The 57,671-nt window shown below is 29.2% G+C and carries 61 protein-coding genes and 1 riboswitch (2 of these 62 cut by a window edge); all 61 genes read left to right on the top strand.

All coding sequences use genetic code 11. The annotated features are described in order from the left end of the window. A protein-coding gene (locus tag KGF41_RS07905) for a fructose PTS transporter subunit IIA (protein WP_227827809.1) crosses the window boundary here: on the top strand, positions 1-199 show its final stretch. The gene continues 254 nt to the left of window position 1, outside the view; only the last 199 of its 453 coding nucleotides appear in the window; its start codon lies off the left edge, out of view; the stop codon is at positions 197-199. A 1-nt stretch (position 200) separates the two neighbouring features. Then, on the top strand, positions 201-1,256 hold the full coding sequence (locus KGF41_RS07900; protein ID WP_227434629.1) for a PTS fructose transporter subunit EIIC: 1,056 nt from the start codon (positions 201-203) through the stop codon (positions 1,254-1,256). 78 nt (positions 1,257-1,334) lie between these two features. Beyond that, a complete protein-coding gene (locus KGF41_RS07895) occupies positions 1,335-1,643 on the top strand; it encodes a PTS fructose-like transporter subunit IIB (RefSeq protein WP_227827807.1) in 309 nt (102 codons plus the stop codon). 104 nt (positions 1,644-1,747) lie between these two features. Further along, a complete protein-coding gene (locus KGF41_RS07890) occupies positions 1,748-3,013 on the top strand; it encodes a class II D-tagatose-bisphosphate aldolase non-catalytic subunit (RefSeq protein WP_227827806.1) in 1,266 nt (421 codons plus the stop codon). An 87-nt stretch (positions 3,014-3,100) separates the two neighbouring features. Next, positions 3,101-3,811, top strand: coding sequence for an HAD family hydrolase (locus KGF41_RS07885; RefSeq protein ID WP_227839326.1), 711 nt, complete (start codon positions 3,101-3,103; stop codon positions 3,809-3,811). Between the two features lie 471 nt (positions 3,812-4,282). Beyond that, positions 4,283-4,759 (top strand): 5-(carboxyamino)imidazole ribonucleotide mutase, encoded by a 477-nt coding sequence (gene purE / locus KGF41_RS07880; protein WP_003425290.1) that lies wholly within the window; start codon positions 4,283-4,285, stop codon positions 4,757-4,759. Positions 4,760-4,764: 5 nt separating this feature from the next. After that, positions 4,765-5,463 carry a phosphoribosylaminoimidazolesuccinocarboxamide synthase gene (gene purC / locus KGF41_RS07875; protein ID WP_227452069.1) on the top strand — a complete coding sequence of 233 codons (699 nt, stop codon included), beginning with the start codon at positions 4,765-4,767 and terminating at the stop codon, positions 5,461-5,463. Positions 5,464-5,474: 11 nt separating this feature from the next. Then, positions 5,475-6,842 (top strand): amidophosphoribosyltransferase, encoded by a 1,368-nt coding sequence (gene purF, locus KGF41_RS07870; RefSeq protein ID WP_227827803.1) that lies wholly within the window; start codon positions 5,475-5,477, stop codon positions 6,840-6,842. Then, entirely contained in the window at positions 6,836-7,912 is a 1,077-nt protein-coding gene (gene purM, locus KGF41_RS07865) for a phosphoribosylformylglycinamidine cyclo-ligase (RefSeq protein WP_227827802.1), read from the top strand. Before purF ends, purM begins: the two co-directional genes overlap by 7 nt. Further along, positions 7,906-8,499: a phosphoribosylglycinamide formyltransferase gene (gene purN / locus KGF41_RS07860; protein ID WP_227434636.1), complete on the top strand. Its 594-nt coding sequence runs from the start codon at positions 7,906-7,908 to the stop codon at positions 8,497-8,499. Before purM ends, purN begins: the two co-directional genes overlap by 7 nt. After that, entirely contained in the window at positions 8,492-10,024 is a 1,533-nt protein-coding gene (purH, locus tag KGF41_RS07855; protein ID WP_227824847.1) for a bifunctional phosphoribosylaminoimidazolecarboxamide formyltransferase/IMP cyclohydrolase, read from the top strand. Before purN ends, purH begins: the two co-directional genes overlap by 8 nt. Before the next feature lie 10 nt (positions 10,025-10,034). Next, positions 10,035-11,285, top strand: coding sequence for a phosphoribosylamine--glycine ligase (gene purD, locus KGF41_RS07850; protein ID WP_227856546.1), 1,251 nt, complete (start codon positions 10,035-10,037; stop codon positions 11,283-11,285). Positions 11,286-11,309: 24 nt separating this feature from the next. Then, positions 11,310-15,116, top strand: coding sequence for a phosphoribosylformylglycinamidine synthase (locus KGF41_RS07845; RefSeq protein ID WP_227839323.1), 3,807 nt, complete (start codon positions 11,310-11,312; stop codon positions 15,114-15,116). A 202-nt stretch (positions 15,117-15,318) separates the two neighbouring features. Beyond that, complete coding sequence (gene rfbD / locus KGF41_RS07840; RefSeq protein ID WP_227827798.1) at positions 15,319-16,191, top strand: dTDP-4-dehydrorhamnose reductase; 873 nt, start codon at positions 15,319-15,321, stop codon at positions 16,189-16,191. Between the two features lie 109 nt (positions 16,192-16,300). Beyond that, complete coding sequence (rfbA, locus tag KGF41_RS07835) at positions 16,301-17,170, top strand: glucose-1-phosphate thymidylyltransferase RfbA (protein WP_227839321.1); 870 nt, start codon at positions 16,301-16,303, stop codon at positions 17,168-17,170. A 49-nt stretch (positions 17,171-17,219) separates the two neighbouring features. Further along, positions 17,220-17,777, top strand: a complete 558-nt coding sequence (gene rfbC / locus KGF41_RS07830) for a dTDP-4-dehydrorhamnose 3,5-epimerase (RefSeq protein WP_227856545.1) — start codon at positions 17,220-17,222, stop codon at positions 17,775-17,777. 35 nt (positions 17,778-17,812) lie between these two features. Continuing rightward, the gene (gene rfbB / locus KGF41_RS07825) at positions 17,813-18,796 is read left to right on the top strand and encodes a dTDP-glucose 4,6-dehydratase (protein ID WP_227842646.1); all 984 of its coding nucleotides are present in this window, start codon (positions 17,813-17,815) and stop codon (positions 18,794-18,796) included. 38 nt (positions 18,797-18,834) lie between these two features. Continuing rightward, the gene (locus KGF41_RS07820; protein WP_227842645.1) at positions 18,835-19,503 is read left to right on the top strand and encodes a lytic transglycosylase domain-containing protein; all 669 of its coding nucleotides are present in this window, start codon (positions 18,835-18,837) and stop codon (positions 19,501-19,503) included. Positions 19,504-19,511: 8 nt separating this feature from the next. Then, positions 19,512-19,940 carry a YaaR family protein gene (locus KGF41_RS07815; RefSeq protein WP_227842644.1) on the top strand — a complete coding sequence of 143 codons (429 nt, stop codon included), beginning with the start codon at positions 19,512-19,514 and terminating at the stop codon, positions 19,938-19,940. A 23-nt stretch (positions 19,941-19,963) separates the two neighbouring features. Beyond that, positions 19,964-20,278: a FliM/FliN family flagellar motor switch protein gene (locus KGF41_RS07810; protein WP_227834892.1), complete on the top strand. Its 315-nt coding sequence runs from the start codon at positions 19,964-19,966 to the stop codon at positions 20,276-20,278. A 151-nt stretch (positions 20,279-20,429) separates the two neighbouring features. Then, positions 20,430-20,705 carry a flagellar biosynthesis anti-sigma factor FlgM gene (flgM, locus tag KGF41_RS07805; RefSeq protein WP_227839316.1) on the top strand — a complete coding sequence of 92 codons (276 nt, stop codon included), beginning with the start codon at positions 20,430-20,432 and terminating at the stop codon, positions 20,703-20,705. Between the two features lie 4 nt (positions 20,706-20,709). Beyond that, complete coding sequence (locus tag KGF41_RS07800) at positions 20,710-21,126, top strand: flagellar protein FlgN (RefSeq protein WP_227856544.1); 417 nt, start codon at positions 20,710-20,712, stop codon at positions 21,124-21,126. A gap of 17 nt (positions 21,127-21,143) precedes the next feature. Then, positions 21,144-22,454 (top strand): flagellar hook-associated protein FlgK, encoded by a 1,311-nt coding sequence (gene flgK / locus KGF41_RS07795; RefSeq protein ID WP_227850266.1) that lies wholly within the window; start codon positions 21,144-21,146, stop codon positions 22,452-22,454. An 18-nt stretch (positions 22,455-22,472) separates the two neighbouring features. Then, positions 22,473-23,405, top strand: a complete 933-nt coding sequence (locus KGF41_RS07790) for a flagellar hook-associated protein 3 (RefSeq protein WP_227839313.1) — start codon at positions 22,473-22,475, stop codon at positions 23,403-23,405. Positions 23,406-23,420: 15 nt separating this feature from the next. After that, entirely contained in the window at positions 23,421-23,813 is a 393-nt protein-coding gene (gene fliW, locus KGF41_RS07785; RefSeq protein ID WP_227839312.1) for a flagellar assembly protein FliW, read from the top strand. Continuing rightward, a complete protein-coding gene (csrA, locus tag KGF41_RS07780) occupies positions 23,807-24,019 on the top strand; it encodes a carbon storage regulator CsrA (protein WP_227856543.1) in 213 nt (70 codons plus the stop codon). Before fliW ends, csrA begins: the two co-directional genes overlap by 7 nt. Before the next feature lie 21 nt (positions 24,020-24,040). Then, on the top strand, positions 24,041-24,436 hold the full coding sequence (fliS, locus tag KGF41_RS07775; RefSeq protein WP_227839311.1) for a flagellar export chaperone FliS: 396 nt from the start codon (positions 24,041-24,043) through the stop codon (positions 24,434-24,436). Then, positions 24,436-24,792: a flagellar export chaperone FliS gene (fliS, locus tag KGF41_RS07770; protein ID WP_227839310.1), complete on the top strand. Its 357-nt coding sequence runs from the start codon at positions 24,436-24,438 to the stop codon at positions 24,790-24,792. The genes fliS (KGF41_RS07775) and fliS (KGF41_RS07770) overlap by 1 nt, the downstream gene beginning before the upstream one ends. A 22-nt stretch (positions 24,793-24,814) precedes the next feature. Further along, a complete protein-coding gene (fliD, locus tag KGF41_RS07765; RefSeq protein ID WP_227842641.1) occupies positions 24,815-26,338 on the top strand; it encodes a flagellar filament capping protein FliD in 1,524 nt (507 codons plus the stop codon). 2 nt (positions 26,339-26,340) lie between these two features. Next, positions 26,341-26,676: a flagellar protein FliT gene (locus tag KGF41_RS07760; RefSeq protein WP_227842640.1), complete on the top strand. Its 336-nt coding sequence runs from the start codon at positions 26,341-26,343 to the stop codon at positions 26,674-26,676. A 101-nt stretch (positions 26,677-26,777) separates the two neighbouring features. Continuing rightward, positions 26,778-27,650 (top strand): flagellin, encoded by an 873-nt coding sequence (locus KGF41_RS07755; RefSeq protein ID WP_227842639.1) that lies wholly within the window; start codon positions 26,778-26,780, stop codon positions 27,648-27,650. A gap of 91 nt (positions 27,651-27,741) precedes the next feature. Then, on the top strand, positions 27,742-29,919 hold the full coding sequence (locus KGF41_RS07750; protein ID WP_227856542.1) for a glycosyltransferase: 2,178 nt from the start codon (positions 27,742-27,744) through the stop codon (positions 29,917-29,919). Continuing rightward, positions 29,897-31,777 (top strand): bifunctional glycosyltransferase family 2 protein/class I SAM-dependent methyltransferase, encoded by a 1,881-nt coding sequence (locus tag KGF41_RS07745; protein ID WP_227856541.1) that lies wholly within the window; start codon positions 29,897-29,899, stop codon positions 31,775-31,777. Before KGF41_RS07750 ends, KGF41_RS07745 begins: the two co-directional genes overlap by 23 nt. Beyond that, complete coding sequence (locus tag KGF41_RS07740) at positions 31,770-33,887, top strand: glycosyltransferase family protein (RefSeq protein ID WP_227839304.1); 2,118 nt, start codon at positions 31,770-31,772, stop codon at positions 33,885-33,887. The genes KGF41_RS07745 and KGF41_RS07740 overlap by 8 nt, the downstream gene beginning before the upstream one ends. Before the next feature lie 4 nt (positions 33,888-33,891). Then, on the top strand, positions 33,892-34,887 hold the full coding sequence (locus KGF41_RS07735) for a peptidoglycan bridge formation glycyltransferase FemA/FemB family protein (RefSeq protein WP_227839303.1): 996 nt from the start codon (positions 33,892-33,894) through the stop codon (positions 34,885-34,887). A gap of 92 nt (positions 34,888-34,979) precedes the next feature. After that, a complete protein-coding gene (locus KGF41_RS07730) occupies positions 34,980-36,212 on the top strand; it encodes an ATP-grasp domain-containing protein (RefSeq protein ID WP_227842636.1) in 1,233 nt (410 codons plus the stop codon). Positions 36,213-36,231: 19 nt separating this feature from the next. Continuing rightward, positions 36,232-37,176, top strand: coding sequence for an ornithine cyclodeaminase (locus KGF41_RS07725; RefSeq protein WP_227842635.1), 945 nt, complete (start codon positions 36,232-36,234; stop codon positions 37,174-37,176). 90 nt (positions 37,177-37,266) lie between these two features. Beyond that, positions 37,267-37,674, top strand: a complete 408-nt coding sequence (locus KGF41_RS07720; protein ID WP_227839300.1) for a sugar 3,4-ketoisomerase — start codon at positions 37,267-37,269, stop codon at positions 37,672-37,674. An 81-nt stretch (positions 37,675-37,755) separates the two neighbouring features. Further along, positions 37,756-38,847, top strand: a complete 1,092-nt coding sequence (locus KGF41_RS07715; RefSeq protein WP_227839299.1) for a DegT/DnrJ/EryC1/StrS family aminotransferase — start codon at positions 37,756-37,758, stop codon at positions 38,845-38,847. Between the two features lie 308 nt (positions 38,848-39,155). After that, positions 39,156-39,246: riboswitch (cyclic di-GMP riboswitch) on the top strand. A gap of 404 nt (positions 39,247-39,650) precedes the next feature. Then, entirely contained in the window at positions 39,651-39,968 is a 318-nt protein-coding gene (gene flgB / locus KGF41_RS07710) for a flagellar basal body rod protein FlgB (protein ID WP_227434666.1), read from the top strand. Between the two features lie 7 nt (positions 39,969-39,975). Continuing rightward, positions 39,976-40,380, top strand: coding sequence for a flagellar basal body rod protein FlgC (gene flgC / locus KGF41_RS07705; RefSeq protein ID WP_227839298.1), 405 nt, complete (start codon positions 39,976-39,978; stop codon positions 40,378-40,380). 9 nt (positions 40,381-40,389) lie between these two features. Then, positions 40,390-40,707, top strand: a complete 318-nt coding sequence (gene fliE / locus KGF41_RS07700; protein ID WP_227827776.1) for a flagellar hook-basal body complex protein FliE — start codon at positions 40,390-40,392, stop codon at positions 40,705-40,707. Between the two features lie 24 nt (positions 40,708-40,731). Further along, entirely contained in the window at positions 40,732-42,276 is a 1,545-nt protein-coding gene (gene fliF / locus KGF41_RS07695; RefSeq protein WP_227827775.1) for a flagellar basal-body MS-ring/collar protein FliF, read from the top strand. Positions 42,277-42,288: 12 nt separating this feature from the next. Further along, positions 42,289-43,359 (top strand): flagellar motor switch protein FliG, encoded by a 1,071-nt coding sequence (fliG, locus tag KGF41_RS07690; protein ID WP_227827774.1) that lies wholly within the window; start codon positions 42,289-42,291, stop codon positions 43,357-43,359. Further along, a complete protein-coding gene (locus KGF41_RS07685) occupies positions 43,343-44,083 on the top strand; it encodes a FliH/SctL family protein (protein WP_227856568.1) in 741 nt (246 codons plus the stop codon). Before fliG ends, KGF41_RS07685 begins: the two co-directional genes overlap by 17 nt. Before the next feature lie 3 nt (positions 44,084-44,086). After that, positions 44,087-45,406: a flagellar protein export ATPase FliI gene (fliI, locus tag KGF41_RS07680; RefSeq protein ID WP_227827772.1), complete on the top strand. Its 1,320-nt coding sequence runs from the start codon at positions 44,087-44,089 to the stop codon at positions 45,404-45,406. A 31-nt stretch (positions 45,407-45,437) separates the two neighbouring features. After that, positions 45,438-45,884: a flagellar export protein FliJ gene (gene fliJ / locus KGF41_RS07675; protein ID WP_227827771.1), complete on the top strand. Its 447-nt coding sequence runs from the start codon at positions 45,438-45,440 to the stop codon at positions 45,882-45,884. 28 nt (positions 45,885-45,912) lie between these two features. Beyond that, on the top strand, positions 45,913-47,118 hold the full coding sequence (locus tag KGF41_RS07670; protein ID WP_227827770.1) for a flagellar hook-length control protein FliK: 1,206 nt from the start codon (positions 45,913-45,915) through the stop codon (positions 47,116-47,118). A 17-nt stretch (positions 47,119-47,135) separates the two neighbouring features. Continuing rightward, on the top strand, positions 47,136-47,744 hold the full coding sequence (locus KGF41_RS07665; RefSeq protein ID WP_227827769.1) for a flagellar hook assembly protein FlgD: 609 nt from the start codon (positions 47,136-47,138) through the stop codon (positions 47,742-47,744). Between the two features lie 26 nt (positions 47,745-47,770). Continuing rightward, positions 47,771-48,751 (top strand): flagellar hook-basal body complex protein, encoded by a 981-nt coding sequence (locus KGF41_RS07660; protein WP_227827768.1) that lies wholly within the window; start codon positions 47,771-47,773, stop codon positions 48,749-48,751. A gap of 12 nt (positions 48,752-48,763) precedes the next feature. Next, the gene (locus KGF41_RS07655) at positions 48,764-48,967 is read left to right on the top strand and encodes a flagellar FlbD family protein (RefSeq protein WP_054268815.1); all 204 of its coding nucleotides are present in this window, start codon (positions 48,764-48,766) and stop codon (positions 48,965-48,967) included. Beyond that, positions 48,967-49,785 (top strand): motility protein A, encoded by an 819-nt coding sequence (locus KGF41_RS07650; protein WP_227827767.1) that lies wholly within the window; start codon positions 48,967-48,969, stop codon positions 49,783-49,785. Before KGF41_RS07655 ends, KGF41_RS07650 begins: the two co-directional genes overlap by 1 nt. Beyond that, a complete protein-coding gene (locus KGF41_RS07645; protein WP_227827766.1) occupies positions 49,775-50,470 on the top strand; it encodes an OmpA family protein in 696 nt (231 codons plus the stop codon). Before KGF41_RS07650 ends, KGF41_RS07645 begins: the two co-directional genes overlap by 11 nt. Positions 50,471-50,481: 11 nt before the next feature. Further along, positions 50,482-50,925 (top strand): flagellar basal body-associated protein FliL, encoded by a 444-nt coding sequence (gene fliL / locus KGF41_RS07640; RefSeq protein ID WP_227827765.1) that lies wholly within the window; start codon positions 50,482-50,484, stop codon positions 50,923-50,925. Positions 50,926-50,939: 14 nt separating this feature from the next. Further along, positions 50,940-51,314, top strand: a complete 375-nt coding sequence (locus KGF41_RS07635) for a flagellar biosynthetic protein FliO (protein WP_227827764.1) — start codon at positions 50,940-50,942, stop codon at positions 51,312-51,314. Then, positions 51,315-51,980, top strand: coding sequence for a flagellar type III secretion system pore protein FliP (gene fliP, locus KGF41_RS07630; protein WP_021382683.1), 666 nt, complete (start codon positions 51,315-51,317; stop codon positions 51,978-51,980). Between the two features lie 12 nt (positions 51,981-51,992). Further along, positions 51,993-52,262 (top strand): flagellar biosynthesis protein FliQ, encoded by a 270-nt coding sequence (gene fliQ, locus KGF41_RS07625; protein WP_227856540.1) that lies wholly within the window; start codon positions 51,993-51,995, stop codon positions 52,260-52,262. 11 nt (positions 52,263-52,273) lie between these two features. Next, on the top strand, positions 52,274-54,088 hold the full coding sequence (locus tag KGF41_RS07620; protein WP_227856539.1) for a fused FliR family export protein/FlhB family type III secretion system protein: 1,815 nt from the start codon (positions 52,274-52,276) through the stop codon (positions 54,086-54,088). Between the two features lie 8 nt (positions 54,089-54,096). After that, positions 54,097-56,172 (top strand): flagellar biosynthesis protein FlhA, encoded by a 2,076-nt coding sequence (gene flhA, locus KGF41_RS07615; RefSeq protein ID WP_227827760.1) that lies wholly within the window; start codon positions 54,097-54,099, stop codon positions 56,170-56,172. Beyond that, the gene (gene flhF, locus KGF41_RS07610; protein ID WP_227856538.1) at positions 56,147-57,163 is read left to right on the top strand and encodes a flagellar biosynthesis protein FlhF; all 1,017 of its coding nucleotides are present in this window, start codon (positions 56,147-56,149) and stop codon (positions 57,161-57,163) included. The genes flhA and flhF overlap by 26 nt, the downstream gene beginning before the upstream one ends. Next, positions 57,160-57,671: the 5' portion of a MinD/ParA family protein gene (locus KGF41_RS07605; RefSeq protein WP_227827758.1), read on the top strand. It continues 367 nt past the right edge of the window; only the first 512 of its 879 coding nucleotides appear in the window; the start codon lies at positions 57,160-57,162; the stop codon falls past the right edge of the window. The genes flhF and KGF41_RS07605 overlap by 4 nt, the downstream gene beginning before the upstream one ends.

The raw sequence follows: 57,671 nt of genomic DNA, 5'->3' as shown, positions 1-57,671 counted from the left end.
ATGGACAGAAGAAGGTGAAAAAGTAGATTTGATATTTTTAATATCAGTAACAAAAGATAATGAGAATAATCTTCATTTAAAGATTTTATCAAAACTGGCACGTTTATTGATGCATGAGAGTTTTAGAAATCAAATTAGAGAGTCAGATGAACAGACAGTTTATAATCTTATAAAAGAAAAGATAGGGGAGGAAGATTAAAGTGAGGATTTTAAAGTTTTTACAAAAACATCTTATGACAGCAACATCATATATGATTCCATTTGTAGTTGCTGGGGGAATATTATTTGCTTTGTCAGTAACATTAAGTGGGCAAGCTGCTGTTCCTGAAACTGGATGGTTAGCTAAACTAAATCAAATTGGTGCTGCAGGTCTAGCTTTGTTTATCCCAATATTAGGTGGATATATAGCATTTAGTATGGCAGATAAACCAGGGCTAGCACCAGGTATGATAGGTGCATATTTAGCAAAAGAAGTAAATGCTGGTTTTATAGGTGGTATTATAGCAGGATTTATAGCAGGATTTGTTGTCTTACAACTAAAGAAAATAAAATTAGCTCCTACAATGAGAACTCTAGGTTCCATATTTATTTATCCTTTGCTTGGTACATTGATTACAGGTGGCATAATTGTATTTTTAATTGGAGAACCTATAGCTTCTTTTATGGCATGGATGACGAACTGGCTAAATGGAATGTCTGGTGTTTCAAAGATTCCTTTAGGGGGTATTTTGGGAGGAATGATAGCTTCTGATATGGGTGGCCCTATAAATAAAGTTGCTGCGACTTTTGCTCAAACACAAGTTGATACACTTCCATACTTAATGGGAGGGGTTGGCGTTGCGATTTGTATACCTCCAATTGGATTAGGGTTAGCAACATTATTATTCCCAAAAAAATTTAGTAAAGAAGAAAGAGATTCAGGAAAAGCATCACTTCTAATGGGGTGTGTTGGAATCACGGAAGGAGCTATTCCATTTGCAACAGCGGACCCTGTTAGAGTAATTCCTTGTATTATGGCTGGTTCAATTATTGGAAACATTATGGCTTTTTTATTAGGATGTTTAAATCATGCTCCTTGGGGAGGCTTGATAGTACTTCCAGTTGTTGATAACAGGTTGGGTTATATAGCATCTGTACTAACTGGAGCAGTTGTTGTCGCAATCTTGATGAAATTAGTAAAGAAAGATGTAAAGGAAGATGAAGAAATTGAAGAAGATATAGATGATTCTATTGAATTGATATTCGAAGAATTATAGATATATGAAATAATAAATTAGCTTATATAAAATTTTAAAAAAAGCATGTAGAACTATAAATTTAAAGGAGATGAAGATATGAAAATTGTAGCAGTAACATCTTGCCCTAGTGGAGTAGCACATACTTATATGTCAGCTGAATCACTTGAATTATCAGCAAAAAAATTTGGAATAGAAATAAAGGTTGAAACTCAAGGAAGTTCTGGAATAGATAATGAGTTGTCACCTAAGGAAATTGAAGAAGCAGCCTGTGTGATATTAACTAACGATGTTGAGATTAGAAATATGGAGCGTTTTAAAGGAAAGAAAGTAGTAAGAATGAGTGTGTCTGACATTATTAAAAAATCTGATGCATTAATTAAGAAAATAAAAGATACTTTTCAATAAAGTTTGATTTATTTTACATATAACATAAAGATGTTTTTATTGAAGATTTTATTAAAAATATCTTTAAAAACATCTTAAAAAATAGAATAAAAGGAGATATAGTAATGAAAAAATTACCAATAAAAACTGTCGTACAACGATTACTAGACTTACAAGAAGAGGGGAAAAGTGCAACACTTTTAGGGATTGGTCCTATGTCACCTAATTTGTTACAAGCGAGTTTTGAATTAGCGAAAGATGATGATTTTCCTTTAATGTTTATTGCCAGTAGAAATCAAGTAGATGCAGATGAGCTAGGTGGAGGCTATGTAAATGGTTGGAATCAAGAAACTTTCACAAGAGATATTAAGAGAATAGCTGATAAAGTTGGATTTGATGGTTTATATTACTTATGCAGAGACCATGGAGGGCCATGGCAAAGAGATAAAGAAAGAAATGACCATTTACCTGTTGACAAAGCTATGGAATTAGGAAAAAAATCTTATTTAGCTGATATTGAGGCAGGTTTTGATTTACTAATGATTGACCCTACAAAAGATCCATTTGAAATGGGGAAAGTGATTCCATTGGATATAGTCTTAGAACGAACTGTAGAATTAATTGAATATTGCGAAAAAGAAAGAAAAAGACTTAATTTTCCAGAGATAGGATATGAAGTTGGGACAGAGGAAACAAATGGAGGATTAACTTCAACTGAGACATATGAAACATTTATAACTAGATTAAAAGTTGAACTTGAAAAGAGAGATTTACCAATGCCAACATTTATAGTTGGTCAGACAGGGACTCTAACTAGAAAAACAGAGCAAGTAGGAACTTTTAATTTTAAGAATGCTTATGATTTAGCTCAAATGGCTAAAAAGTATGGAGTTGGTTTAAAAGAACATAATGGAGATTATTTGGATGATGTGACTTTATTAGAGCATATACCATCTCAAATTATTGCGACAAATGTTGCTCCTCAATATGGTACTGAAGAGACTAGAGCATACTTAAAGCTAGCAGAAGTTGAAAGAAAACTAAAGGAAGAAGGGTTAATTGAAAAAACTTCAAATATTAGACATGTTCTTCTTGTAGATGCTATTGAATGTGGACGTTGGAGAAAATGGGTAATGGGAGAACAAAAAAGTTTAACTACTGAAGAAATATTTAAGGATGAAGTACTATCTAATGAGATATTAGATATTGCAGGTCACTATACATTCAATAATGATGATGTTAAAAGAGAGATAGAAGTGCTTTATAGTAATTTAAGCAAAAATAACATTGATGGTCAAAGATTTGTTGTAGACCATATTAAGCGTCCTTTACGTGATTATGCAGAATGTTATAATCTAAAGGGTGTAACTACTAGAATTTTAAATAAATAATAGGACTTATAGTGGTAAGTATTGTTATACTAGGTATTTATAGTTATAATTATATTTACCACTATTAAATTTTGGAGGACTAATATTTTGATTAATTTAATTTTTGATGTAGATGATACTTTATACAATCAGTTAACACCTTTTTATATTGCATATGATAAAGTGTTTTCTTCAATAAAGAATGTTTCTGTTAAGGATTTATATATAAGTAGCAGAAAGTATAGTGATGAGGTATTTCATTTGACTGAGAGTGGAGAGATGCCAATTGAAAAAATGCATGTGTATAGAATAATGAAAGCTTTTAAAGAATTAGGAAATGCCATTACAGAAAAAGATGCTCAAAATTTTCAAGATGAGTATATATATCAACAATCACAAATAACTCTAATCCCAGAAATGGAGCAAGTTTTAAATTTTGCTAAAGAAAAAAATATTAATATTGGAATTATAACTAATGGACCATCTTCTCATCAAAGAATGAAATTAAAGCAATTAAATATTGAAAAGTGGGTTGATGAAGAGAATATTTTTATTTCTAGTGAAGTTGGTTTTTCTAAGCCAGATATTAATATCTTTAGATTGGCTGAGAAATTTATGAATTTAGATAAGGCAAATACATATTATGTAGGTGACTCTTATAAAAATGATGTAGTAGGTTCTAAAAAAGCTGGATGGAAGAGTATCTGGATGAATCATAGGGAACATAGGGTAGAGGAGTTGGTTTATAAACCTGACTTTATAATTTTGGATTATCAAGAAATACCATTATTGTACAAAAAATTATTTAAAGACATTTAACTATTAATAAGATATAAATTGATTGGTAAAATAAAATTAAAAACTAGATATTTTGTAAGTCAACAACTATAAAATTGTATATCTATGAATAAGGAGGATGATTTATGATAATCAACTTCCTTTTTTAGTATAGATTTTGATGTAAATATCTTATAGAAGTGAGTATCTTACTGAATTATGAATATTATAATTTAAAAAATATTATGTAAGTTTACTCTAAATTATATAAAATATATTTATTTATCAAAAAATAATAAATAAATGAAAAGTAATTTTGTTAGGTATCAAAAAAAGTAAATAAAGTTCGCAAGAGGGCGAATGAAAAAAATACAAGGAATATTTTTTTTAAAAAATTTCAAAAAAGAGTTGATAATATATGTATATTAATATAAAATTTAAGATGTATAATTCGTATAATAATGCGAATGATTTAAAATTTAAAATAACTTATAAACGGAGAGGGGAAGTCTAATGAAAGTAGCAGTAGTTATGGGTTCAAAATCAGATTATCCAAAATTAGAAGAAGGGATAAAACTGCTTGAAAAATATGGAATAGAAGTTGTAGCAAGAGCATTATCTGCTCATAGAACACCAGAACAACTTTCAATATTCCTAAAAGAAATAGAAGATGATACAGATGTAATAATAGCAGCAGCAGGAAAAGCAGCACATCTACCAGGTGTAATAGCTTCACAAACTCTAATTCCAGTAATAGGATTGCCTATTAAATCATCAACTATGGATGGATTAGACTCACTTTTATCAATAGTTCAAATGCCAAAAGGAATACCAGTTGCAACAGTTACAATAGATTTAGGTTTAAATGCAGCTTTATTGGCATTACAAATAATGACTCTAAAATACCCAAAATTAAAAGAAGATTTGAAATCATATAGAGAAGAAATGGCACAAAAGGTGCTAGAAGACGACAAGAATTTAAGGGGGTAACAGAAATGTTATTATATGAAGGAAAAGCAAAACAAGTATATTCTACAGATAATGAAAATGAATATGTTGTTTATTATAAAGATGATGCAACAGCATTTAATGGAGAAAAAAAAGCAGAAATATCTTCAAAAGGTATACTAAATAATAAGATATCAACAATAATCTTTGAAATGTTAAAAGAAAATAATATAAATACACACTTTATAAAAAGTTTATCAGATAGAGAAATGTTAGTTAAGAAAGTAGAAATTTTACCATTAGAAGTGATAGTAAGAAATATTGCTGCTGGTTCTATTTGCAAAAGAGTTGGTCTTGAAGAAGGTGTAGTTTTCGATGAGCCAATCTTTGAAATAAGCTATAAAAATGATGATTATGGTGACCCAATGCTAAATGACGATTATGCAGTGGCAATGAAATTAGCAACTAGAGAAGAATTAAAATTCTTAAGAGAAGAAACTCTAAAAATAAATGAATTGCTAAAAGCATTCTTCTTAAAATTAAACCTAAAGTTAGTTGACTTTAAAATAGAATTTGGTAAAGATTCAGAAGGAAACATAATATTGGCAGATGAAGTATCACCAGACACTTGTAGACTTTGGGATGTAAACACAAATGAAAAATTAGACAAAGACAGATTTAGAAGAGACCTTGGAGACCTTGTAGAAGGTTATACGGAAGTACTTTCGAGAATGAATAATAAATAGGAGGCAAATGTATGTGTGGAGTTTTAGGGATTTACTCTAATAAAGATGTAACTAAAGAACTATATTATTCTTTATATTCTATGCAACACAGAGGGCAGGAAAGCTGTGGTTTAGCTCTTTTAGATGATGGAGAAATTAAGTACAAAAAAGATATGGGATTAGTTGGAGATGTTTTTAAGGAAAGTGAATTATCTAAGTTAAAAGGAAATATAGGTATTGGACATGTTAGATATTCAACAGCTGGAGGAAGTCATGTTTCTAACTGTCAGCCTTTAGTTGGAAGTTGCAGAAAAAGACAATTAGCTATAGCTCATAATGGAAATCTAGTAAATGCAAATTATTTAAAAGATATGCTAGAAGAAGATGGATATATGTTCCAAACTAATTCAGATACAGAAGTAATTTTATATATACTTGCAAGATATTACAAAGGTGATATAGTAGAAAGTTTAAAAGTAACAATGGACTATATCAAAGGTGCATATGCTCTTGTAATAATGAGTCAAGATGAATTGGTTGCAGTTAGAGACCCACATGGATTTAGACCTCTTGTACTTGGTAAAAAGGGTGATGAATATATATTTGCATCAGAAAATTGTGCAATAGACATACTTGGCGGAGAAGTTGTAAGAGATGTAGAGCCAGGAGAAATAATAGTAGTTAAAGATGGCGAATTAAAATCATATTTTTACTCAGAAAATTATAAACCAGTTAAGAAAAGTTGTATATTTGAACACATATACTTTGCAAGAAATGATGCAACTATAGATAATGTAAATGCATATGAATTCAGAATTAAATGTGGGGAAAGATTAGCTCAAGATGAAAATGTAAAAGCAGATGTAGTAGTTCCAGTTCCTGATTCAGGTTGGCCAGGGGCTATTGGTTATGCAAATGCTAGTGGATTAAAAATAAGTGAAGGTCTAGTTAAAAATAGATATGTAGGAAGAACATTTATAAAACCTACACAAGAAGAAAGAGAAATAGCTGTAAAAATAAAATTAAATCCTCTTTCAACAGTAATAAAAGGAAAATCTATAATTTTAGTAGATGATTCAATAGTAAGAGGAACTACATCTAAACAGTTAGTAAAATCTTTAAGAGAAGCAGGAGCAAAAGAAATTCATCTTAGAATAACATCTCCTCCAGTAGCTTACTCTTGTTATTATGGAATAGATACTCCAAATCGCTCTAAGTTAATTGCATCAAGTAACAACGTAGAAGAAATGAGAGAATATATTGGATGTGATAGTTTAAAATTCCTAGATATAGAAGGAATGTTAGATGCAGCAGAACATAAGTCTACTTTCTGTAAAGCTTGTTTTGATGGAGAATACCCAGTTAAGAAAATTGATAAGGAGGAACTACTTTCATGTTAACATATAAAGAATCAGGTGTAGATATAGATGAAGGAAATAGAGCAGTAGACCTTATAAAAGGTAAAATAAAAGGAACTTATGATGGAAATGTAGTTGGAGATTTAGGTAATTTCAGTGGATTATACAGTTTAAAAGATTTTGTAGGGATGAAAGAACCAGTTTTGCTTGCATCTACAGATGGTGTTGGGACTAAGTTAAAAATAGCTCAAATGATGGACAAGCATGATACTGTTGGAATAGATTTAGTTGCAATGTGTGTAAATGATTTAATATGTCAAGGTGCTAAGCCATTATTTTTCCTTGATTATATAGCTCTTGGAAAATTAGTTCCTGAGCATATAGAAAAAGTAGTTGGCGGAATAGCAGACGGCTGTAAGATGTCTGGTTGTGCACTAATTGGTGGAGAAACTGCTGAAATGCCTGGAATGTATGGAGATGATGATTATGATTTAGCAGGATTCTCTGTAGGTATAGCAGACAAAGAAAAGATTGTTTCTGGAAATGATGTTAAATCAGGAGATGTATTAGTTGGTATATCTTCAAGTGGAGTACACAGTAATGGATTTTCTTTCATAAGAAAGATATTCTTAGAAACTTATGATTATAAGATGGAACAATATGTAGAAGAACTAGGAATGACAGTTGGGGAAGCACTTTTAACACCAACTAAAATATATGTTAAGTTAGCTTTAGATGTATTGGCTAAACATGATATAAAAGCTATAGCTCACATAACTGGTGGAGGGCTTATAGAAAATATAACAAGAGTTATACCTAAAAGATTAGGATTAGATATAAATAAAAAATCTTGGGAGAAACCTCCTATATTCAAAATGATAGAAGGTTTTAATGCTGTAGATGAGAGAGAACTTCATAAGAGTTTTAACATGGGTATTGGACTAGTTTTAATAGTAGATAAAGAAAATGCCAACGATGTTGTAAACTTTATAAATAATAGAGAAAATGACAATGCTTCTTATGTAGATAAAAAGTATAGTGAATTATTAGAAGATAAAGCATATATAATTGGTGAAGTAGTAGATAGTCATGAAGGTGTAGAATTATGCTAAATATAGGAGTTTTAATATCTGGTGGAGGAACAAATTTACAAGCAGTTATAGATGGTACTGAGTCTGGAAAGATAAAAGGTCAGGTTAAGGTAGTTATCTCAAGTAAGCAAGATGCTTATGGTTTAGAGAGAGCTAAAAATCATAACATAAAGGCAATTTGCGAAACTAATGAAGACAAGATAATAGAAATTCTTAAAGAAAATAAAATAGATTTAGTAGTTTTGGCTGGTTATTTAAAAATAATCAGCCCAAAACTGGTTAATGAGTTTAGAAACAAAATGATAAACATACATCCATCATTAATTCCTTCATTTTGCGGAGCTGGATTCTATGGAGAAAGAGTCCATCAGGGAGTAATAGATTATGGGGCTAAAGTAACTGGTGCTACAGTTCATTTTGTGGATGAAGGTGCTGACACTGGACCAATAATAATGCAAGATGTAGTTAAGGTAAATCAAGATGATGATGCAAAAACACTTGCAAAAAGAGTGTTAGAAGTTGAACATAGGATTTTGGAAGAGAGTTTAAGTCTTTTTTGTGAAAATAAATTAAAACTTCAAGGTAGGAGAGTGTTTATAAATGAGTAAGAGAGCTTTAATAAGTGTAACTGACAAAACAGGTGTAGTTGAATTTGCTAAAGAATTAAATAAATTAGATTATGAAATTATATCTACAGGAAATACTTTTAAGACATTAAAAGAAAATGGAGTTAATGTAATGCAAGTTGAAGATGTTACAAACTTCCCAGAAATATTGGATGGAAGAGTAAAAACATTAAATCCATATATACATGGTGGAATACTTTACAAAAGAGACAAAGAATCTCATGTAGAAACTGTAAATGAACATAAAATACATTCAATAGATTTAGTAGCTGTAAATCTATACGATTTTGAAGGAACTTTAAAAGCTGGAAAAAGCCATGATGAAATGATAGAAAATATAGATATCGGTGGACCATCTATGATACGTTCTGCTGCTAAAAACTATAAAGATGTAATAGTAGTAGTAGATATAAAAGATTATGATTCTATAATAGAAAAATTAAAAACAGACACAATGACATTAGAAGATAGAAAAAAATTATCATATAAAGCTTTCTCAACTACAGGAAGATATGATGCTTTAATATCTAGCTATTTTGCTGGAGAAGTAGGAGATACATATCCTGACATATTAAATTTAACTTTCCAAAAAGAGCAAACTTTAAGATATGGAGAAAATCCACATCAAAATGGTTTCTTATATTCACAATCAAATGCAAAAAATCCAATATTAAATTATGAACAACTAGGTGGTAAAGAACTTTCTTTCAACAACTTAAATGATTTACATGGTTGCTTAGAAGTTATGAGAGAATTTAAAGACAGTGAAGAAGTAGTTTCAGTAGCTATAAAACATGCTAATTCATGTGGTGTAGGATTAGGAAAAGATGCTTTTGAAGCATATACAAAATGTTATGAAGCAGATAAAGTATCAATCTTTGGTGGAATAGTAGGAATAACCTCTACTATAGACAAAGCTACAGCAGAGAAATTAAATGAAATATTCTTAGAAATAGTAGTAGCGTATGATTTTGAACCAGAAGCATTAGAGATACTTAAACAAAAGAAAAACCTAAGAATCTTAAAATTAGCTAAGATAGAAAATAGTTTACAGCCATATGAAATGAAATACTTAGATGGAAAATTATTGATACAAGATAGAAATAATACATTAGCAGAAAAAAGCGAAAATGTAACAAAAGCAAAACCAACAGATGAACAACTTAAAGATATGGAATTTGGTATGAGAGTAGTAAAAAATATGAAATCAAATGCAATTGCAATAGTAAAAAATGGTCAAACTCTAGCTCTAGGTTGTGGACAAACATCAAGAATTTGGGCATTAAAAAATGCTCTTGAAAATAATAAAGATAAAGATTTTACAGGAGCTGTTTTAGCATCAGATGCATTTTTCCCATTTGATGATTGTGTAACATTAGCTCATGAATATGGAATATCAGCAGTAGTTCAGCCAGGTGGCTCTATAAAAGATAAAGATTCAATAGAAGCTTGTGATAAGTATGATATGGTTATGGTATTTACAGGAATAAGACACTTCAAACACTAAGGAGGATATTATGAAGATATTGGTTGTAGGCGGTGGCGGAAGAGAACATGCTATATGCTGGAAATTAAGCAATGAAAAAAATGTAGAAAAAGTTTATTGTGCACCAGGTAATGCAGGAATTGCAAATGTAGCAGAATGTGTAAATATAGGTGATACTGATATAGAAGGACTTTTAAAGTTTGCCAAAGAAAACAAAATAGGTTTAACAATAGTAGGTCCAGAAGTACCACTAGTTATGGGAATAGTAGATGAGTTTGAAAAAGAAGGTTTAAGAGTATTTGGACCTAATAAAAAATGTGCTCAACTTGAAGGAAGTAAAGCTTTTTCAAAAGATTTTATGATAAAGCATAACATACCTACTGCAAAATATAAAGAATATACAAACTTAGAAGAAGCTATATCAGAAATAGATAGCTTTGGGTATCCAGTAGTAATAAAAGCGGACGGATTAGCTGCTGGAAAAGGTGTTGTAATACCTGAAAATAGAGAAGATGCTATAGCAACTTTAAAAGAAATGATGTCAGATAAGAAATTTGGAACTGCTGGAGATAAAATAGTAATTGAAGAATTTTTAAAAGGTATAGAAACTTCCATCTTGGCATTTGTAGACAATGATACAATAGTTCCTATGGCAAGTGCAAAAGACCATAAAAAGGTAAACAATTATGAACAAGGACCGAACACAGGTGGAATGGGAACTTTTTCACCTAGTGAAATCTATACAGAAGAATTAGCAAATAAAGTAAAAGAAACAGTACTAGAAAAAACATTAGAAGGATTCAAAAAAGATGGACTTAACTTTAAAGGTATTTTATTTGTTGGTCTTATGATAACTGATGATGGAGAGAAAGTACTTGAATATAATGTAAGATTTGGAGACCCTGAAACACAATCTGTTTTATTTAGATTAGAAACAGATTTACATGAAATAATGGAAGCTATACTTGACAACAAGTTAAAAGACATAGAAATAAATTATAGTGATGATGAAGCTGTATGTGTTATGCTTACATCAGGAGGGTATCCAGACAGTTATGAAAAAGGAAAAGTTATAACTGGTCTTGAAAATTTGGATGATGATATAGTAGTATTCCACAGTGGTACTAAGATGCTTGATGGTAATTTAGTTACTAATGGAGGAAGAGTAATTGGTATAACTGCAAAATCAACTACAGTTAAGGATGCAGCAGAAAAAGTTTATGAAAATATAAAGAAAGTAAACTTTGAAGGGATGCACTATAGAACAGACATAGGAAGATAATTTTTCTAAAATGGAGGATAAGGTATGTTGAATACTGAAAATAAAGACTCAATGGTTAGAAGAGTACTAGTTGAAAAAAGAGAAGGTTTTGACCTTGAGGCTAAAGCTTTAAAAAAGGATTTAGTGGAAAGTTTACACATAAGTAGTATAGAAGATTTAAGAATATTAAATAGATATGATGTAGAAGGAATATCAGAAGATGTTTACGAAAATGCAGCAAAGACAATCTTTTCTGAGCCAAATCTAGATGTAGTATACTATGAGGAAATACCAGAATTAAATGGAGAAAGAGTATTTGCAATAGAATTCCTACCTGGTCAATATGACCAAAGGGGTGACTGGGCAGCTCAATGTGTCCAAATAGTAAATCAAGGTATAAGACCTGCTATCAATACAGCAAAGGTTTATATATTATCAGGTAAAATAACTGATGAAGAATTTAGCAAAATAAAAGATTACTGCATAAATCCAGTGGATAGTAGAGAAGCATCTTTAGAAAAACCAGAAACATTAAAAATGGAAACTGAGATACCAACATCAGTTGAAATATTAGATGGATTTATAGATTTAAATGAAGATGGATTAAAATCATTTGTAAGTGACAAAGGGTTAGCAATGACTTTAGGAGACTTACAACATGTTCAAAAATACTTTAAAGATGCAGAAAAGAGAAACCCAACTATAACAGAAATAAAAGTTTTAGATACTTATTGGTCTGATCATTGCAGACATACTACTTTTATGACTGAAATAGAAAATGTAAAAATAGAAGATGGTAAGTTTAATGATATAGTAAAAGAAGCGTATCAAATGTATCTTAACTCAAGAGACAATGTATATGTAAACAGACACAAAGATATATGCTTAATGGATATAGCTACAGTTGCAGTAAAAGAATTAAAGAAAAATGGTAAGTTAAATGATTTAGACGAAAGTGAAGAAATAAATGCATGTAGTATAAATGTAGATGTTGAAGTTGATGGAAAGATGGAAAAATATTTAGTAATGTTTAAAAATGAAACTCATAACCATCCAACTGAAATAGAGCCATTTGGTGGAGCAGCTACTTGTTTAGGTGGAGCTATAAGAGACCCATTATCAGGAAGAAGCTATGTTTATCAAGCAATGCGTGTTACAGGAAGTGCTGACCCAAGAACAACTTTAGAGGACACTTTACCTGGAAAGCTTATGCAAAGAAAAATAACTACAGAAGCAGCTCATGGATATAGCTCATATGGTAACCAAATAGGTCTTACAACTGGACAAGTTGCAGAAGTATATGACGAAAACTTTGTTGCAAAGAGAATGGAAATAGGTGCGGTTATAGCAGCAGCACCAAAAGAAAATGTAGTAAGAGAAAGACCTGAAGCAGGAGATGTAATAGTTCTTCTTGGAGGAAAAACAGGAAGAGATGGCTGTGGAGGTGCAACTGGTTCATCTAAAGAACATAGTGAAGAGTCAATATTAACTTGTAGTGCGGAAGTTCAAAAAGGTGATGCTCCTAACGAAAGAAAAATACAAAGATTCTTTAGAAATAAAGAAGTTGCTCAAATGATAAAAAGATGTAATGACTTTGGAGCAGGTGGAGTTTGTGTTGCTATAGGTGAGATTGCTGATAGTTTAGATATAAATTTAGACTTAGTTCCTAAAAAATACGATGGACTTGATGGAACAGAACTTTCAATATCAGAATCACAAGAGCGTATGGCAGTAGCTATAAAAAAAGAAAATAAAGATAAATTTATACAATTAGCTGTAGAAGAAAACTTAGAAGCTACACATGTAGCTACAGTAACTGACACAGGATATTTAAGAATGTTCTGGAATGGAAAGGCAATTGTTGATATAAATAGAGAGTTTTTGGATACAAATGGAGTAAAACAAACTACTGATGTTCATGTTGCTAAAGTAGATGAAGAAAATACATTCTTTGCTTCTAATGAAATAGTAAAAGATGTTAAATCTGCAAGTATGAAAGATAAATTTACAAAAGTATTATCAGACCTTAACGTTTGTTCTCAAAAAGGATTAGTAGAGATGTTTGATAATACAATTGGTGGTAATACAGTACTTATGCCATTTGGTGGAAAGTACCAAGCTACTCCAACTCAAGGTATGGTTGCTAAGATACCAGTTCTTGGTGGAGAGACTAATACTTCTACAATAATGACTTATGGATATAATCCAAAAGTAGGAAAATGGAGTCCATTCCATGGAGCTTTATATGCAGTAGTAGAATCTGTATGTAAATTAGTTGCTATTGGAGGAAATTACAGCACAACAAGACTTACATTCCAAGAATACTTTGAAAAACTTGGTAACAATCCAGAAAAATGGGGTAAACCATTCTCAGCACTTTTAGGAGCATTTTATGCACAAAGTAAGTTTGAGATACCTGCTATAGGTGGGAAAGACAGTATGTCTGGTACATTTAAGGACATTGAAGTTCCACCAACATTAGTTTCATTTGCTGTTGATACAGTAGACGCTAAGAAAGTAGTATCTCCAGAATTTAAAAAAGCAGATTCAAAAGTAGTAATGTTATGTGTAAATAAATCAGAAAATGATGTTATAGACTTTGAAGAATTAAAGAAAAACTTAGATAAAGTAAGAGAACTTATACATGGAAATAAAGTTTTATCAACATATGCATTAGGATTTGCAGGTGTGGGAGAAGCAATAAGTAAAATGGCTTTTGGTAACAAAATAGGATTTAAGTTTAGTGAAGAAGCTGAAAAAGTATGTACAGATGATAAATTATTTGAAGCTAGTTATGGAAATATAGTACTTGAATTAGCAAATGATGATTTGAGCATGTTAGATGAATATAATTACATAGTGCTTGGAAGTACAGTTAAAGATGCTAGTATATTCATTAAAGGCGAAGAACTTTTATTAGATGAATTATATAAAGCGCATTGTAGTACTTTAGAGCCTATATTCCCAACTAAAACAGAAGAAGTAAAATCAAAAATAGAGACTATAAGCTATATATCACAAGGAGAAGCTAAAAAATCATCATTAAGTATAGCTACTCCAAGAGTATTTATACCAGCATTCCCTGGAACAAACTGTGAATACGATTCTGCAAGAGCATTTGAAAGAGCAGGGGCTAATGCAAATATAAGAGTATTTAAGAATTTAACTTATAAAGACATAGAAGATTCTATAGATACAATAGTGAATGAAATAAAATCTTCTCAAATAATAATGTTACCAGGAGGATTTAGTGCTGGTGATGAGCCAGATGGTTCTGGTAAATTTATAGCTACTGTATTTAGAAACCCTAGAGTTCAAGAAGCTATAAATGAGTTTTTAACTCAAAAAGATGGTCTAATGTTAGGTATCTGTAATGGATTCCAAGTGTTAATTAAGTTAGGTTTAGTTCCATATGGAGAAATAAGAGTTCCAAGTGAAAGTGCACCAACACTTACTTACAATAATATTGGCCGTCATCAAGCTAAGATTGCTAGAACTAGAATTTCATCTAATAAATCTCCTTGGTTAGCTCAAACTAATGTTGGAGATATTCACAATATAGCAATTTCTCATGGAGAAGGTAAATTTGTTGCTAGTGAAGATGTTATGAGAGAATTAATTGCTAATGGACAAGTAGCAACTCAGTATGTTGATTTTAATAATGAAGCTACTTATGATATTGAGTTTAATCCAAATGGTTCATTCTATGCTGTTGAAGGTATAACTAGTGCTGATGGTAGAGTGTTTGGTAAAATGGGACATTCTGAGAGAATTGGTGGGGAAGTATTTAAGAATATCATAGGTGAAAAAGACCAAAAGATATTTGAATCTGGAGTTAAGTATTTTAGATAGGATTCTGATAATTAATTGGTAATTAAAACATATATTTTAAATATTTAGACTTAGAGAGATGTAATAATATGATGATAATCATTTGATATTACATCTCTTTTTTACTTACATAAAAATATATTCTACGCAAGTCAAAATATAAGCTATGTTATAATTAATTATTAAGAGGAATTGAATATTTACTGGAGGATGAAAATAATTAATGAAAATATTAATAACAGGGTCTAATGGCCAATTAGGAAAAGAATTGGTCAACCAATTAAAATCAATCAATCAAAGTATGAATCAACCAAAATATACTATATTAGCTACAACAAGAGATGATTTGGATATATCTAATCAAATTAATGTAGATGATTTTATTTTATATAACAAACCTGATGTAGTTATAAACTGTGCAGCATACACGAAGGTTGATGTATGTGAAGATAATATAGAAATTGCATATAAAATAAACGCATTAGGAGCAAGAAGTCTAGCAATCGCATCAGAAAGAGTTAATGCTAAACTTGTTCATATATCAACTGACTATGTATTCAATGGTTTTTCTAAATATCCATATAGAGAAGATAATAAAACTGAACCTAATTCTGTGTATGGAAAAAGTAAACTTATGGGAGAAAAATTTGTGGAACAATTCTCACATAAGTACTTTATATTGAGAACAGCATGGCTATATGGTGATGGGAATAATTTTGTAAAGACTATGATAAAACTTTCTTTAGAAAACAAAGAAGTTAATGTGGTTAATGACCAGTTTGGAAGTCCAACAAGTACAGTAGACTTAGCAAAGGTTATAATAAGAATCATGGAGACAGAGAATTATGGAGTTTATCATGCCACATGTGAAGGGCAATGCAGTTGGTATGATTTTGCTAAAAAGATATTTGAATTAAAAAATATAGATATAAAAGTAAATCCAATTAAAAGTAGTGATTTTAAAAGTAAGGTTCAAAGGCCACAATACTCTGTACTAGATAATTTTATGTTAAAATTAATAGGATTAAATTCGTTTAGAGTATGGGAAGAGTCTATTGAAGAGTATCTAAAAGTATATGACATAGATAGGAAATAAATATACTGATTGTAGAAAATAAAATAAGATATTACATAAAATATAAATATTTCTTTTATTTATCCGATAATCATAATATGACAAAAACAATTTTAAGGATGGAATAAATATGAAGGGAATTATTTTAGCAGGAGGGTCTGGAACAAGACTATATCCTATAACAAAATGTATATCAAAACAAACACTTCCAATATATGATAAACCAATGATATATTATCCTATGTCAGTTCTTATGTTGGCAGGGATACAAGATATACTAATAATATCCACACCAAGAGATATAACAGCATTTGAGGAATTATTTGGAGATGGAAGTTCATTAGGACTTAAAATAACATATGCAACTCAGGAGAAACCAAATGGGATTGCAGAAGCATTTATAATAGGAGAAGAATTTATAGGAAATGATAGTGTATCTCTTGTATTAGGTGATAATATATTTTATGGGTATGGATTTAGTGAAAGATTAGAGAATGCAGTTAAAAGAACTGGAGCAACTATATTTGGATATCATGTTAGTAATCCAAATGCGTTTGGTGTTGTAGAATTTGATAAAGATTTTAATGTTTTATCAATAGAAGAAAAACCTAAAATACCTAAATCTAATTATGCTATACCAGGGTTATACTTTTATGACAATGATGTTGTAGAAATAGCAAAGCTTGTTGAACCATCAGATAGAGGTGAATTAGAAATAACTTCGATAAATAATGAATATTTAAGAAGAGGAAAATTAAAGGTAGAACTTCTAGGAAGAGGTATGGCTTGGCTTGATACTGGTACACATAAAGGTCTATTAGATGCTTCTAACTATGTCGAAGTGGTTCAAACAAGACAAGGATTGTACATAGCATGTTTAGAAGAGATTGCATATACAAAAGGATACATAAGTAGAGAACAATTAATGAAATTAGCCAAACCACTGATAAAAACTGAGTATGGTCAATATCTATTAAATTTGGCTAGTGAAGATATGTAATTATGGTAAATAAAATTTATTATAAATTTTATTAAGGGAGTTTGTTATAATGGGAAAATTTAATTTTATAAAGACAAAAATAGACGGATTATATATAGTCGAACCAAATGCGTTTTGTGATGAAAGAGGATATTTTATGGAAAGTTACAATAAGAAGGATTTTATAGAGCAGGGTCTTGATATGTGTTTTATTCAAGATAATGAGTCTAGCTCGAGAAAAGGTGTTTTAAGAGGAATGCATTTTCAAACTAAATATCCTCAAGGAAAATTAGTCAGAGTTACAGAGGGAGAAGTTTTCGATGTTGCAGTTGACCTAAGAAAAGATTCACAAACATTTGGAGCGTGGGAAGGAATAATACTGTCTGATAAAAATAAAAAGCAATTTTATATTCCAGAAGGATTTGCACATGGATTTTTAGTTTTATCAGAAAAAGCAGTATTTAGTTATAAGTGTACAAATTATTATTATCCAGAATTTGAGAGTGGTTTTATATGGAATGATAAGCAAATATCGATTGAGTGGCCTTTACAAGGAATTGAAGAACTATTCCTATCAGCAAAGGACAAAAAACAAAAAAGTTTTAAAGATATTTGTATAGAACGTTAATAAAATTTATTAGAATTAACATTTAGGAGAAAAATATGAAAAAAATACTAATAACTGGAGGAGCAGGATTTATTGGAAGTAATTTTGTACATTATATGCTTAATAAGTATGTAGATTATTTTATTGTTAATCTAGACTTGTTGACTTATGCTGGTAACTTGGAAACATTAAGAGAAATACAAGACAAGCCCAATTATAAATTTGTTAAGGGAGATATTTCAGATAGAGAACAGGTATATAATTTATTTGAAGAAGAAAAATTTGATATGGTTGTTAACTTTGCTGCTGAATCTCATGTGGATCGGTCAGTTGAAAATCCACAATTATTTATCCAAACAAATATTATAGGAACTCAAGTGCTTCTAGATGCATCTATGAAATATGGAGTAAAAAGGTATCATCAGATTTCTACAGATGAAGTCTATGGTGATTTACCAATTGATAGAAAGGATTTATTTTTTACAGAACAATCTACTATCAATCCAAGTTCTCCTTATTCAGCCTCTAAAGCATCAGCAGATTTATTGGTGAACTCTTACTATAGAACATATGGCTTGCCAACAACCATATCTAGATGTTCAAATAATTATGGACCATATCATTTCCCTGAAAAATTAATACCTATTATGATTTTAAATGCCTTAGAAGATAAAGATTTGCCAGTGTATGGTAATGGAGAAAATGTAAGAGATTGGTTACATGTATACGACCATTGTACTGCTATAGATTTAATAATACATAAAGGTAATATAGGTGAGGTTTATAATATAGGTGGTCATAATGAAAGAAGTAATATAGAAGTAGTAAAAACTATATTAAATCTTTTAGGTAAATCTGAGGATTTAATATCCTATGTAAATGATAGACCTGGTCATGATTTAAGATATGCTATTGATCCATCTAAAATAGAGAATGAGTTAGGTTGGAAGGCAAAATATGATTTTGATTCAGGTATAAAAGAAACAGTTAAATGGTATATAGAGCATGAATATTGGTGGAAATCTGTTCTATCAGTTTAGATTGGATGTTTATAAAATTTAGAAAGGGGAGTTTTATATTGAATGAGATAAGTTCATTAATTAATATATTGGCATTGACTCAATTATCTGGTAGCAACACTACAAATCAGTGTAACTGTACATATAATAATTCATCTGGATTTGATATGATTATGATGACATTGTTAAAAGCATTGTCACAAAATAATCAACAGACTTCTAATGGATATAATTTATTGTCTAATTCTGAAAATTTATTTAACGAGCTTGATAATGTAGTAAATAATACAGCTAGTAGGTTTATAGACGTTGATACAAAAGATAAAAATGTAAAGTCAAGAATTGAAAATGCTGTAGAGCAAGCATCAAAAAAATATAATGTGGATGCGAATCTTATAAAAGCAATAATTAAAGTTGAATCGGATTTTAATCCAAATACTGTATCTTCTGCTGGTGCGAAGGGTCTTATGCAACTTATGCCAGAAAATTGCAGAGATTTGGGTGTTACAGACCCTTTTAATATAGAGCAAAATATAGATGCTGGAACTAGACACATTAAGGAATATATTGATATGTTTGGAGGGAGCATAGAAATGGGATTAATGGCATATAATGGTGGTCCTGGAAGGATGAAAAGTAGAGGGGTAGAATCAATTTCTGACTTGTATAAAATGCCAAAAGAAACACAAAATTATATTCCTAAGGTTATGAAATATTATAGAGGGTAGGCTTTATTATGGGTATAAATATAGATAAACTAAACATAAGTCCAAGTAGAAATATAGAGGTTAAGAAACTGAAAGAAAATAATAAATTTTATGATAACTTAAACTCTGTAAAACAATCTTCTTCAATAGAAGATATAAAACGAAATCTGGAAAGTGTAAAAAAGGCAGGGGAAAGGCTTGTACTTACTCAAAACTATGGCGATATTAGTATATATAAAAATGCAGTAAAAGAATACCTAAAATCTGTTGTAGATAACATGTATTCACTTGATAAAAATAGTAGCTTTTGGGAGCATCAGTATTATAAGAATGTAAAGATTGTTGACAATAAACTTGAGGATATGACTAGTAAGTTACTTAGTGAAGAAAAAGAAAACATAGATATTGTTTCTACTGTTGATATGATACAAGGCTTGTTGATAGATATGTATAGATAAGGTTATACAAGGAGAAAAATTTTATGAATAGCAAAAAAGAGGATATATATGAATTGAATTTTGGGCAACTAATAGAAGAAAAGACTGGTGTTATAGAAGAAAATCAAAATGTTTTTAATGCAAAAGTAAACGTAGCTGTTTCTATAGGAAACACAACAGAAACAATAAAAAATATATTAGATTTAAAAGAAGGCTCTATAATAAAACTAAATAAGAATGTGGATGAAAAATTAGATATATATGCAAATGATAGATTGTTTGCTTATGGAGAAAGCATTATTACAAATGAGAAATTATCTGTAAGATTATCTAAAATAGAAGATTCAGATATAAATTAGCATTTTAAATAGTATCCCTTTAGGCTATTCTGTATGAGTTTAGCTAAGGGGATATTTTTATAAAAAATTTAAAATATGTTTAAATCATATAAATGTTTTTGTTTTCTGAGCGATAACTAAATTATAAGTATGTAATTTTGGAGGTGAAACTATGGATATTAAAAATGTAAGTTCAAATATTGTAGTGAATAATTATTTAAAGAATACATCAGGTGTAAAAAAAGTGGAAGAAGTTCAAAAAACTAGTAAAACAGACAAGATAGAGCTATCTAAATTTGCAAAGGAAATGGCAAGTGTATCAAATATGAGTGATGAGACTATTAGAAATAAAAAAATCGATGAAATAAAAAATGCATTGGAAAATGGAACTTACAAAATAAAACCAGAAGAAATTGCGAAAAAAATGATAGAGGATATGCGAGGATAAAGTCATGATTACAGACTTAAAAGTTATAATATATGAAGAAAAAAAGATACTTAATAATATGATGGAATTATTAAAAGAACAATTTGATTATATAGTTGTAAAAGATATAGAAAATTTAAATAGGTTAAATCCTGAGCTAGAAGATATTAGTAGAGAACTTGCATCTATAGAGATAAAGAGAAGACAACTTTTTAATGATGATATTTCAATGAGTGAAGTTGTTGAAAATAGTAATGATGAATATTTAAAAGAAATATATACAGACTTAAAGCACATTATTGCTTTAGCTAAAAATCAACAAGAATCAAATGATTCTCTGATAAAGAAAGAACTTATTTTTACGAAAAAAATGATTAATTTTATAAAACCAGCTGATAAACAAACTACAACTTATAATTCTTATGGAAATATTAGAAAATAAATATTGGGAGGAGAAATATGGCAGGATTATTTTCCATTTTAAATACAGCTAATTCAGGAATGAATGCGCATCAAAAAGCAATACAGACAATTTCTCATAATATAAGTAATCTAGATACAGAAGGTTATTCTAGGCAAAGGACAGAATTTGCAACAAATAGTCCAATGTATATGCCTAGTTTGAACAATGCAATTGGAAGAGGTCAATTAGGTACAGGTGTGCATGTAACAAATGTAACAAGAGCTAGAAATAGTTTTTATGATTACCAATTTAGAGCAGAAGCTCATAAATATGGTAATACAGTTTCAAAGTATGACTATTATAATACTATAGAAACTATAATAAATGAACCATCAGATTATGGTATATCTGCAGGAATAGATGATTTTTTTAAAGGATGGGAATCATTAGCAAAAGATATCAATAGTGATAGTAAAAAAAGTCTGGTGGTAGAAAATGCATCAAATCTAGCAACTTTAATAAGTGAGAGTTATAAGAAACTTGATAAGTTAAAAGGAGATATAGATGATAATATAGACTCTGAGATAAAACAGATAAATGACATGTTAAAAAGTCTTGAAGATTTGAATAAATCTATTGATGTTATATCTGGTTCTGGCTCTACTCCAAATGATTTGCTTGATGAAAGAGATAGAATATTAGATGACTTAAGTTTTAAATTAGACCTTGAAAATGGTGATGTTAAAAGTATGCTTGCAGATGGAAAATTAGAACTTAATGAATTAAAAAATGCAGATGGAACTTGGAAAACAGGTGTATCAGGAACCTTACAAGGCTTGTTTGAAATGCATGGTAAGATTGATACATATAAAAGCGATTTAAAAGACGTATCTGATGGATTAGCTAAACAAATAAATGATGTTTATAATACATCTGCTGGAATAACAGTAACAGATTTTTTTATAACGTCAAATGTAGCTGGTGAAGATATCATAAAGGTAAATCCAGCTATAAAGAGTAACCCAAATGAATTAAAGCTTACTGCTGATGAGGCTTCAAAGATTGCTAAGCTAAAAGATGAAAAAATAGATATTGGGGCAGTTGGTGGAAAAGTAAGTACAATAAGTGACCACTATAAAGCTTTTGCAGAAGTAGTAGGTTTAGATTCTAAAAAGGTGAATCAAGATGAAGTGAATCAACGTAAAATTATAAATAATATTGATAGCTCACGAATGAGTGTTTCTGGTGTATCTTTGGATGAAGAAATGACAGAGCTTATAAAAGTACAACGTTCCTATCAAGCTAGTGCAAAAGTTATGTCAACAGCTGTGCAACTGTTGGATGTTGTAATAAATGGAATAATTTAATAGAAGGGGGAATTTATAATGAGAGTTAGTACAGGTATGATGTCTAGCAGTTATCTAAACTCGCTACAAGATAATCTACAAAGATTAGATAAGGTTAATAGACAAGTTAATACAACAAAAGAAATAAACAAACTATCCGATAATCCATATAAAGCAATAAAAATATTGAACTCAAAAAGTGAAATAAAAACTATGGAGACTTATGTTGAGAATTGTAAAGATACAGCAAGTTGGTTAGAGACTACTGATACTTCATTAGATCAGCTTGGAAAGTTGTTGTCAGATATAAAGAAAAATTTAGTAGCAAGTGGTGATGGTGCATATTCAGAGGATGAACTAAAGACTCTTAGCAACTCAACTAATGAAAAAATGAAAGAAATTGCAAATGCTTTAAATGCAACACATGAAGGAAAATACATATTTTCAGGTTCAAATACAGGTGTACCTCCTGTTGAATGTATAGATAATGCTGATGGTTCAGTGAGTTTAAAGTTTAATTCTAGTCTAAATCTTAATAAATTAAATGACTCTTTGAGTATGGATATAGCTCAAGGAATAAGTGTAGATTATAATGTTAAATTGAGTAGTCTTGGATTTGACCCAACACAGGCTGACCCCTTTAAAGAGTTAAATAATATATCAAAAAAATTAGCAAATCCAGATGCTGATGCTATAAAAGAGCTGACAACAACTTGTTTAGGTGACATGGAACAACTAATAGAAAATACAGTAAATGTTAGGTCTATATATGGTACAAAAGCAAATACAGTAGAGGCTATGAAGGAAAAAAATGATGATAGTTTGATACAATTGAAGGATATTTTATCGCAAAATGAAGAGATAGATTATGGAGAAAAGCTTGTTCAATTAAAGGCAGCAGAATTAACTTATCAAGCTTCTCTACAAACAGGAGGAAAGTTATTTAATGTATCTATATTAGATTACATATAGTAAAATAACGCATATATGATGAAAGTTACATTGAAAAAAGGTATACTAGGATTTGAAAATCTAAGAGAATATGAACTTTTAGATATAGAAAATAATGATATTTTAAAAGAGTTTAATTCTACTGAGGAAGATTGTATAGGATTTATTGTTGTATCACCATTTGAAATTATTAAAGAATATGAGATAGTCTTAAATCAGGATACAATTGAAAAACTAGAAGTGAAATCTCCAAATGATATTATGTTATTGAACATAATCACTCTTGGACAGACGCTTGAAGAATCAACTGTGAACATGAAAGCTCCTATAGTAATAAATGTAAGAAATAATTTTGGAATGCAAATAATTTTACAGGATGAGAAATATTCAATAAGGCATCCATTACTGAGAGGTGATGGTGGATGCTAGTCATTTCAAGGAAAAAAGATGAAGCAGTACTTATAGGAGAGAGCATAGAAGTCAAAGTTGTAGGAGTAGATGGAAATAATGTCAAACTAGCCATATCAGCTCCTAACAATATAAATATACTAAGAAAAGAAATATATGAGAAAGTAAAGAGTGAAAATATAAAGGCTACAAATAAAAATATAAAAATTTTAAAATCATTAAAATAAAATTCTTGGAGGAAGTAATATATGTATGGAGAAAACCCTTATAGTTCTTATAAGCAAAATGCTGTTTTTATGGCATCAAAAGAACAATTGTTGCTTATGCTTGTTGATGGGGCAGTAAAATATACAAAAATAGCCAGAAGAGCTATTGTAGATAAAAATACACAAAGAGCACATAGAGAGCTTATAAGAGTACAGGATATATTTACAGAATTAATGGTTACATTGGACCAAAATGCAGGACAATGGGCAAAAGATATGTACAAAGTTTATGATTTTGTAAGATATGAACTTTCAAGAGCCAATATTAGAAAAGACATTCAGATAATAGATAATGTGTTACCTGTAATAGAGCAAATTAAAGATACATGGCATGAAGCTGATAAAAAAAGTAAAGAAGAAAGAAGTAGGTATAAATAATGGATTTAAATTTAGATAAACTAAATGAGTTATCAAAAGAAGAACTACTATTAATGCTTGTAGATGCTACAGTAGAATATACTAATATATCAAGAGTAGCACTTTTAAATAAGGATTATTTGAAAGCACATAGTGAACTTGTGAGAGTTCAAAATATATTTACAGAATTAATGACTACATTAGACCAAAATGTAGGACAATGGGCAAAGGATATGTATAAGGTTTATGAATTTATAAAAGCTGAATTAATAAGAGCTGATGTAAATAAAGATATTAAAATAATTGATGACATATTGCCAATAGTAGAACAGATTAGAGATACATGGCATGAAGTTTATAGTAAATTAGAAGTATAATTATGGATGGGGGGATAAATATATGTCAAGTATAAGTCCTATAAGAGTTACAGGCCTTTCAGGAAATTTTGATATGGAAGGTATAATAGAAGCTAGTATGATTAGAGATAAGGAAAAAGTTGATAAAGCAAAACAGGCTCAACAAATCGTTAAATGGAAACAAGAAATATATAGAAATGTTATACAAGAATCAAGAGATCTTTATGCTAAGTATCTAAATATAGATTCTCCTAACAGTATAATAAATAAAAACTCATATTCTGCTACAAGAATAAATAGTTCTGATGAAAGTATTATAGTAGCAAAAGGCTCAGCTGGTGCAAATAAAATAAATTACCAATTTGCAGTTTCTCAAATGGCTGAACCAGCAAAAGTGACTATTAAATTAAACGCAAGTACTCCTCTTGTTCAACAGTTTCCACCAAATGCTAATGGAGCTAGTTCTTTAACTATAGGAGACGTAAATATACCAATATCTGAACAAGATACTACAAGTACTATTGTAAGTAAGATAAACTCACTTTGTGCAGATAATGATATAAAGGCTTCTTATAGTGAGATGACAGGTGAACTGATTATTTCAAGAAAACAGACTGGTTCGTCATCAAACATTGATTTAAAAGTAAGTGGAAATGACAATTTAGCTCAGCAAATAGCTAATGATAATGGTATCACATTTGCAACTGATGCTGGTGGGAATAAAGTGGCAAGTGTATATGGAAAAAATCTAGAAGCTGATGTAACTGATGAACATGGAAGAGTAACACATATAAGTAAAGAACAGAATTCATTTAATATAGATAATATTGACTATAATGTAAATTCAAAAGGAACTGCAAAGCTGACTTCTGTTACTGATACTGAAGAAGCCACTAAAAATATGAAGGCATTTGTGGATGATTATAATAAATTGATGGACAAGGTCTATAGTTTAGTTACTACCAAAAAACCAAAAGATTATCCGCCTCTTACAGATGACCAAAAAGAAGATATGACAACTGAAGAAATAGAAAAATGGGAAAAGAAAGCTAAAGAAGGTATACTTAGAAATGATGATGAGTTAAGAGCTTTTGTTGAAGATATTAGGTCTGCATTTTTTGGAGATGGAAAAAATATTACTACTTTAAGAAAACTAGGAATCAATGAAAGTGAAAATTACAACAAAAAAGGTCAAATATCATTTGATGCAGATGCTTTTTCAAAGGCTCTTATAGATGATAGTGATAAAGTATACAAGACACTAGCGGGTTATTCTTCAAATTATGATGATAAAGGAATGTTTGAAAGGCTGAAAGATATTGTATATGATTATACTGGAAGTTCAGTTTCTAAATTGACTAAAAAAGCAGGTATAGAGAAAACTGCTTCTGCTAGTGAAAATGTATATTCAAAACAAATTGCAGAACAGGAAAGAAATATAAATAGACTAGTTGACAAAATGAATGATAAAGAGAAAAGACTTTATGCTAAATATTCAGCTTTGGAGTCTTTATTAAATCAATATAATTCTCAAATGAACTATTTCTCACAAGCACAAGGTAATTAGTTATGGATAAATTAGAAGAAAAAATAAATTTATATAAAGATATATCTTTACAGATTATAAAATTGATTGAAAAAGAGGAGTATAAAAATATAAGTAATAGATTAAATGATAGACACAATATTATAAACAGTATAAGTGAAGTGGATAAAAATGATTTCATACAACTTTATAATGATATGGAATTAATTGCAATTGATGATAGAATAAGAAACTCTTTACAAGAACAATTGTCAGAAGTAAAAAAAGAGTTACATGAGTACAAGCTTACTAAGCAAGTAAACACAATGTATTATAGCTTAAATAGAGAAAAAGTAAATATTTTTAATAAAAAAGTATAAAGTTATAGGTTAACTTGTCCGATTATATAAATGAAGAATTAATATAAAAAGTTAAAAGTAGAAATGACAAGGATGTCAACTATACTAAGGAGGGTAAAATAATGAGAGTTAATACAAATGTAAGTGCTTTAATAGCAAACAATCAAATGGGAAGAAACGTAAGTGCACAAAGTAAATCTATGGAGAAGTTATCTTCTGGAGTTAGAATAAAGAGAGCTGCTGATGATGCTGCAGGACTTGCAATATCTGAGAAAATGAGAGCTCAAATAAAAGGTCTAGACCAAGCAGGAAGAAACGTTCAAGATGGTATATCTGTTGTACAAACAGCAGAGGGTGCATTAGAAGAAACTGGAAACATATTACAAAGAATGAGAACTTTATCATTACAATCTTCAAATGAAACTAATACTGTTGAAGAAAGACAAAAGATAGCAGATGAGTTATCACAATTAAAAGACGAAGTTGAAAGAATATCAAGTGCAATAGAGTTTAATGGTAAGAAGTTACTTGATGGAAGTTCAACAGAGATAAGATTACAAGTTGGAGCTAATTATGGAACAAACGTTTCAGGTACAACTAATAACAACAATGAAATAAAAGTTGCATTAGTAAATACTGCAAGTATAATGAGCAAAGCTGGAATAACAAGTTCTACAATAGCAAGTATGAATGTGGATGGAGCTTCTGGAACAGATGCAGCTAAACAAATGGTATCTAGCTTAGATGTAGCTCTTAAAGATCTAAATACATCAAGAGCAAAATTAGGGGCACAACAAAACAGACTAGAATCAACTCAAAACAACTTAAATAATACTGTAGAAAATGTTACAGCAGCTGAATCAAGAATAAGAGATACAGATGTTGCTTCAGAGATGGTTAACTTATCTAAAATGAATATATTAGTTCAAGCATCACAATCAATGCTTGCTCAAGCTAATCAACAGCCACAAGGAGTTTTACAATTATTAGGATAAAATAATTTTGTATATTGGATAGAGAAGAAGAGTAGGGCTTTGCTTTACTCTTTTCTTTTTTAGAAAATATAGCTTTGAAAGGAAAATATATATGTTACTTAGTATAGTTATGATTGTCAAAAATGAAGAAAAGATACTTGAAAAAACTTTAAAATCATTAACCAAATTAAGAGATTCTATAGATAGTGAACTTATAATAATTGATACAGGTTCTACAGATGATACTATAAAAATATCTAGAAAATACACAGAGAATGTATATTTTCATAATTGGAATAATGATTTTTCTAGTATGAGAAACATATCAATATCCTATGCCAAGGGTGAATGGTTACTTATATTAGATGCAGATGAAATATTAATTGATTCTTCAACTATTGTAAGATTTTTTAAAGATGGACTTGATAAAAAATTTAACTCTGCCTCTATACAATTAAAAAATCTTTACTCATATGATAAAAAATCATATGGATATTGTTCAGTACTGAGACTTTTTAAAAATGTTGATTTTAAATACCATGGTAAAGTGCATGAACAACCAATGTACAAAAATCCTATATTTAATAATGTTGCGGACTTTGAACATTATGGATATTTGTTTGAAGATGAAGAAATAAGGTTAAACAAAGTAAAAAGAAATGAAAAATTATTATTTGAAGAGTTAAAAGAGAATGAGAGCTCTCCATATATAAATTATCAATTAGGAAAAAATTTTATTATATTAGGAAAATATCAAGAGGCTTTAGATTATCTTGAGAAGTCTTATGAATTATACTCTAAACTAGAATCGGCACCTGGTTACTTGATAACAAGCCTTGTAAAAACATATTTATATTTAGGAAAACATAAGAAGTGTGAAAAATTATGTTTAAAGTATATTAAAAAAGACATGAATAATATTGATATATATTATTATATTGCACAAGCACAAGTGGATTTAGGTAAATATGAGAATAGTATAGATTCGTATAAAAGATATCTTTATTTATTAGATAATTATGAAATAAGTACACAAGCAAATAGTTTATTTTCTGATACTGATACTGTAGGGCTTAGAGATGAAGCTGTTATCACACTGATAAAGGTCTATTATAAACTTGAAAAATATGAGTCTCTAGTTTCAGAATACAATAATATTGAAGATATAGAAAAAAAGAAGAATGTGTATTTTAGCTTATTTATGTCCTTATATAAATTGAATAGATTTGAAGATATAAAAAACTATTATAAGGAAATTTCAAATTCTAAAGTTGAAAGAAATAGTTTTTATAGAAACATAGAAGAATTTATAAATAATATAAAAGATGATGAAAAAGAGGCTGTATATAAAAGCTTTTGTGATATTGAAGGTAATTATGGACTTTTAAATCAGATAAGAACAAATAAACATGTATCTGTAGATACATGCAAAGAAATACTAAATGAAGAGAAAGAAATAATTTATGCATGTATTATAAAAATAGCTTTTGAAGAAAAAATTGATTTACTAGATATTTTTTATGATATGGAATATGTTTGGATAGAGAAATATCTAAAATATCTTTTAGCATTGGAAAGAAGTTTTAATTTAGAATTATATAAGTACATAATTAGTCGTCCAAACACATCAGAAATAGAAAAGATAAGAGTATATAAAGTTATATCGAAAGTAGTTTTAGAAAATATTAGTTTAAGTGATGAAAAGTATAAGGATATTTTTTATCTTTATATAATGTACTCTTATAAATACATAAAATACATATATAGTAATCTAAGTGATTTTGAATTAATAAAGTTTGTGTGTAATGATTTAGATAAATTTACTATAGAATTTAAGAATCTACTTGATACTAAGAATAAAATAAATGATGCTAATGAAAAATTAGAATATATAAATAATATGAGTAAATTACTAAATGAATATCCTTTTTATAACAAAATAATAAAAATACTTATAAATGAATTAGAAGAAAATATAAAAGAAAGTCAAGAATTTAAAGAATTAAAAGATAGCTTTATTATTAGTATAGAAAATATGATTGAAAATGGCAAAATAAATGATGCGAAATTATTGGTAGAAGACTATTCAAAAACATTTGTAGATGATGTCAAAATTTTAAATATAAAAGGGATTTTATATATGCTTGAAAATAAACTTGAGAAAGCTGATTTTATGTTAAAAAAGGCGTTATCATTAGATGTAGAAAATGAAGATACCATATATAATATAGAATACCTAAAAAATTTAAAAATAGGAGACTTAGAGAATGAGCATACCAATAACAGTTAATGAAAAATCTAAAAATACAATAAAAGATTGGCAATATACATGTGCAAATGAAGATATAAAATTTACAAGCATAATAATATTGACATATAATCAAATAGAATATACCAAATTATGTATTGAAAGTATTAGAAAATTTACCCCAAAGAATAAATATGAAATAATAATAATTGACAATAACTCTTCTGATGGAACAGTGGATTGGCTAAAGGAACAATCGGATATAAAATCTGTATATAATAATAAAAACTTAGGGTTTCCAAAAGGGTGCAACCAAGGTATTGAGTTAGCTAAGGGTGAAAACATATTATTATTAAATAATGATGTAATAGTTACTCCTAATTGGCTTTATAATTTGAACAAAGCTTTATGGTCACAAGATAATATAGGAGCTGTGGGTCCAATAACAAATGCATGCTCATATTATCAACAAATTGATGTGGATTACAAATCAATTGAGGATATGTTTATATTTGCTCAAGAAATAAATAAATCTAACATCAATTCATGGAAATATAGAGTTAAATTAGTTGGTTTTTGTATGTTAATAAAGAAATCTGTAGTAGATAATGTAGGTGTTTTAGATGAGCTATTTACACCTGGAAATTTTGAAGATGATGATTTATCTTTTAGAATGTTAGAAGAAGGATACAAATTATTATTATGCCAGGATACTTTTATACACCATTTTGGAAGTGTATCTTTTAAAGAAAATCGTAATAAATACACAGATATAATGGATATTAATAGAAGAAAATTTGAGACTAAATGGGGCTTTAATCCAGAATACAGTGGAATGATACGAACTGACTTAATTTCTGAAATAGATTGTAATGTAGAGAAAAATATTAATGTTTTAGAAATAGGTTGTGGTGTAGGAGCTACTCTTTTAGAAATAAAAAATATATATAAAAATTCATCCATATATGGAATAGAAATAAGTGAGTCAGCAGGTAAATTAGCAAAAAATACTGGAGAGGTACTGATAGCAGATATAGAAAAAGTACAATTAGATTATAATAAAAATTTCTTCGATTATATAATATTGGGAGATGTACTTGAACATTTAGTTAATCCATGGAAGATAGTCAATGACCTAAAGAGATATCTAAAGAAGGATGGTTATTTGATATCAAGTATACCAAATATTATGCATGTATCCGTTTTAAGAAACATTGTACAAGGTAATTTTACATATACTGATTCAGGAATTTTGGATAGGACTCACTTAAGATTTTTTACATTAAATGAGATAATAAGAATGTTTAATGATAGTAATTACACAATAGATAGTGTTTGTGCTACTAGAATGAGGATTTCAGAGGATGACAATAGATTCATCGATACAATGTGTAAAGAAAGCCATGAAAATATGAGAGAACAATATGAGTGTTATCAATATATAGTAAAAGCTTCTAATTGTGCAGATACTAGAAGATATTCTAGCGTTAGTATGGTTAATTTAAAATATGCTTTAATGAGAATTGATAATGAGTTAGATGTGGATGATAATTTAAGTTATATATTTGACAATTATAATATAACTGAACAATGTTTTATTGATGATATTGAATATTTAGTTGATATGTTTTCAATAAATAAGACAACTATACTAAATAGATTGGGTGCTGAGGCATTTAATAGAGGTCTGGGTGATTTTAGTATAAGTATGTTTATGATGGCTTTAAATATAGATAGAGATAATATTGACACAATATACAATATAACTACTGTATTGTGTGATTTAAAAGAATTTGAAATTGCTTATGACTTAATTAAGAATAGTAGTGAGAAAGTACAGAGTGAAAGTGATATACAAGATATACTTTATTTTATTGAAGGAAGAAAGAAATATGAATAATGAAAAGATATGTTTTATAACCTGTGTAAATGATGAAAGACTTTATGAGGAATGCCTTGTATATATAAATAGTTTAGATATTCCAAAAGATTTTAGTATAGAAACAATTGCTTTGAGAGGAGCTAATTCAATTGCATCTGCTTATAATAAAGCTATGAGAGAAGTAGATGCTAAATATAAGGTATATTTACATCAAGATACATTTATAATTAATAAAAACTTTATATATGATATTTTAGATATATTTAATAAAAATATTGATGTAGGAATGATTGGTGTAGCTGGAGTGAAAGACATACCTGTAAGTGGAGTTTGGTGGGATTCTGATAATAAAGTGGGAAAAGTATATGATAGTCATACAGGTAGAATGGATATTTATGAATTTAATAGCTTTGAAGGAGATTTTGATACAGTCATGGCTATAGATGGATTAATTATGATTACTCAGTATGATATATTATGGCGAGAAGATAAATTTGATGGATGGCATTTTTATGATTTGTCACAAAGTATGGAATTCAATCAAAATAACTATAAAGTTATTATACCAAAGCAAGATAAACCTTGGTGTATGCATGATTCTGGGATAGCAAATATAAGTAATGGCTATGATGAATATAGGATAAAATTTGTAAAAGAGTACATAGAACTTGATTTACATAGAGAAAATTTTTATGAATTTGATAAGAATAAAGCAAGTACCATACTTAAGAGTAATAAGTATGTAGTGGATTGTATGAAAGATGAACTTGAGAGAGAATTAAAACTAAAGAATTATAGAACTGTTTTAGACATTGTTTCTAAAGTTGCTCGTTTTTCTGTTTTTAATCACACTGGTTTGTATTCCTGTGAAAAATGTGAAAAGGCATTATTAGAATGTGCCAATAATTTACCAAAAGTAAATAATATAAAATTATTTAAGAAAAAAGATTTCAAAAGAAAGAGAGTATTACATGTTTTAAGTGAAGTATACTCAACAGGTGGTCATACAAAAGTAGTTAAAAATTGGATCAATAGTGATAAAGATTCTGTTCATTCAATTGTAACTACATGGCAATCAAAGACATTGCCAGATTGGTTATTAAAATCAGTAAATGATAGTGGTGGTGAAATTATATCTTTGGATTCAATTTCAGATGACTATTTAGAAAGGGCTGTAGCTTTAAGAACAATAGCTTACGATTGGGCTGATATAGTTATTTTATATATTCATATGTGGGACACAATACCTGTTCTAGCTTTTGGAATTGATGGGAAAATACCTATTTTATATGTTAACCATTATGATAGTGCTTTTTGGCTAGGTGCAAGTATTGCGGATGTTGTTATTGATTTTAGTGAAGTTAGTCAATTAGTTACATTGAATAAAAGAGGTATAGAGAAGTCTGAAATATTACCAATTCCACTAAAAGAAAAAGAATTGTTTTCAAAATCTGAAATTAGAAAGCAGTATGATTTGGATGATGATGTAACAATAATTTTAACTATTGCTAGTGAAAGAAAGTATAATAGTGTAAATGATATTAATTATTTTAAAATTGCTAAAATGATAATCGAAAATACGGATGACACGATTATTATTGTTGTAGGAGTTGATACAAATAATATCTATTGGAAAACATTAAATAGTGTTACAAATGATAGAGTTTTATGCTTTGGAACTATGGAAGAGATAGATGATTTTTATAAAATCTCAGATATATATCTAGAATCTTTTATGGTAGGAAGTCATATTTCAAAATTAGATGCAATTTTATATGATTTAATTCCTGTTAAATTCAAAAACGAAGTTTCACCAATTTTTACAAATATGTGGGATTTTATAGATAAGTTTGATTATAATAATATCAAAGAGGTTATAGATATGATAAAAAGATATAACACTAATGAATTTGATAGGAATGAGCTAAAAGAAAAACAATCAGAAATAAAACATTTTGTTATAGATAAACACTGTGTTGAAATAAAAAGTTATATAGACAAAATATATAATGAAGCTAATTATCATAAGGTTAAGTATAATTTACATAAAAATGATGAAATTGAAAACTATCAATTATTTGTAGCCTTATATGGTCATATAGTAGAAAATAAAAAGAGTTATAGGTGATAAAATGTACAATATCTGTATCAAACAATTTGAAAATTTTTTTCAGGAGGATTGGGATTATTTTGTAGAAAATAAATCTATAAATGGGACATTCCTTCAAACTCGAAATTTCATTAATTATCATAAAGAAGACAAATTTTCTGACCATTCACTAATGATATATAAAGGTAAAGAGATAATAGCAGTTGTACCTGCATGTGAAGTTTATGAAAATGATGAAAAAATATTTTTTTCTCATTTAGGTAGCACCTTTGGTGGTATTTTAATAGGTCATGATTTCAATGATATAAAGCATGTAAAAGCTATTACAAGTACAGTAGAATTATATTTACAAGAAGAAAATTTTAATAAAGTATTTCTAAAAAATGCATCGAGAATATTTTGGAAAGAGGATGCTTCATTGTTAGAGTATTTTCTATTTAAGAATGGTTATATGTTTTATGATGAATTAAGTATGTTTTTAGAACTAAATAAGTATAAAGAAGATATATTAAGTAACTTTAGTTATAGTAAAAGAAGAGATTTTAAATATTCTTTAAAGAACAATCTTATTTTTAAGAGAGTGTATGATGATAAAGATGTAATCTCTTTTTTTGAATTATTATCTAACTGTTTAGATAGAAAAGGGGCTAAATTGATACATTCAATAGAAGAACTATTGGACTTTAAAAATAATAGATTAAAAGACATTGTAGAATTTTATGCAGTATATATTGGTGATATTATGATTTGTGGTAGTATGGTATTTAACTTTCAAGGAAGAGTTTACCATACTCAATACTTAGCATCAAATTCAGCATATAATAAATATTATCCAATGATATTTTTAAACTATAATCTGATTAAAAATGCCTCAGATAGAAACTTTAAATATTTTTCATTTGGAATTAGTACTCTAAATAGAGGAAAATATTTAGATGAAGGTTTGGCTATATTTAAAGAAGGTTTTGGTTCAAGTGCTGTTTGCAATAGGACATATTATAAAAATATAAATAAGTAATACTTATACTTTATAGAATTTCTTGATTGTAGTAAATCTATAGTATTTTAACTTTTACAGAAAAATAATTAACTTATAAAGAAGGTTTGTATATGAAAAGATTAATGATTTTAGGCTCAATTAAGTATTTTGAGAATATTGTTATGTCAGCTAAAAAAGAAGGAATATACACAATTGTTTGTGATAATAGAATTGATACTCCTGCAAAAGAAGTTTGTGATGAAGCAATAGATGTTGATGTATTTGATTTTGATAAAATAAAAAATATAGCCATAGATAAAAAGATAGATGGAATTTTGACTGGATTTACAGATTCTTTAATGAAACCATATGTTTATATTGCAAATGAATTAAATTTACCATGTGTGATTTCTTGCAATCAACTTGAGTCTGTAACTAATAAGGCTGTTATGAAAAAATATTTTAAAAACAATGGAATACCTACAACTGATTATTGTATTCTTGAAAGTTTAAAAGATTTAGAAAAAATACAAGGGTTAAATTTTCCGCTTGTAATAAAACCTGTTGATGGTTATGGTTCAAGAGGTGTATATTTTGTATCAAATGTGGAGGAGTTAATAGAAAAATTTGAATATTCTAGGGAAATCTCACAAAATGGACAAGTAATAATTGAGGAATTTTATGAAAGTGAGGAAATACAAGGACTAGCTTGGGTTTACAATGGAGAGTCACATGTATTTTATATCGGAGATAGAGAGCTTGTAAATATACATGTAGGGAGAGCTGGAAAACCAGACAGATTACTATATCCATCAAAGTATTGTTTTCAGTATGAAGAAGAAATAAAGTCGATATATCAAAAGATAACAGAGGCTTTTAATATAAAGAATGGACCATTTTATGTTCAGATGCTAGTGGGTGCAGATGGAATAAAGGTGTCTGAAGTTATGCCAAGATTACCTGGAGGATGTGATTATTTGGCAATTTCACATATAACAGATCTAGATATAGGAAGGCTATTTGCAAATTTTAGTGTGAATAATGACATCGATTTTAATGAAATAAAAAAATATAATATGCATTTATCAAAGTGTGTATACGCATTACCAATATACATAAGACCTGGAACAATAAAGAAGATAAATAATATAGATAAAATAGAAAACTTAGATTATGTAACTCAAATTTTGTTGCTTGTAAAAGAGGGAGATACAATAGAGTTATATGAAGACGAGAGGCAAGATTGTGGAAGGATTTATGGAATAGCAAATAATATATTTGATGCCAATATAAAGAAAAAATATATTCATGAAATGATAGAAATACTTGATGAGAATAATGAGAATATGATAGAAAATTTTTAAATAAGGGAGCATGGTATGTATGAAGTTAATAACTCATGAGCAAATTATGTCATTAAATATCTCTCAAAGGCAAGGATATGAGTGGATAAAAGAATCATTTCTGACAAAAAAAGATTGTCAATTACCACCAAAAATAAGTATGGTAGAACAAGGGCATGTATTTTACAATGTAATGCCATCTTTAAATCATAATCATATGATTGGTGGAATAAAAATGGTTACAAGATTGCCAGGAAGAAATCCAAGTTTAAATTCAGATATATTTCTATATGATATGAACAATGCTAAACTAAAAGCCATTTTAGATGGTAATTATATTACAGCCTTTAGAACTGCTGCTGTGGTTGCTTTAGCGATTGATACTTTTGCTAAAAAAGACTTTAATACTATTGCTATTATGGGGCTAGGAGTAACTGCTTCTTCTATAATGAATATGCTTTTATATACCCTTAAAAATAGGAATATAAATATAAAGTTGTTTAGATATAAAGACCAGGCAGAGTTGTTTGTACAAAAATATAAGGATAATGACCAGTTTAGTTTTAATATATGTGATACACATAAAGAACTTATTGTAGATTCAGATGTGGTAATTTCAACTGTTACATATACAGATGAATATCTTTCAGAATTTGAATGGTTTAAAAAAGGTGCATTACTATTACCTGTACATGTTATGGGTTTTGGAAATGTAGATTATTTATTTGATAAAGTATATTTAGATGATTATAATCATTTGAAACATCTAGAAAATATAGATAAATACAAGTATTCATGTGAGTTTCATGATGTTTTAAGTAAACAATCACAAGGAAGAGAAAATGATGATGAAAGAATAGTATCTTACAATATAGGTTTATCAATACATGATATATTATTTGCAAGTAAAATCTATGAACTATGTGAAACTCTGAATTGTGAGGATATAGACTTAAAAGAACCAAAGGAAAAATATTGGATGTAGTATATTTTTTTATTAACAAGAATTTATTGTAAATTAAAATATGAAGTAATATCTTATTAAAAAGTTATTATAAACAGGGTAGGGAGATTTATGGAAAAGTACAATTTAATTAAGTTTGAATCTATTGGAAGTGAGGACGTAGGAAGTTTAATTGCATTAGAATCAAATAAGGTTATACCTTTTGATATAAAGAGAGTGTATTACATATATGGGGTACCACATGGTGTAAAGAGAGGTTTTCATGCTCATAAAACTTTAGAGCAAGTGTTAGTTTGCCTAAATGGAAGTGTTAAGATAAAATGTTATGATGGTGTTAGAGATACAACCATTGTTCTAAACAAAAATGATGTGGGACTGTATATAGGACCTGGGGTATGGCGTGAAATGTTTGATTTTGATGAGAAAACTGTTTTAATTTCAATAGCTTCTGAACATTATAATGAAGATGAGTATATCAGAGATTATGAAGAGTTTTTAAAATATATAGATATTATCTAGTTACTATGCAGACAGATATTTTCTTAATTAAATAAATTTAGCATAGCTACATAGATAATAGATAGGTAAGGATGTAACTTTATGTTAGTTAAGTTTAATAATTTATTAGAACAATTTAAAATCCATAAAGAAGAATATGAAAAAAAGGTTATGGATGTAATGGAAAGTGGATATTATATCCTTGGAAATGAAGTAAAGTACTTTGAAGAAGAATTTGCTAGATATGTAGGTAGCAAATATTGTGTAGGTTTAGCTAGTGGTTTAGATTCACTGATAATTGCATTTAGAGCATTAGGGATAGGTAAAGGCGATGAAGTAATAGTGCAATCAAATACATATATTGCTAGTGTTATGGGAATTAGTATAAATGGAGCAAATCCAGTATTTGTAGAACCAAATGAGTATTATAATATAGATTCATCTAAGATAGAAAAAAAGATAAACAGTAAGACAAAAGCTATATTAGTAGTACATTTATATGGTCAGGCAAGTAAAATGAAAGAGATACAAGAATTATGTAAAAAATATAATTTGTATTTAATTGAAGATTGTGCTCAATCTCATGGAGCTAAATATGATGGAAAAATGACAGGGACATTTGGAGACGTAGGATGTTTTAGCTTTTATCCAAGTAAAAATTTAGGTGCATTTGGAGATGCAGGTGCTATAGTAACGAGTAATAAAGAAATAGCTGATAAAGTGAAAGTGCTTAGAAATTATGGTTCGGAAAAGAGATATCATAATAAATTTGTTGGATATAATTCAAGATTGGATGAAATTCAGGCAGGTTTGTTAAGAGTAAAACTTAAATATATTAATGAAATTGAAAATGAAAAGTCAAAAATCGTACATAGATATCTTAATGAAATTAACAATTCAAAAGTTATACTTCCAAAAATAGAAAAGAACTGTACACATGTATGGCATTTATTTGTTTTACAAGTTGAAAAACGAGAGACATTTATGGAATACTTAAAGAAAAATGGTATAGAGTCTATAATACATTATCCTATACCGCCTCATCTATCTGAAGCATATGCTTATTTGGGATATAAAAAGGGTAGTTTTAATATAGCTGAAAATTATTCAAATAAAGTTGTTAGTATACCTTTATTTGTCGGCATGAAAGATGAAGAAGTTAGTTATGTAATTAAAATTATAAATGAATATTAAATTAATTGTAATAATACCATAAATAAATTTTTTATGTATAGTTTATTTAAGATTCGTTAATTGATATTTTTAGATACTGATAGATTACATAAATAAAATTGAAATATATGGAAAAATATAGAATGAAGATGAGATTTGTCTTATATTTTTCTAAAATAAAAATATTTTCAGACAATTTATTATAAAATTGTAGAATATAGTATTTATAATCTGTATAATTAATAATAACTAAGTTTTTAAAATAAAATATTTAAGTATACATAAAAAAAATATTTAAAAAAATTGTTATTTATTGTATACTTAAATTAAAACTAAATAGGCAAAACTAGATAAATCTAGTGACGCAAAGCTATAGGGGCTAAGGTTTGTATATACGAACTATGTCAGCCAGTTGCCAAAAAGAATACTAAGTATACTGTATACGCAGAATTAGTCGAAAATGACTGCCTTTTTGGCAGTCATTTTGTTGCTAAAGTTCACTTTATTACAGTAGAAAATACAAATGATAACATATTTTACCAACTATAAGTAAAAATAAAGATAGACTATCTAGAAAAGTCGCTATTTTACAAAAAAGAGCAACTTTACGAAGAAATATTTAAATACATATTAAAATTTTTTTTTATTTTCATTGAGGTTAATTAAAAAAAGATTTGTTTTCTTACTAAAAAATAAATCGTTATATTAAATATAATAGAAATGTAATAAATTTAGATGGGTAAAGAAGTCATTTTTTGTAATATAGTAACTTCAATTTTAATCACTAAATATAGTAGATAAATATATTTTGAGGAGGAGTGAGTATGAATACATATGACATTATAAAAATGGGATTAGATGCAACTAATTTAAGAAGTCAGGCAATAGCAAATAATATAGCAAATATAAATACTGAAGGCTATAAGAAACACTATGTAACTTTTGAAGAAACATTAAATGATGCCATGCCTAAAATAGAAGAAAAAACAGATAATTCTAAAGGTTTAAGAGTGGATGGCAATAATGTGGATATAGAAGAAGAAAAAGTAAATCAAGCAATGACAACATTACAATATAATGCTTTGATAGGTTTTGCAAATGGTAAAATAGCAATGACAAAATCAATAATAAGTGGGAGGTAATTAGAAGATGAGTGTGTTCAGTGGGATGAGAATCTCTGCTAGTGGATTAACAGCAGAAAGTTTAAAAATGGATATCATATCATCAAATGTAGCTAATATAAATGCTACAAGAGGTCCAAATGGAGAAGCATATAGAAGAAAAATTGTATCATTTGAAGAAAATTATGATAATAAATTAGGTATGTTAGGAGTAAAAGTCACATCTGTTGAAGATGACAAATCACCTCTTAAAGAAGTATACGACCCATCTCACCCAGATGCAAAGCCAAATGGATATGTAGAATATCCAAACGTAAATATATTAGTTGAGATGACAGACTTAATAACTGCTTCACGAGCATATGAGTCTAATATAGATACATTAAATGCTCAGAAGTCTATGATAGCAAAAGCACTGGAAATAGGAAAGTAGGGATAAATTATGCCAATTACACAGATTAACAACCTAGTGCAAGGAGCACAGTTAGAGAACTTAATTGGAGAAACTAAACCATTAAATACTAATAATAAAGAAGAAAAAAAGAATTTTGAAGATGTAATAAAAGATACTATTGATAAAGTTAATTTTCAACAAGTGACAGCAGATGATATGAAAGAAAAATTTATAAAAGGCGAAGATGTTTCTATGCATGAAGTTATGTTAATAGGTCAAGAAGCACAACTATCTATGCAATATCTAATAGAAGTTAGAAATAAGATTCATGATGCATATCAAGAAATGAATAAAGTACAAATTTAGTCTTTTGAACAGGAGTAATAATCAATGATAGCCAGTTTTAAAAATAAGATTAAGGAGCAAGTTGCTAAATCTAGGACAAAAATAGGTTCTCTAAAAAAGGGGACTAAGATAGCATTAGGTATAGGGATTGTTGCTATATGTTTAGCGCTAGTATTTACAGCAATATCTGCAAGCAAAAATAAGTATGCAGTCTTATTTTCAGAGCTAGATGTTCAAGATGCTGCAGATATATCAGCAGAATTAGAGTCTAGAAAGATAGATACCAAGGTAAAAGGAAGTACAATTTATGTTCCTAGAACAGAAGTTGATAAGTTGAGGTTAGAGTTAGCTCCAAGCTTGACAAGTGGTTCTAAAGGATTTGCACTTATGGATGATAGTTCATCAATAGGGCTTACTGATGAAGAGTTTCAAATTAAGAAGCAACGAATGATGCAAGGAGAAATAGAAAAAACAATCAAGAGTTTTCCTCAGGTGGAAGATAGTAGAGTACATATAACATTTGGTGAATCTTCTGTATTTGAGAAGGAGGCTGTTCCAGGAAGTGCAGCAGTTTATTTGATGCTAAAGCCAGGAACTACTTTAGAGAAAAATCAAATAAAATCTGTTATGGCACTTGTATCAGGAAGTGTTACAAATATACCAGAGAAAAATGTTCAAGTTATTGATAACAAAATGAACTTATTATCTGAAGGCATCTTAGACGATGAAGAAGTTGATGAAAACAATCAACCGATAAATGGTGCTATTAGTATTGATAAAAATAAGGCATCTGAGCAGGCACTGGATAAACAATTAGAAAAATCTATTTTAGACATGTTAGAACCAATATTTGGTACAGGAAAGGTAAAAGCTACAGTAAATGCTGATTTGAGTTTTGATACAGCTGAAAAAACTGAAATAAAAATTGACCCTGATAAAGTTGCTATAAAGGAAACAAGGTCAAAAAATTCATCTAAATCTGCGACAAATAATGTCCAAGGTGTAGATGCTAATATGAATAACCAAGGAAATAAAAATGGTACTAATACAGAAGATAGTTTGGATGAGAGTTTTGAATATGAAACAGGTAAGATTGAAACTCATACTATAGTTGCGCCTGGAGAACTTAAAAGATTGACAGCTTCTGTTGCTATAGATGGAAAAATAGCTAAAGGTGTTCAAGCTGATGTGGAAGATATTGTTAATAATGCTATAGGCATGGATGGAGCTAGGGGAGATACTCTTAGCGTTGTTTCAATGGTATTTGACCCTAAGGGTAAGGCAGAAGCTAAACAAGAAATGGAAGATATTAAAAAAGAAGGATTCAAAAACAATATAATAAAAGCGGTTGTTGGAGTAGTAGCAGTTGTTGCAGTAGGTGTTATTGGATACTTAATATATAAAAAGAGAAGTGAACAAGAAGACATGGATTATGAAGATGAAGTTTATAGTACTAATTCTATTGATAAGAAAGACAATCCTCTGTTAGGGGATGACCCAGAATTGACATTAGAGGAAGCTGTTAAAATGTATGCAGAAGAAAAACCAGACCAAGTCACAGAGATAATAAAAACTTGGTTAAATGAGTAAGGGGGATAGAAAGTGTCCGCGGAAATTACAAATGTTAATGCGTTTGATTTAAGTGATATAAGTGAAAATGATAAGAAAGAGAAGGTAGAAGGTGAAGGTTTAAAAAAAGCCGCTGTACTGTTAATGACATTAGGTCCAACTGTGGCTAGTGATATAATAAAAAGTCTACCAGATAAACAAGTTCAAAAAATAGGTTTGGAAATTGCAAATATTTCTTCAATAGCTTCAAAAGAAAGAAGAGAAATATTAAAAGAGTTTGTAGAAATAAATAAAGCGAAAGATTATGTTATAGAAGGCGGGCTTGAATATGCCAAAGAATTGTTAAGTAATGCCTTGGGAAATGCCAAAGCAAGTAAATTACTTGAGGGTATATCAATAGATACAAGTACAAAACCTTTTAAACATATTATAAAACTAGATGTAAAGAAGATATTAGAAATACTTAGAAATGAAAGTGCACAGACTATAGCCATTTTACTTGCACATATGGAACCTGAAAATGGTGCAGAAGTTTTAGCTTATTTAGATTTTGATTTACAAAATGAGGTAGCTATGAGAATAAGTTCAATGGGTTCAATATCTCCAGAAGTTATAAGTGTAATTGAAACTTCATTAGAGAATAAAATGCATTCAATAAGTGGTGAAGATTTTAAAGATTATGGAGGAATAGCTACTCTAGTTCAAATATTGCTTAATTCTGATAGAAAAACAGAAAAGAATATTTTGAATACTATTGAAGAAAAAGACCCAGCTTTAGCAGCTCAAATTAAATCTAATATATTTGTATTTGAAGATATTGTCAAGTTAGATGATATAAGCATACAGAAAGTACTGAAAGAAGTAACTATGAAGGATTTAGTATATGCTTTAAAAGGTGTGGATGATGAAATATCAGATGCTATATATAGAAATCAATCCTCTAGGGCAGCAGAAGCACTTAAAGAAGAGATGGAAATGGTTGGTGTCATAAAGGTTACTCAGGTTGAAGGTGCTCAACAAAAAATAGTGAGTATTGTAAGAAAACTTGAAAGAGAAGGTGCCATAACTATTGTAAGGAATTTTGGTGATGACTTTGTTGAATAATAAAATTATTAAAAGTGAAAAAGCATCATATAAAGGAGTACTAGACTTATCTATAATAGATAAAGCTAGAGTGGGAGAATCAAATATAAACGAAGATAATGATTGTAGATTTAGAGATGAAGTAATAAAAGAAGCTATAGAATCTGCTGAGATAAAAAAGAATGAGATATTGGAAGAAGCAAAAATAAATGCACAAAATATAGAAAAGCAAGCATATGAAAAAGGATATAGTCAAGGTCAGAAAAATGGATATGAGGATGGATATAAAGAGTCATATAATGAGTATACCCAAAAAGCTAAAGATGAAGCAGATTCTATAAGAAATCAGGCAAATTTAATCTTATTACAAGCTAATGAGAAAATGACTGAGTACATAAAGGAAAAAAATAAAGAGATTATAAGACTTGCTATTAATATGGCTAGTTCTGTTCTAAAAAAGCACTTTGAAGATGAAGAATCTATGAGTGATTTGTTAAAGCAAATTATTCAAGATTATGAAGGAAGTAGTTCATTCATAGTAAGATGTAATTCTTTCTATAAAGATAATATAGAGAAAGAGTTTGAATTATTTAAAGAAGAAACATCATTAAAATCAAGTGTATTTGTTATTGCAGATGATAGCATAGATGAAGGAAATGCTATTATACAAAAGGAAAATGGAAGAATAATAGTTGGTATTGATTGTGCTATGGAAAAACTAAAAGAAGAATTGCTTGGTGAATAAAGTATGTATAAAACTGATATATCTATAGATTTTGACAAAATAAATAAGAAAATAGAAAATTTAGAACTTACTATATCAGAAGGTAGAGTTAAGAAAATAATAGGGCTTACTGTAGAAGTTGAAGGGATAAAAGCTTTTGTTGGAGAGCTATGTGTTATATACAATCAAGTCAACAAAACAGTGAATTGTGAAGTAGTAGGTTTTAAAGATAAAGAAGTAATATTAATGGCATTAGGAGAGTTAACATTAATAGCACCTGGTTGTAAAGTTATTTCTAAGGGGATACCTTTAAGTGTTATGTGTAGCGATAATTTACTAGGTAAAGTACTTGATGGTCTTGGAAATCCTATAGACAACTCAGAAGTTGTTTTAGGAGACAGATACAACTTGAATAATGAACCTCCTGACCCAATGAAGAGAAAAAAGATACGCAATATAATGGAAACAGGTGTAAGAGCAATAGATGCATTTACTACTTGTGGTGAAGGACAGAGAATAGGAATATTTGCAGGAAGTGGAGTAGGTAAGAGTACAACTCTAGGCATGATTGCTAGAAATGCAAAAGCAGATGTAAATGTAATTGCCCTTGTTGGAGAAAGAGGAAGAGAAGTATTAGATTTTATTGATAAAGACTTAGGTGAAGAGGGAATGAAAAAATCTGTTGTTGTATGTGCGACATCAGATAAAGCACCATTAGTTAGACTTAAAGGTGCCCTTACAGCCACTGCAATAGCCGAATACTTTAGAGATCAAGGGAAAAAAGTAATACTTATGATGGATTCTGTGACTAGATTTGCTATGGCGCAAAGAGAAGTTGGAATAGCCATAGGAGAGCCACCAGCACAAAAAGGATATACACCATCTGTATTTGCCATTTTACCAAAACTCATGGAGAGAACAGGGACATCAGATAAAGGCTCTATCACTGCATTTTATACAGTATTAGTTGATGGAGATGACTTTAATGAGCCAATAGCAGATACTACAAGAGGGATACTGGATGGTCATATAGTTCTATCTAGAGATTTGGCAAATAAGAACCATTATCCTTCCATAGATGTCTTGAATAGTTTAAGTAGACTTATGAATGAGATTGCTTCAAAAGAAGATATAAAAATAGCATCATTTGCAAGAGATATGCTCTCTGAATATAGAGAAGCAGAAGATTTGATAAATATAGGTGCATATGCTTCAGGTACCAATAAAAAAATAGATGAAGCAATCTATTATCATGAGCATATTATCAATTTTTTAAAACAAGGTATAAATGAAAAGAGCTCTTTTAACGAAACTATAAGTAGCTTGAAAAGAATATTTGAATAAATAACTTAAAAAAATATTTGAAGAGGTTGTGATGGAATTGGATAAAAACTTTAAGTTTAGATTACAGAAAGTTTTAGACTTAAAAATGAAAGATGAAGAAAAAATAAAAATGGAGTTTGCTAAAATTCAACAAAAAAAAATAGATATAGAGAATAATTTAGAAAACTTAGAAAGTAATTATAATAAATATGCTATAAGTAAAGATAACGATAGTATTCAAAATCAAAAAATAACTATTAACTATTTGTTGGCTCTAAATAACTCTATAATGGATTTATCAGAGGAACTGGATAAGTCGACAAATGAACTTGAAAAAGCTAGAAAACAGCTTATAGACAAACAGATAGAAAGAAAATCATTAGAAAAACTAAAAGAGAAAAAGTATGGACAGTATTATAGAGAAGAAAATTTAAAGGAACAAAAAACTAATGATGAGTTTGCAAGTATGAGTTATTTGAGAAATAGACAAGTTCTATAAGAATAGTAGGAAGTGAGGATATTATTGTATGAAGATACAAGCAGATTCTTATAATGTTATTAAAGATATTGTGGATAAAAAAAGTTCATCTAAGAATAAAGATGTAAAAAAGAATAAATTTGAAGATAATTTGTATAAGGTAACAGACAATAAACCAGTTAAAGATAGAAAAGAAACAAGCAATCAAAATGTTAGCTCAGATAAACCAGAAGATAGTGATAATGAGTGTCATTTAGATGAAGATAAAAGTAATCACTTAGAAGATAAAAGTACATATGAAAAAGATTGCAGTAAGATTAATGAGATTTTACAACAATTACTAAATATTTTAAAAAATAATGATAAAAAAGATAAAGATATAAATTCTATATTAAATGATATAGAAAAGCTAAATGTATCAGATGAATTGAAACAAGAACTTAAACTTAATAAAAATATGTTGAATAAGATTGCAAACCAAAATGCAGAATTAAATAAAGCTAATGCGAATAAATCTGATGAAGCGCAAAATTTAGACATGATGAAGTTAAGAGAACTTTTAGAAAATAATGCTAAAGGAAACTTTGAAGTAATTAGTAAAACTACAGAGGATGATAATAAAAGCATAGATTTATACAACTTTGATAGTAATAGAATGGACAATCTTAACTCAAATAAGCAAAGAGATGATAGTTCTGATATTTTGGAAAAACTAGCAGGGGTTAATGGAAATAAAAACGGAAATTTGGGTCAGGTAATAAATAAAAGCATGGATATAAACAAAACTAAAAGCGATAATGTTAATTTAAAACATATAGAATCAAACGTCATGGATGATTCGATTAAGGCTATTAAACATATGAAAACAAATGATATACAAGAGTTAACAATTAAATTAAGACCAAAAGAATTGGGAGATATGAACATACAATTATTGAAAGATAATGAGAGTATGAAAGCTGTTGTAACTGTTTTTAATAAAGACGTATTTGACTCTATAAATAAAAATATAACAGATTTAAAGCAACATCTTGAACTTACGAATGTAAATATAAAAGATGTATCAGTGCAAATGCATAGTGATAATAGAAATACATCAGATACTTTTGATAAAGCATTTGAACAACAGAACAGACAAAATAACCAAGAAAATATGAATAAGCAGGATACAAATAATAAGCGTAACAATATAGTCATAGAAGATGAGATTAAAGAAAATCTTATTGATGATGATAGAGTAGATTTATTAGCGTAATAAGGGGGTAATACTGTATGTATGGAGTGGCAACAGCTTTAGCAGGGGCTCAAGGAAACTATAGGTCAAATAACTTGAGCCAACTTGAAAGAAATATTAATGATATTGCGAATAAACAAGTTAGAAGTAAAGGAAATCAGACAGTAACAGACAACGGAACTCCAATTATAGGGCAGGGTGACGATGCTGATAAAGACTTGTTTATGAAAATACTTGTAGCACAAATGGGTAATCAAGACCCAATGAATCCACAAGACCCAACAGAGTATGTATCACAATTAGCTCAGTTTGCAACTTTAGAAAAGATGTCAGCTATGAACGACAAGCTAGATATACTCTTAGCTTTAAGTAACTCTACTCTAATAAACTCTGCTTTGAGTATGGCAACGTCATTAATTGGTAAGGAAGTAGAAGTATCTGGAGAAGAGAAGGAAGATGAAAACATTGTAGGTGTAGTAAAGTCCACATATATAAAAGATGGAGAGGTACACTTAGAACTGAAAGTAGATGGTAGTGATAAAACTGTAGATGTTAAATATGAAAAATTACTTAAAATAGGAGAAGTAGATACAACTTCAGGAGAAGAAAATAACCCTCCAGAGCAAGAATCTCCAGAACAAGAATAATATTAAATTAGAAAAGAGGTAAATTCATGATAAAAGCAATGTATTCAGGTGTAAGTGGAATGAAAGCAAATCAAACTAAACTAGATGTAATAGGTAACAATGTAGCAAATGCTGGGACTACTGCTTTTAAGAAAAGTTCAGCTAGAATAACAGATTCATTTTATCAAACTGTACTATATGCAAGTGCTCCAACAGCTGCGTTAGGGGGAACAAACTTAGGACAAGTAGGTGTAGGTAGTAAGATATCAAGTATAAATAAAGATATGACACAAGGAAATGTACAGCCAACTAATAGACCATCAGATTTGATGATAGATGGCGATGGGTATCTTCCAGTAGTGAGACAAGGTACAGTTATGTATACAAGAGATGGTTCTTTTAACTTAGATACAGGATTTAAAGCAGCAGCTGGACCTTTGCAAAATATCAAAGGTGGAAGACTTGTAAATGGTGATGGGTATATGTTACAAGGCGAGGTTTATAAGGGTACGTATGATGCTACTACTGGTGAATTTACTAAAAATGCTACTGCAGAAGGAAAAGAACCTATTGTAATACCACTTCAAAGCGTAAGTCCTAAAGATGGAACAGTCCAAAATGTACTAGAGTACAATATATCAAAGGATGGTACTGTAGAATTTTTATTAAGTGATGGTCAAAGAACACAGTTTGTATATCCTATACCTGATGGTAAAAAAGTAGGAGATGCATCTGGTTTAAATATTAATGATGGTAAGATTCAAAAAGTACAAACATATGCATTCCAAAATCCAGCAGGACTAGACGCAGAAGGAGGAAACCTATACAAGCCATCAGCAAACTCAGGAGACCCACAAGTAGCAGGAGCTACAGGAACAATAATACAAGGAGCAATAGAAGCTTCCAATGTAGATATAGCAGAAGAATTTACAGAAATGATAATAGCAAGTAGGTCTTTCCAAGCAAACAGTAAAATAATATCTACATCAGATGAGATACTTCAAGAAATAATAAGTCTTAAGAGATAGTAGGTACATAGTATGATAAGAGTAACGGATTTAAACGGAAGAAGCTACATATTAAACTCAGACCTTATAGTAAGAATTGACTCAGTGCCGGAAAGTAGAATATTACTTACAACAGGAGAAAAAAATCTTGTAAAAGAGTCTGTAGACGAGATAGTAGATAAAGTAATAAAGTATAAAAGGAAAATAAATGTAGGTTATATTAGGAGCGAAAAGTAATGAAAAAAACAGATTCACTGACATTCATTGGACTAATATTATCTACAGTATTAGTTTTATTTGGAGCAGTAAAAGGAAGTAGTACAGGATTAAAAAGTTTTTTTGACTTTTCATCAATATTAATAACAGTATTTGGGTCATTTGGAGCATTGATGATTACATTTACTATTGATGACATGAAACTTATAAAAAATGCACTACAATACTCATTTAAAACAACGAGTATATCAAGATTAGACTTATTGAATCAGTTTAAAGCACTTTCCAAAAAAGCGAGAAGAGAAGGCCTTTTGTCAATAGAAAGTGATGTAATGAAAATACAAGACCCATTTATGAAAAAAGGATTAGAGCTATGTATTGATGGTCTGGAAGTCAATGAAATAAGGTCTATATTAGAATTAGAGATAGATTCTGTTGAAGATACAAATAACAGATATTCAAAGATATTTAAAACTTGGGGAACATTTGCACCTGCATTTGGAATGTTGGGGACTCTAATAGGTCTTATACAAATGTTATCTGACCTTACATCACCAGATTTGATTGCTTCTGGTATGGGAAAAGCATTAATTACTACATTTTATGGTTCTCTACTTGCAAATATTGCTTTAAATCCAATTGCATATAACATAGATGAAAAAACGGAAAAAGAAGTTTACATAAAAGAAATGATGCTGGAAGGTATAATAAGTATACAATCTGGCGAAAGCAGTATAGTAGTTGAAGAACGATTAGCAACATATCTTTCAAGAAGTGAAAGACTAGAGTTCTTGAAATCTAATAAAAATACAGAAAGAGTAATTAGTAATGGCGCGTAAAAAAAATAAAAAAAAAGATGAGATAAACCCAGATGCATGGTTGGCCACTTATGCAGACACAATAACTCTAATTCTTACTTTTTTCGTATTGCTATATGCAACATCAGTTGTAGACATGGAAAAATTTAAAAATATATCAAATGCATTAAAAGGTCAGTTTTCTGGAGTAAGTATGTTTAACACAGGTTCAAGTACAAGTGCGAAGTCTCCAATAGATAGTGTTTTAGTGGATAAAAATGATAAGTCAGATTTAGAACAAGATTTAAAAGATAAGGTTAATAATTCTAACTTACAAAAGAGTGTAACAGTTAAGGATGATAGTAGAGGGATTTTATTAGAGTTAGATGACTCAATCTTATTTGACTCTGGGATTTCGGAGTTAAAAGTTGATAGTAAAGCTACTCTAAATAAAGTATATGACATGATAAAAATGATGAAAAATAAGATAGTTATAGAAGGTCATACTGATAATGTACCTGTAAAATCAAGTACACATGAGTCCAATTGGGATTTATCTTCTAGTAGAGCAGTAAGTGTTGTAAGATACTTTGTAGAAGAAAAGGGCATGGACCCTAAACTATTTTCAGCAACAGGATGTGGAGAGTATCAACCTTTAGTTTCAAATGATACAGCAAAAGGAAGAGCTGAAAATAGAAGAGTTAATATACTTATAACTATCGACTAGGAGGAAGAGTTTTGTTCAAAAATAAAAAAATTATTCTAATTATTTTGATACTGATTGTTTTCTCAGCAGGAGCAGGGTTTTTTATATTAGGTAAAGGTGGAAATGGACAAATTGATAAGATTATAGGTTTGTTTATTCCAACAGGAAAAGGTAAAGATGAAATAAAAACAGAAAATCTTGATTTAGAAGAAATGGTATTGAAGCTAGCTGATGAAGGTGTAAGATATTTAAAGGTGTCAATAACTGTGTCTTATGATGCTTCATATAAAGATATAGAAAAAAATACACCTTTAATTAGAGATAATATCATAAATTGCCTTATGGCAAAAAGAGCAGATGATTTTGCTGCTGAAAACCTAAATAATATAAAAGATGAAATAAAAAATACTTTAAATACAAATTTAGGTGGAAATGTAATACAAAACATATATTTCACAAATATAGTAGTACAATAAAAGGATGGTAAGACATGATACTTTATTTATTAAAGATATTAATATGTATTCCAATAATTTTAATATTGATAGTCTTATCTTTAAAAATTAGCCAGGGAACTTTATTAAAAAAATACAATGACAAATATGTAAAAATACTAGACATTGTAAGTATAAATAAAAACAATAGCATAATAATTTTAAAAATAGGTGAAGAAGGATGTATTATTGCATCTTCTTCAGCTAGTATGAATAAGATAAAAGATTTGACCAAAGAAGAAATATCAAAAATAGAAGATGACATTAAAGAAAGAAATTTTAAAATCCAAGATTTTAAAATGGAAAAAATCAAAGCAAAATATGATTTCAGTAGATATATTGGAAAATTTACAAAAAAGGAAGATAAGTAAATGGAACTATTATCAAAATTACCTTTGGCTGACGTACCATATACAAGTTCAATGCAATTGTTTTTATTTCTAACTGCATTAATGTTTTTACCATTTGTAATGTTCATGATGACAAGCTTTGTTAGAATAGTCATAAGTTTATCATTTTTGAAATCAGCATTAGGAGCACAACAGGCAATTCCAAGTCAAGTTTTGGTAGGGCTTGCAATAGTATTGACAATATTTATAATGAGACCAGTATTAAATGAAATAAACGAAAAGGCATTACAACCATATATTAAAGAAGAAATCACTATGGAAAAAGCTATGAAGGAAGCAGAAGGGCCTATTAAAGAGTTTTTATTAAAGCAAACTAGACAAACTGACTTAGATTTATTTGTAGAACAGGCAGGGTTAAAAGAAAAAAAATTAACTCGTGAAAATATACCCTTATCTGTTGTAGTTCCAGCTTTTGCGATAAGTGAGTTAAAAACTGCTTTTCAAATAGGTTTTTTAATATACATACCATTTTTGATAATAGACCTTGTTGTGGCAAGTGTTTTGATGTCTATGGGAATGTTTATGTTGCCTCCAGTCATGATATCATTACCATTTAAGTTGTTATTATTTGTAATGGTAGATGGATGGAACTTGATAGTAAAAACATTGATATTGGGATTTGGATAGGAGAAAAATAGTATGAGTGAATTTATGATAATGAGTGTTCTTAAAAATGGCATGTTTACAGGAGCTATGATTGCAGCTCCAGTACTAATTGTTTCTCTTGTAGTTGGACTTTTAATAAGTGTGTTTCAAGCTACAACTCAAATCCAGGAGCAAACATTGACTTTTGTACCAAAACTAATAGCAATTCTTTTAATAGTAGCTATTGGTGGAAGCTGGATGTTACATACTCTTATTAATTTTACTTCTGAGATATTCAATATGATATCTCTTATAACTAAGTAGGTAGGGTGCATATGATTTTTGTATTTATTAGAATAGTAGCCTTCTTCGGAACATTGAGAATACTATTTCCAGCTGGTACACCTGCTTTATTTAAGTCACTTTTTGCAATCATTATATCAATATTGATTTCAAGTACTATGCAAATTGAATATGCAACAAATATAGATAATATTGTAATGTTTACGTTATATGGTATAAATGAGACGATAACAGGGATTATTCTCGGATATATAACTAATCTATGTTTTTATAGTATCAGAATGGCAGGTTCTATGATGGACCAACAGATGGGATTATCAATGATTAATATGTTTGACCCAAACTCAATGGCTCAAACAACTTTAATTGATAATCTTATGAACTGGACAGCAATAATGATATTTTTTAGCATGGATGGGCATCATGTTTTAATTCGAGGTATAAGGTATAGTTTTGAGTTAATTCCAATAGGAAAATCATTTGTAGATAATAATATAGATTATATAATAAACATATTTGTGCAGTGCTTTATAACTGGATTCAAAATAGCAATACCTATTGTACTTTGTCTGCTTATGGCAGATTTTATATTAGGTCTTATATCAAGAAGTGTACCTCAACTAAACGTAATGATAGTTGGTATGCCATTAAAAATATTGGTTGGTATAGCACTATTTATCATATCAATACCTTTAATTGTCAACCAAATAAGTCACTTATTGAGTCAGATACCAAAGATGTATGAGGGAACTTTTGCACTAGCCCCCATGTTTTTTATGGGTTCAGCAGATAAAACAGAAGAAGCCACTCCAAAGAAAAAGGGAGAACAAAGAAAAAAAGGTAATATAGCAAAAAGTAGAGAATTACCCGTTGCAATGACTCTATTTGCATTCACTTTATTAGTCCCTACATTATTTTCATATGTAGTGGATACACTTAAATCTTCACTTAATCATTTTTTAAGTGTGAATTTTTATATGGACATAAATTATTCAAATCTAGAAAACTTAGTTATAGTGGGATTAATGGATTTTTTTAAGATATTTTTGCCAATAGCTATTCCATTCTTGGTTTTAGGTATAGTAGCTAACCTGTTTCAAGTGGGAATATTGTTTACTGGGGAAACTTTGAAACCAAATCTATCAAAATTAAATCCAGTTAGTGGATTCAAAAATATGTTTTCCATGAGAAGTTTATCAACTTTAATAAAGGATGTAGCGATTATATCTGTCTTAGCATACATAGGATATAAATTCTTTCAAGATAATTATTTAGATATCTTAAAGCTAGGTAATATATATCTTCCAACTTTAATGTATACAATTAAAGACTTAGTATATTCTATATTAAGTAAAATTTGCATAGCTATGATAGTTATAGCAGCTGCAGACTATTTTTATCAAAGATATAGTCATAAAAAGCAACTTAGAATGACAAAACAAGAAATAAAAGATGAATATAAAAACTCAGAAGGGGACCCAGAAATAAAAGCTAAAATAAAACAAAAACAAAGACAAATCTCATCTCAAAGGACTATGCAAGCAGTACCAAGCGCTACTGTAATAGTAACCAATCCAACTCACTTATCTATAGCAGTGAGATATGAAAAAGGAAAGGACCAAGCTCCAGTAGTAGTGGCAAAAGGTGCAGACTATTTAGCTTTTAAAATAAGGGAAATCGCAAAGGGAAATGATATCCCAATAATAGAAAATAAACCTATCGCTAGGTTGTTATATAAGCAAGTAGAAATAGACCAAGAAATTCCAGAGGACATGTATCAAGCTTTTGCAGAGATATTAGTAGCAGTATATAAAATCAAAAATAGATACAAAGTCCCAAAAAGGTAGGATAAGTAATGAATAAGTTTAATCTAAAGGAACATATGGACGTAATAGTGGCTTTTGGTGTCGTAGGAATTGTTCTTATGATGATAGTGCCATTACCTACATTTATATTAGATATTTTACTGGCAATTAACATAAGTTTATCTGTGCTAATTTTATTAATGACATTATTTACAACAAATGTACTTGATTTATCTATATTTCCAACAGTGTTACTTGTTACAACACTATTTAGATTGGGATTAAATCTTTCATCAACTAGATTGATTTTAACTCAAGGATATGCAGGTGAAGTTATAGAGGCATTTGGAAGTTTTGTTGTAGGTGGAAATTACGTAGTAGGTATAATTATATTCCTAATTATATTAATTGTTCAATTTGTCGTTATAACTAATGGTTCTGGAAGAGTATCTGAAGTAACAGCTAGATTTACGTTAGATGCCATGCCAGGGAAGCAGATGAGTATAGATGCAGATTTAAATGCAGGAGTTATAGATGACAAAACCGCTAGAAAAAGAAGAAAAGAACTCCAACAAGAAGCTGATTTTTATGGATCTATGGATGGCGCAAATAAGTTTGTAAAAGGAGATGCTATAGCAGGTCTTATAGTAACAGCAATAAACATAATAGGAGGAATTGTAATAGGAGCTGTAATGCTAAACATGACTCTTATGGGTGCAGCTCAGACTTATGTAAGACTTACTATAGGTGATGGACTTGTAAGCCAGATACCAGCTCTACTAATATCTACATCAGCTGGTATAATCGTAACAAGAGCTTCGACTGATGAAAACTTTGGTGACTTAGTAGGTAAGCAATTAACAGCAATACCAAAAGCAATAATGATGACTGGATGTGTTTTAATTGTACTTGGTATGATGCCTGGATTACCTAAACCAGCGTTTTTTTCACTGGGAATAGGTGCAATAGCAGCAGGTTACTTCTTAGGAAGAGAAAAGAAGGATACCTTAGAAGATTTAGATTTTGAAAAACCTGATATGGTAAATCCAGACAAAAACGAAGTAGAAGATGTAACAAACTTAATAAATGTAGAAGCTATAGAAGTAGAAATTGGATATGGATTAATATCTCTAGCTGATGAATCAGCAGGAGGAGATTTACTTCAGAGAATAGCATCAATAAGAAGACAATGTGCCATAGACATGGGTATCGTTGTACAACCTATAAGAATAAGAGATAATTTACAATTAAATCCGAACCAATACAATATAAAGATAAAAGGTAATGTAGTTGGTGGATATGAGATAATGCCTAATATGGTTTTATGTATGGACCCTATGAATCAAGGTTTTAATATATTTGGAATAAAGACAATTGAGCCTACTTTTGGAATAGAGGCACTTTGGATAGAAAGTGATAAGGTAGAAGATGCAGAGTTAAAAGGTTATACAGTTGTAGATTCATCCACAATACTTATAACCCATTTACTAGATATAATAAAATCCAATGCACATGAATTGCTGGGAAGACAAGAAGTTAAGACTATTATAGATGCAGCAAGAGAAAATTATAGTGCTGTAGTTGATGAATTGATACCAGATTTAATGACACTTGGTGAGGTTCAAAAAGTACTTAAAAATCTGTTGAGAGAAAAAGTAAATATAAAGGATAGGGTTACAATACTTGAAACACTTGCAGACCAGTCTCGAAATACAAAAGACATAGAGCTTCTTACTGAATATGTGAGAATAGCTTTAGCTAGAAGTATTTGTACGAATTTGGTGGATGAAGATAAGTCAATTGTAGTGGCTACATTATCTCCAGAAACTGAGGAATTAGTATCCAATAATTTACAAAGGTCTGTAAATGGAACTTATCCAGCCGTTGACCCAGAAAATACAAACAAAATATTTGAAAGTATACAAGATGTAATAGGTAATGTATATTTCAATCATAATATACCAGTAATAGTAGTATCACCAAAGATAAGAGCACCATTTAGAAAACTAGTTGAGATTGTATATCCTAATTTGACGGTACTATCATTAAATGAAATACCTAATGATGTTAAAATCAAAGCAGAAGGTGTGGTGAGCATATATGATGACGAAAAAGTATACAGCTGATACAATTCAGGATGCTATGAATCTAGCCAAAATGGAATTGGGTGACAATATTACATTAATAGATAAAAAAGAAGTAAGAAAGTCTGGAATACGAGGTATTTTTTCAAAGAGAGATATCGAATTAACTGTCGGATGGGAAAAGAGAGATAATGTAGAACAAAATGACTTGAAACGAGAGGTAGAACAATTAAAGTCAATTATAAGTAATATGGGGTTTGATAATAAGAATGACAATGATATAGATAAAATATGTAAGAACCTACTAAATCTAGAGTTAAATGAAGAAATTGTAGAGTCCATAAGAACTGACTTACAAGAAATGAAGTTCAATGGAATTGATACAAGTAAAAATTTAGTGGAAAGTCTAAAGAAAAAGATTAAAATAGAAAATCCAACGATAAATGGGAAAATCGCTCTAGTTGGACCACCAGGAGTAGGTAAGACAACTACAATAGCAAAGTTAGCTGCAAAATTAGTATTTGAGGAAAATAAAAAAGTAGGTGTAATAACTATAGATACCTATAGAATTGGTGCTGTAGAGCAGTTAAAGATATATACTGACATAATGAATATTCCTTTTAAAGGAGTAATAAGCCCTGATGAGATGGAGTTGGCACTTGATGAGATGAAAGATTGTGATGTTGTATTAATAGATACCACAGGTAGAGGATATAAAAATTCTATGCAAATACTAGAAATCAAAAATCTCATAGATAAAGCTGAAACTGATAATATACACTTAGTTTTGAATTGCACAACAAGAGAAAATGATACAAAAGCAATTATAGATTCATATAGAAACGTGAACTTTAAAAGCTTAATAATTACAAAGCTAGATGAAACAATCACATATGGTTCCATCTTTAACATAGTGAATTATGCACAAAAACCAATATCATATATTACAATAGGGCAAAATGTTCCTGATGATATTATAAAACCTAATGAAGATAAGATTATAAGATTACTATTAGGAGTTGAAAGTATATGATTGACCAAGCTCAAATCTTGAGAAAAATGGCAATAGAAAAAAAAGGACTTGATGAATTTATAGTAGATAATGGGAATGCACCTAAGATAATTACAATAGCTTCTGGGAAAGGTGGTGTTGGAAAGAGTAATCTTGCTACAAATTTGTCTATCTGCTTGACTAGGCTTAATAAAAAAGTTCTTATATTAGATGCAGATATAGGAATGTCAAATATAGATATAATAATGGGTGTAAATGTAAAAGGTACGATAATTGATGTAATTAATGGAGAAAAAAATATAGAAGATATAATTTCACAAACTAAATATGGTGTGAATATAATTTCTGGAGGTTCTGCACTTAATCATATAGAAGATTTTACAGAAGCTCAAAGAAATAAGTTTATACATAGCATAGAACAGATTCATGATGTCGATTTTATAATAATTGATACAGGAGCTGGTATGAGTAAAAGTCTATTGTCATTTATATATTGTAGTACTGAATTTTTCTTAATAACAACTCCAGA

This window comes from Clostridioides sp. ZZV14-6150 (assembly GCF_020657875.1).
In the GTDB taxonomy this organism is placed as follows: domain Bacteria; phylum Bacillota; class Clostridia; order Peptostreptococcales; family Peptostreptococcaceae; genus Clostridioides.
The sequence above is the reverse complement of the archived record's forward strand: the minus strand, read 5'-3'. Positions and strand labels throughout refer to the sequence as shown.

Excerpts from the sequence above, each read along its gene's own strand:
- KGF41_RS07895 (WP_227827807.1), top strand. The coding sequence starts at position 1,335 with ATGAAAATTGTAGCAGTAACATCTTGCCCTAGTGGAGTAGCACATACT.
- KGF41_RS07890 (WP_227827806.1), top strand. The coding sequence starts at position 1,748 with ATGAAAAAATTACCAATAAAAACTGTCGTACAACGATTACTAGACTTA.
- purE (WP_003425290.1), top strand. The coding sequence starts at position 4,283 with ATGAAAGTAGCAGTAGTTATGGGTTCAAAATCAGATTATCCAAAATTA.
- purC (WP_227452069.1), top strand. The coding sequence starts at position 4,765 with ATGTTATTATATGAAGGAAAAGCAAAACAAGTATATTCTACAGATAAT.
- purF (WP_227827803.1), top strand. The coding sequence starts at position 5,475 with ATGTGTGGAGTTTTAGGGATTTACTCTAATAAAGATGTAACTAAAGAA.
- purM (WP_227827802.1), top strand. The coding sequence starts at position 6,836 with ATGTTAACATATAAAGAATCAGGTGTAGATATAGATGAAGGAAATAGA.
- purN (WP_227434636.1), top strand. The coding sequence starts at position 7,906 with ATGCTAAATATAGGAGTTTTAATATCTGGTGGAGGAACAAATTTACAA.
- purH (WP_227824847.1), top strand. The coding sequence starts at position 8,492 with ATGAGTAAGAGAGCTTTAATAAGTGTAACTGACAAAACAGGTGTAGTT.
- purD (WP_227856546.1), top strand. The coding sequence starts at position 10,035 with ATGAAGATATTGGTTGTAGGCGGTGGCGGAAGAGAACATGCTATATGC.
- KGF41_RS07845 (WP_227839323.1), top strand. The coding sequence starts at position 11,310 with ATGTTGAATACTGAAAATAAAGACTCAATGGTTAGAAGAGTACTAGTT.
- rfbD (WP_227827798.1), top strand. The coding sequence starts at position 15,319 with ATGAAAATATTAATAACAGGGTCTAATGGCCAATTAGGAAAAGAATTG.
- rfbA (WP_227839321.1), top strand. The coding sequence starts at position 16,301 with ATGAAGGGAATTATTTTAGCAGGAGGGTCTGGAACAAGACTATATCCT.
- rfbC (WP_227856545.1), top strand. The coding sequence starts at position 17,220 with ATGGGAAAATTTAATTTTATAAAGACAAAAATAGACGGATTATATATA.
- rfbB (WP_227842646.1), top strand. The coding sequence starts at position 17,813 with ATGAAAAAAATACTAATAACTGGAGGAGCAGGATTTATTGGAAGTAAT.
- KGF41_RS07815 (WP_227842644.1), top strand. The coding sequence starts at position 19,512 with ATGGGTATAAATATAGATAAACTAAACATAAGTCCAAGTAGAAATATA.
- KGF41_RS07810 (WP_227834892.1), top strand. The coding sequence starts at position 19,964 with ATGAATAGCAAAAAAGAGGATATATATGAATTGAATTTTGGGCAACTA.
- flgM (WP_227839316.1), top strand. The coding sequence starts at position 20,430 with ATGGATATTAAAAATGTAAGTTCAAATATTGTAGTGAATAATTATTTA.
- KGF41_RS07800 (WP_227856544.1), top strand. The coding sequence starts at position 20,710 with ATGATTACAGACTTAAAAGTTATAATATATGAAGAAAAAAAGATACTT.
- flgK (WP_227850266.1), top strand. The coding sequence starts at position 21,144 with ATGGCAGGATTATTTTCCATTTTAAATACAGCTAATTCAGGAATGAAT.
- KGF41_RS07790 (WP_227839313.1), top strand. The coding sequence starts at position 22,473 with ATGAGAGTTAGTACAGGTATGATGTCTAGCAGTTATCTAAACTCGCTA.
- fliW (WP_227839312.1), top strand. The coding sequence starts at position 23,421 with ATGATGAAAGTTACATTGAAAAAAGGTATACTAGGATTTGAAAATCTA.
- csrA (WP_227856543.1), top strand. The coding sequence starts at position 23,807 with ATGCTAGTCATTTCAAGGAAAAAAGATGAAGCAGTACTTATAGGAGAG.
- fliS (WP_227839311.1), top strand. The coding sequence starts at position 24,041 with ATGTATGGAGAAAACCCTTATAGTTCTTATAAGCAAAATGCTGTTTTT.
- fliS (WP_227839310.1), top strand. The coding sequence starts at position 24,436 with ATGGATTTAAATTTAGATAAACTAAATGAGTTATCAAAAGAAGAACTA.
- fliD (WP_227842641.1), top strand. The coding sequence starts at position 24,815 with ATGTCAAGTATAAGTCCTATAAGAGTTACAGGCCTTTCAGGAAATTTT.
- KGF41_RS07760 (WP_227842640.1), top strand. The coding sequence starts at position 26,341 with ATGGATAAATTAGAAGAAAAAATAAATTTATATAAAGATATATCTTTA.
- KGF41_RS07755 (WP_227842639.1), top strand. The coding sequence starts at position 26,778 with ATGAGAGTTAATACAAATGTAAGTGCTTTAATAGCAAACAATCAAATG.
- KGF41_RS07750 (WP_227856542.1), top strand. The coding sequence starts at position 27,742 with ATGTTACTTAGTATAGTTATGATTGTCAAAAATGAAGAAAAGATACTT.
- KGF41_RS07745 (WP_227856541.1), top strand. The coding sequence starts at position 29,897 with ATGAGCATACCAATAACAGTTAATGAAAAATCTAAAAATACAATAAAA.
- KGF41_RS07740 (WP_227839304.1), top strand. The coding sequence starts at position 31,770 with ATGAATAATGAAAAGATATGTTTTATAACCTGTGTAAATGATGAAAGA.
- KGF41_RS07735 (WP_227839303.1), top strand. The coding sequence starts at position 33,892 with ATGTACAATATCTGTATCAAACAATTTGAAAATTTTTTTCAGGAGGAT.
- KGF41_RS07730 (WP_227842636.1), top strand. The coding sequence starts at position 34,980 with ATGAAAAGATTAATGATTTTAGGCTCAATTAAGTATTTTGAGAATATT.
- KGF41_RS07725 (WP_227842635.1), top strand. The coding sequence starts at position 36,232 with ATGAAGTTAATAACTCATGAGCAAATTATGTCATTAAATATCTCTCAA.
- KGF41_RS07720 (WP_227839300.1), top strand. The coding sequence starts at position 37,267 with ATGGAAAAGTACAATTTAATTAAGTTTGAATCTATTGGAAGTGAGGAC.
- KGF41_RS07715 (WP_227839299.1), top strand. The coding sequence starts at position 37,756 with ATGTTAGTTAAGTTTAATAATTTATTAGAACAATTTAAAATCCATAAA.
- flgB (WP_227434666.1), top strand. The coding sequence starts at position 39,651 with ATGAATACATATGACATTATAAAAATGGGATTAGATGCAACTAATTTA.
- flgC (WP_227839298.1), top strand. The coding sequence starts at position 39,976 with ATGAGTGTGTTCAGTGGGATGAGAATCTCTGCTAGTGGATTAACAGCA.
- fliE (WP_227827776.1), top strand. The coding sequence starts at position 40,390 with ATGCCAATTACACAGATTAACAACCTAGTGCAAGGAGCACAGTTAGAG.
- fliF (WP_227827775.1), top strand. The coding sequence starts at position 40,732 with ATGATAGCCAGTTTTAAAAATAAGATTAAGGAGCAAGTTGCTAAATCT.
- KGF41_RS07685 (WP_227856568.1), top strand. The coding sequence starts at position 43,343 with ATGACTTTGTTGAATAATAAAATTATTAAAAGTGAAAAAGCATCATAT.
- fliI (WP_227827772.1), top strand. The coding sequence starts at position 44,087 with ATGTATAAAACTGATATATCTATAGATTTTGACAAAATAAATAAGAAA.
- fliJ (WP_227827771.1), top strand. The coding sequence starts at position 45,438 with ATGGAATTGGATAAAAACTTTAAGTTTAGATTACAGAAAGTTTTAGAC.
- KGF41_RS07670 (WP_227827770.1), top strand. The coding sequence starts at position 45,913 with ATGAAGATACAAGCAGATTCTTATAATGTTATTAAAGATATTGTGGAT.
- KGF41_RS07665 (WP_227827769.1), top strand. The coding sequence starts at position 47,136 with ATGTATGGAGTGGCAACAGCTTTAGCAGGGGCTCAAGGAAACTATAGG.
- KGF41_RS07660 (WP_227827768.1), top strand. The coding sequence starts at position 47,771 with ATGATAAAAGCAATGTATTCAGGTGTAAGTGGAATGAAAGCAAATCAA.
- KGF41_RS07655 (WP_054268815.1), top strand. The coding sequence starts at position 48,764 with ATGATAAGAGTAACGGATTTAAACGGAAGAAGCTACATATTAAACTCA.
- KGF41_RS07650 (WP_227827767.1), top strand. The coding sequence starts at position 48,967 with ATGAAAAAAACAGATTCACTGACATTCATTGGACTAATATTATCTACA.
- KGF41_RS07645 (WP_227827766.1), top strand. The coding sequence starts at position 49,775 with ATGGCGCGTAAAAAAAATAAAAAAAAAGATGAGATAAACCCAGATGCA.
- KGF41_RS07635 (WP_227827764.1), top strand. The coding sequence starts at position 50,940 with ATGATACTTTATTTATTAAAGATATTAATATGTATTCCAATAATTTTA.
- fliP (WP_021382683.1), top strand. The coding sequence starts at position 51,315 with ATGGAACTATTATCAAAATTACCTTTGGCTGACGTACCATATACAAGT.
- fliQ (WP_227856540.1), top strand. The coding sequence starts at position 51,993 with ATGAGTGAATTTATGATAATGAGTGTTCTTAAAAATGGCATGTTTACA.
- KGF41_RS07620 (WP_227856539.1), top strand. The coding sequence starts at position 52,274 with ATGATTTTTGTATTTATTAGAATAGTAGCCTTCTTCGGAACATTGAGA.
- flhA (WP_227827760.1), top strand. The coding sequence starts at position 54,097 with ATGAATAAGTTTAATCTAAAGGAACATATGGACGTAATAGTGGCTTTT.
- flhF (WP_227856538.1), top strand. The coding sequence starts at position 56,147 with ATGATGACGAAAAAGTATACAGCTGATACAATTCAGGATGCTATGAAT.